At 43.9% G+C, this 57671-nt stretch carries 50 protein-coding genes and 11 tRNA genes (1 of these 61 cut by a window edge); 21 read left to right on the plus strand and 40 right to left on the minus strand.

Going from position 1 to position 57671, the window contains the following annotated elements; all coding sequences use genetic code 11:
- Positions 1 to 486: the 5' portion of an SPFH domain-containing protein gene (locus P5704_025050; protein WOF82068.1), read on the minus strand. 840 nt of this gene lie to the left of the window's left edge; the window shows 486 of its 1326 coding nt (coding positions 1-486); its start codon is at positions 484 to 486; its stop codon lies off the left edge, out of view.
- 196 nt (positions 487 to 682) lie between these two features.
- On the opposite strand from P5704_025050, the gene P5704_025055 reads away from it, so the two are divergent.
- Positions 683 to 1738, plus strand: coding sequence for a hypothetical protein (locus P5704_025055; protein WOF82069.1), 1056 nt, complete (start codon positions 683 to 685; stop codon positions 1736 to 1738).
- 33 nt (positions 1739 to 1771) lie between these two features.
- A complete protein-coding gene (locus P5704_025060; protein ID WOF82070.1) occupies positions 1772 to 2770 on the plus strand; it encodes a DUF4116 domain-containing protein in 999 nt (332 codons plus the stop codon).
- Between the two features lie 199 nt (positions 2771 to 2969).
- Here P5704_025060 and P5704_025065 read toward each other — a convergent pair whose 3' ends face one another.
- Together P5704_025065 and P5704_025070 are read right to left on the minus strand one after the other, a co-directional pair.
- Complete coding sequence (locus P5704_025065; protein ID WOF82071.1) at positions 2970 to 3272, minus strand: hypothetical protein; 303 nt, start codon at positions 3270 to 3272, stop codon at positions 2970 to 2972.
- A 61-nt stretch (positions 3273 to 3333) separates the two neighbouring features.
- On the minus strand, positions 3334 to 4653 hold the full coding sequence (locus tag P5704_025070) for a DUF4116 domain-containing protein (protein ID WOF82072.1): 1320 nt from the start codon (positions 4651 to 4653) through the stop codon (positions 3334 to 3336).
- Positions 4654 to 4790: 137 nt separating this feature from the next.
- Between P5704_025070 and P5704_025075 the strand changes: the two genes are divergently transcribed.
- Complete coding sequence (locus P5704_025075) at positions 4791 to 5267, plus strand: hypothetical protein (protein WOF82073.1); 477 nt, start codon at positions 4791 to 4793, stop codon at positions 5265 to 5267.
- A gap of 52 nt (positions 5268 to 5319) precedes the next feature.
- Here the strand turns inward: P5704_025075 and P5704_025080 are convergent, their stop codons facing one another.
- From P5704_025080 to P5704_025095, 4 genes are all read right to left on the minus strand, one after another.
- Positions 5320 to 7242: a hypothetical protein gene (locus P5704_025080; GenBank protein WOF82074.1), complete on the minus strand. Its 1923-nt coding sequence runs from the start codon at positions 7240 to 7242 to the stop codon at positions 5320 to 5322.
- 172 nt (positions 7243 to 7414) lie between these two features.
- Positions 7415 to 9082, minus strand: a complete 1668-nt coding sequence (locus P5704_025085) for a hypothetical protein (GenBank protein ID WOF82075.1) — start codon at positions 9080 to 9082, stop codon at positions 7415 to 7417.
- A gap of 52 nt (positions 9083 to 9134) precedes the next feature.
- Complete coding sequence (locus P5704_025090) at positions 9135 to 9743, minus strand: IS607 family transposase (protein ID WOF82076.1); 609 nt, start codon at positions 9741 to 9743, stop codon at positions 9135 to 9137.
- A 288-nt stretch (positions 9744 to 10031) separates the two neighbouring features.
- Positions 10032 to 11555: a hypothetical protein gene (locus tag P5704_025095; GenBank protein WOF82077.1), complete on the minus strand. Its 1524-nt coding sequence runs from the start codon at positions 11553 to 11555 to the stop codon at positions 10032 to 10034.
- A 222-nt stretch (positions 11556 to 11777) separates the two neighbouring features.
- On the opposite strand from P5704_025095, the gene P5704_025100 reads away from it, so the two are divergent.
- Entirely contained in the window at positions 11778 to 12296 is a 519-nt protein-coding gene (locus P5704_025100) for a hypothetical protein (GenBank protein WOF82078.1), read from the plus strand.
- 43 nt (positions 12297 to 12339) lie between these two features.
- Here the strand turns inward: P5704_025100 and parC are convergent, their stop codons facing one another.
- Positions 12340 to 14595, minus strand: a complete 2256-nt coding sequence (gene parC / locus P5704_025105) for a DNA topoisomerase IV subunit A (protein ID WOF82079.1) — start codon at positions 14593 to 14595, stop codon at positions 12340 to 12342.
- A gap of 23 nt (positions 14596 to 14618) precedes the next feature.
- The gene (gene parE, locus P5704_025110) at positions 14619 to 16517 is read right to left on the minus strand and encodes a DNA topoisomerase IV subunit B (protein WOF82080.1); all 1899 of its coding nucleotides are present in this window, start codon (positions 16515 to 16517) and stop codon (positions 14619 to 14621) included.
- Between the two features lie 167 nt (positions 16518 to 16684).
- Here parE and P5704_025115 point away from each other — a divergent pair, with 167 nt between their 5' ends.
- The 3 genes from P5704_025115 to P5704_025125 all read left to right on the plus strand — a co-directional run bounded on the left by P5704_025115 (position 16685) and on the right by P5704_025125 (position 18967).
- Positions 16685 to 17884 (plus strand): hypothetical protein, encoded by a 1200-nt coding sequence (locus P5704_025115; protein ID WOF82081.1) that lies wholly within the window; start codon positions 16685 to 16687, stop codon positions 17882 to 17884.
- Positions 17877 to 18014 (plus strand): hypothetical protein, encoded by a 138-nt coding sequence (locus P5704_025120; GenBank protein WOF82082.1) that lies wholly within the window; start codon positions 17877 to 17879, stop codon positions 18012 to 18014. Before P5704_025115 ends, P5704_025120 begins: the two co-directional genes overlap by 8 nt.
- Positions 18015 to 18148: 134 nt before the next feature.
- The gene (locus P5704_025125) at positions 18149 to 18967 is read left to right on the plus strand and encodes a hypothetical protein (GenBank protein ID WOF82083.1); all 819 of its coding nucleotides are present in this window, start codon (positions 18149 to 18151) and stop codon (positions 18965 to 18967) included.
- A 47-nt stretch (positions 18968 to 19014) separates the two neighbouring features.
- Here the strand turns inward: P5704_025125 and P5704_025130 are convergent, their stop codons facing one another.
- Complete coding sequence (locus P5704_025130) at positions 19015 to 21276, minus strand: LysM peptidoglycan-binding domain-containing protein (protein ID WOF82084.1); 2262 nt, start codon at positions 21274 to 21276, stop codon at positions 19015 to 19017.
- Between the two features lie 190 nt (positions 21277 to 21466).
- Between P5704_025130 and P5704_025135 the strand changes: the two genes are divergently transcribed.
- The 3 genes from P5704_025135 (at position 21467) to P5704_025145 (ending at position 26457) form a co-directional block, all read left to right on the plus strand.
- Positions 21467 to 22438, plus strand: coding sequence for a hypothetical protein (locus P5704_025135; GenBank protein WOF82085.1), 972 nt, complete (start codon positions 21467 to 21469; stop codon positions 22436 to 22438).
- A gap of 246 nt (positions 22439 to 22684) precedes the next feature.
- Positions 22685 to 25738 carry an AAA domain-containing protein gene (locus P5704_025140; GenBank protein ID WOF82086.1) on the plus strand — a complete coding sequence of 1018 codons (3054 nt, stop codon included), beginning with the start codon at positions 22685 to 22687 and terminating at the stop codon, positions 25736 to 25738.
- An 86-nt stretch (positions 25739 to 25824) separates the two neighbouring features.
- Positions 25825 to 26457 carry a hypothetical protein gene (locus P5704_025145; protein WOF82087.1) on the plus strand — a complete coding sequence of 211 codons (633 nt, stop codon included), beginning with the start codon at positions 25825 to 25827 and terminating at the stop codon, positions 26455 to 26457.
- Here the strand turns inward: P5704_025145 and P5704_025150 are convergent.
- On the minus strand, positions 26454 to 27830 hold the full coding sequence (locus P5704_025150) for a hypothetical protein (GenBank protein ID WOF82088.1): 1377 nt from the start codon (positions 27828 to 27830) through the stop codon (positions 26454 to 26456). The two genes, P5704_025145 and P5704_025150, sit on opposite strands and share 4 nt — an antisense overlap.
- Before the next feature lie 137 nt (positions 27831 to 27967).
- On the opposite strand from P5704_025150, the gene P5704_025155 reads away from it, so the two are divergent.
- Positions 27968 to 28858, plus strand: coding sequence for a hypothetical protein (locus P5704_025155; GenBank protein WOF82089.1), 891 nt, complete (start codon positions 27968 to 27970; stop codon positions 28856 to 28858).
- Here the strand turns inward: P5704_025155 and P5704_025160 are convergent.
- Positions 28855 to 29895: a hypothetical protein gene (locus tag P5704_025160; protein WOF82090.1), complete on the minus strand. Its 1041-nt coding sequence runs from the start codon at positions 29893 to 29895 to the stop codon at positions 28855 to 28857. The two genes, P5704_025155 and P5704_025160, sit on opposite strands and share 4 nt — an antisense overlap.
- A 101-nt stretch (positions 29896 to 29996) precedes the next feature.
- Here P5704_025160 and P5704_025165 point away from each other — a divergent pair, with 101 nt between their 5' ends.
- Entirely contained in the window at positions 29997 to 31175 is a 1179-nt protein-coding gene (locus P5704_025165) for a hypothetical protein (GenBank protein WOF82091.1), read from the plus strand.
- Positions 31176 to 31192: 17 nt separating this feature from the next.
- Here the strand turns inward: P5704_025165 and P5704_025170 are convergent, their stop codons facing one another.
- Positions 31193 to 31726, minus strand: a complete 534-nt coding sequence (locus tag P5704_025170) for a hypothetical protein (GenBank protein ID WOF82092.1) — start codon at positions 31724 to 31726, stop codon at positions 31193 to 31195.
- A gap of 99 nt (positions 31727 to 31825) precedes the next feature.
- Between P5704_025170 and P5704_025175 the strand changes: the two genes are divergently transcribed.
- Positions 31826 to 32176, plus strand: a complete 351-nt coding sequence (locus tag P5704_025175) for a hypothetical protein (GenBank protein ID WOF82093.1) — start codon at positions 31826 to 31828, stop codon at positions 32174 to 32176.
- 160 nt (positions 32177 to 32336) lie between these two features.
- Positions 32337 to 33440 carry a hypothetical protein gene (locus P5704_025180; GenBank protein ID WOF82094.1) on the plus strand — a complete coding sequence of 368 codons (1104 nt, stop codon included), beginning with the start codon at positions 32337 to 32339 and terminating at the stop codon, positions 33438 to 33440.
- 1 nt (position 33441) lies between these two features.
- Here P5704_025180 and P5704_025185 read toward each other — a convergent pair whose 3' ends face one another.
- Together P5704_025185 and P5704_025190 are read right to left on the minus strand one after the other, a co-directional pair.
- Complete coding sequence (locus tag P5704_025185; protein WOF82095.1) at positions 33442 to 34926, minus strand: DUF4116 domain-containing protein; 1485 nt, start codon at positions 34924 to 34926, stop codon at positions 33442 to 33444.
- Positions 34927 to 35006: 80 nt separating this feature from the next.
- Positions 35007 to 35801 carry a metallophosphoesterase gene (locus tag P5704_025190; GenBank protein WOF82096.1) on the minus strand — a complete coding sequence of 265 codons (795 nt, stop codon included), beginning with the start codon at positions 35799 to 35801 and terminating at the stop codon, positions 35007 to 35009.
- A gap of 139 nt (positions 35802 to 35940) precedes the next feature.
- Here P5704_025190 and P5704_025195 point away from each other — a divergent pair, with 139 nt between their 5' ends.
- On the plus strand, positions 35941 to 36267 hold the full coding sequence (locus P5704_025195; protein WOF82097.1) for a hypothetical protein: 327 nt from the start codon (positions 35941 to 35943) through the stop codon (positions 36265 to 36267).
- A gap of 16 nt (positions 36268 to 36283) precedes the next feature.
- Here P5704_025195 and P5704_025200 read toward each other — a convergent pair whose 3' ends face one another.
- Together P5704_025200 and P5704_025205 are read right to left on the minus strand one after the other, a co-directional pair.
- The gene (locus P5704_025200) at positions 36284 to 36793 is read right to left on the minus strand and encodes a hypothetical protein (protein WOF82098.1); all 510 of its coding nucleotides are present in this window, start codon (positions 36791 to 36793) and stop codon (positions 36284 to 36286) included.
- Entirely contained in the window at positions 36793 to 37224 is a 432-nt protein-coding gene (locus P5704_025205; protein WOF82099.1) for a DUF4326 domain-containing protein, read from the minus strand. Before P5704_025205 ends, P5704_025200 begins: the two co-directional genes overlap by 1 nt.
- Before the next feature lie 81 nt (positions 37225 to 37305).
- Here P5704_025205 and P5704_025210 point away from each other — a divergent pair, with 81 nt between their 5' ends.
- From P5704_025210 to P5704_025220, 3 genes are read left to right on the plus strand one after another with little or no spacing between them, the layout of a single operon-like run.
- Complete coding sequence (locus P5704_025210) at positions 37306 to 38310, plus strand: hypothetical protein (GenBank protein ID WOF82100.1); 1005 nt, start codon at positions 37306 to 37308, stop codon at positions 38308 to 38310.
- Between the two features lie 54 nt (positions 38311 to 38364).
- The gene (locus P5704_025215) at positions 38365 to 38814 is read left to right on the plus strand and encodes a GatB/YqeY domain-containing protein (protein WOF82101.1); all 450 of its coding nucleotides are present in this window, start codon (positions 38365 to 38367) and stop codon (positions 38812 to 38814) included.
- 48 nt (positions 38815 to 38862) lie between these two features.
- A complete protein-coding gene (locus P5704_025220) occupies positions 38863 to 39483 on the plus strand; it encodes a hypothetical protein (protein WOF82102.1) in 621 nt (206 codons plus the stop codon).
- A 40-nt stretch (positions 39484 to 39523) separates the two neighbouring features.
- On the opposite strand, the gene P5704_025225 is transcribed toward P5704_025220, so the two are convergent.
- From P5704_025225 to P5704_025235, 3 genes are read right to left on the minus strand one after another with little or no spacing between them, the layout of a single operon-like run.
- Positions 39524 to 39715 carry a hypothetical protein gene (locus tag P5704_025225; GenBank protein WOF82103.1) on the minus strand — a complete coding sequence of 64 codons (192 nt, stop codon included), beginning with the start codon at positions 39713 to 39715 and terminating at the stop codon, positions 39524 to 39526.
- Positions 39705 to 41015 carry an exodeoxyribonuclease VII large subunit gene (gene xseA, locus P5704_025230; protein ID WOF82104.1) on the minus strand — a complete coding sequence of 437 codons (1311 nt, stop codon included), beginning with the start codon at positions 41013 to 41015 and terminating at the stop codon, positions 39705 to 39707. Before xseA ends, P5704_025225 begins: the two co-directional genes overlap by 11 nt.
- Positions 41016 to 41070: 55 nt before the next feature.
- Complete coding sequence (locus tag P5704_025235) at positions 41071 to 42156, minus strand: transposase (GenBank protein WOF82105.1); 1086 nt, start codon at positions 42154 to 42156, stop codon at positions 41071 to 41073.
- A 39-nt stretch (positions 42157 to 42195) separates the two neighbouring features.
- Between P5704_025235 and tnpA the strand changes: the two genes are divergently transcribed.
- Entirely contained in the window at positions 42196 to 42594 is a 399-nt protein-coding gene (tnpA, locus tag P5704_025240; protein WOF82106.1) for an IS200/IS605 family transposase, read from the plus strand.
- Positions 42595 to 42889: 295 nt separating this feature from the next.
- Positions 42890 to 43897, plus strand: coding sequence for a hypothetical protein (locus P5704_025245; GenBank protein WOF82107.1), 1008 nt, complete (start codon positions 42890 to 42892; stop codon positions 43895 to 43897).
- Between the two features lie 352 nt (positions 43898 to 44249).
- On the opposite strand, the gene P5704_025250 is transcribed toward P5704_025245, so the two are convergent.
- Entirely contained in the window at positions 44250 to 45089 is an 840-nt protein-coding gene (locus tag P5704_025250; protein ID WOF82108.1) for an ATP-grasp domain-containing protein, read from the minus strand.
- A gap of 131 nt (positions 45090 to 45220) precedes the next feature.
- On the opposite strand from P5704_025250, the gene P5704_025255 reads away from it, so the two are divergent.
- Complete coding sequence (locus P5704_025255; protein ID WOF82109.1) at positions 45221 to 46132, plus strand: hypothetical protein; 912 nt, start codon at positions 45221 to 45223, stop codon at positions 46130 to 46132.
- On the opposite strand, the gene P5704_025260 is transcribed toward P5704_025255, so the two are convergent.
- The 19 genes from P5704_025260 to P5704_025350 all read right to left on the minus strand — a co-directional run bounded on the left by P5704_025260 (position 46129) and on the right by P5704_025350 (position 57649).
- Positions 46129 to 47649: a hypothetical protein gene (locus P5704_025260; GenBank protein ID WOF82110.1), complete on the minus strand. Its 1521-nt coding sequence runs from the start codon at positions 47647 to 47649 to the stop codon at positions 46129 to 46131. The two genes, P5704_025255 and P5704_025260, sit on opposite strands and share 4 nt — an antisense overlap.
- Before the next feature lies 1 nt (position 47650).
- Positions 47651 to 49057, minus strand: coding sequence for a hypothetical protein (locus P5704_025265; GenBank protein ID WOF82111.1), 1407 nt, complete (start codon positions 49055 to 49057; stop codon positions 47651 to 47653).
- Positions 49058 to 49174: 117 nt separating this feature from the next.
- A complete protein-coding gene (locus P5704_025270; GenBank protein ID WOF82112.1) occupies positions 49175 to 50173 on the minus strand; it encodes a hypothetical protein in 999 nt (332 codons plus the stop codon).
- A gap of 192 nt (positions 50174 to 50365) precedes the next feature.
- A complete protein-coding gene (locus P5704_025275; protein ID WOF82113.1) occupies positions 50366 to 51421 on the minus strand; it encodes a hypothetical protein in 1056 nt (351 codons plus the stop codon).
- Between the two features lie 66 nt (positions 51422 to 51487).
- Positions 51488 to 53305: a hypothetical protein gene (locus tag P5704_025280; GenBank protein ID WOF82114.1), complete on the minus strand. Its 1818-nt coding sequence runs from the start codon at positions 53303 to 53305 to the stop codon at positions 51488 to 51490.
- A gap of 1 nt (position 53306) precedes the next feature.
- Positions 53307 to 54512 (minus strand): hypothetical protein, encoded by a 1206-nt coding sequence (locus P5704_025285; GenBank protein WOF82115.1) that lies wholly within the window; start codon positions 54510 to 54512, stop codon positions 53307 to 53309.
- 63 nt (positions 54513 to 54575) lie between these two features.
- Positions 54576 to 54649 (minus strand) — tRNA-Asp (locus tag P5704_025290).
- 7 nt (positions 54650 to 54656) lie between these two features.
- Positions 54657 to 54731 (minus strand) — tRNA-Glu (locus tag P5704_025295).
- A 13-nt stretch (positions 54732 to 54744) separates the two neighbouring features.
- A tRNA-Arg gene (locus P5704_025300) sits at positions 54745 to 54820 on the minus strand.
- Positions 54821 to 54842: 22 nt separating this feature from the next.
- Positions 54843 to 54916, minus strand: a tRNA-Asp gene (locus P5704_025305).
- A gap of 7 nt (positions 54917 to 54923) precedes the next feature.
- Positions 54924 to 54998 (minus strand) — tRNA-Glu (locus tag P5704_025310).
- Positions 54999 to 55011: 13 nt separating this feature from the next.
- A tRNA-Arg gene (locus P5704_025315) sits at positions 55012 to 55086 on the minus strand.
- Between the two features lie 22 nt (positions 55087 to 55108).
- A tRNA-Asp gene (locus P5704_025320) sits at positions 55109 to 55182 on the minus strand.
- A 7-nt stretch (positions 55183 to 55189) separates the two neighbouring features.
- Positions 55190 to 55264, minus strand: a tRNA-Glu gene (locus P5704_025325).
- Between the two features lie 13 nt (positions 55265 to 55277).
- Positions 55278 to 55353 (minus strand) — tRNA-Arg (locus tag P5704_025330).
- A 22-nt stretch (positions 55354 to 55375) separates the two neighbouring features.
- Positions 55376 to 55449: transfer RNA gene (locus tag P5704_025335), tRNA-Asp, on the minus strand.
- Positions 55450 to 55456: 7 nt separating this feature from the next.
- A tRNA-Glu gene (locus P5704_025340) sits at positions 55457 to 55531 on the minus strand.
- 238 nt (positions 55532 to 55769) lie between these two features.
- Entirely contained in the window at positions 55770 to 56183 is a 414-nt protein-coding gene (locus tag P5704_025345) for a hypothetical protein (protein ID WOF82116.1), read from the minus strand.
- On the minus strand, positions 56183 to 57649 hold the full coding sequence (locus P5704_025350) for a hypothetical protein (protein ID WOF82117.1): 1467 nt from the start codon (positions 57647 to 57649) through the stop codon (positions 56183 to 56185). The genes P5704_025345 and P5704_025350 overlap by 1 nt, the downstream gene beginning before the upstream one ends.
- Positions 57650 to 57671 lie beyond the last annotated feature (22 nt).

Below are 57671 nucleotides of genomic sequence, written 5' to 3' on the forward strand. Positions count from 1 at the left end.
CGCACCCGAGAAATAGTCGTCTGCGCTCATCAGCGATGCGGTCGATTGTAGCGTCTCTTTTACAGCCGGAATCAGGGCCGTGGCCACGAAGTTCTCAGGACTGCGGTATTCACGAGCAATTTTAAGAAACTGCTCGCCCTGAGGTAGGCGAAAACGAGTGGAGGCCTCAACGCCACCATCGACGTTGCCAAGGAATACGATACGGTAGTTCTTTACAGCACCGGTCGTTTCATCACCTAGATTCTGGATATCCCCAGTGGTGAACTGAACCGTCTGAGCCTGCTTCCAGGCCGTCGCGCGACCAAACCAGGTGGTTGCATAGCCAACGTCTGTGACCACCTTTTCTTCGCCGAAAATGGTGCGGACATGCGTCTGGTATCCTGCCTCGTTGTAGACTGTGCAGAATTTGAAAAGCATGAAAAGCCCAAGGGCCGATGCGGCGGTAATCCCTGCAACAATTGGCAAGCGGCTAGATCTTTCGAACATGATACATCCTTATTGAGTTTGCTAAATCGCAAGTGAAATCTACCACAAAGCAGCACTATGTCAATAGGCGTGTATCGCATTCAGTGATTCACTGTCGGAACTGTCATTTTTCTCGTAAGGAAGCAAGGCCATAAATCGTTATGGTCTGGCCCCTTGCCTCGCTCATGCTTTATCATGGTGATAACAGGAGAAAATCATGATCTACAAAAAATTTGAAGATGAAGCTCTAGCCATCGCGATTGAGAATGACCTGGTTGAAACTATCATCAGCGGCTTGGACATGACGCCGTCAAAGCGAGAAGCTTACTTCGAGATAAAATTCAAAGAAATAAAAGAGGCATTGAAAATACCAGCTATAGGTGAAGAGGATTTTGTTTATACAAACATCAATCCATATAAGCGGCTTTTCATCGAGCGAAATCGAGATGTGTTGCTAAAGGCGCAAAAAGAAAGTTTGCCTATTTGTGGTGATGGATATTTTGCTCTTTTGACAAGGCACCCGCGAAAATTAAAAACGTACGCTATAAATAACTCCTACTTGCCGACTACAGAACAATCAATCATAAATTTGGGCTGTGAATCCTTTATCTTCCAGATTGATACTCCAGCAAAGTCAGAGCTATATAGAAAATGCTATGGGGAAGGTTTTAATTATGAGAAGGATCATGTTGAAGCCCTGATAAATGTCTTTATGGATCCCAAGTTTGATTTCACAAACATAAAATCTTGGATCGACCGTGCGGTAGCCACCGAGCGAGTTGCTGACGCAAGTCTAAGAATTATTAATTACAACAAGGAATCTACTGAAAGAATCTCATTGAAAAATGATGATCCATTTTCAAACTTACACGGAAAACTTCTTTTAGCATTGCTTTGTGACCAAAAGGTTAAGTATTCAGTATTTAGGGCGATAATTGACCTTCCGATTACCCAGACAACTGAAGACCGTCTGTCAAATTTAGCATTAAAAGTGCGAGCAGGCTGTGAAAGCTTAATTGAGGCATTCCCTGAACAATCAAAATATTTGAGGGGTGACTTTCTTTCAATGTCACTCGATATGAATTTTGGCTTTGAAGGTAATGACTTGTTTAGAGACAAATTAGCTAAACTTTATACGGCAGATGAATTAATCGGATGCGTAAGGAAAAGTCAGGTTCTAAGAATATCGAAATCTCTGGACATGCCTGAACTTCTTAAGGAAGCATCAAAGAACCAAAAGCGCGAGCACATCCTTAATCAGCTAAATATCTGATAAAGAGAAATAAAATCAGAAATAGGCAAGCAAATGAACTCAAATGAAAACTTTGTACACAACGTTGTTTCTGAACTAAATTCACTGGGTTATTCTCCAGGCGATCTTATAAAGAAATATCCTGTTGAGCTTAAAAAACTTATGATCGCTCACGAAATGGGTGATTATTTGCTTGCTCTGCCTGACCTTAAGTCAGGTGATCATTACTTGATGCCTATCGCCATTGGCTGGCAGCTTCTAGCAGCTACTTGGCCTTTGCAGGCCAGTGTTGCTGGCATAGATCTCCCTCCTCTTGAAAGGTCTATCATGGCCCTTTATGCGGAAGACATGGAGATGCATGGATCTGAATATCAGATTCCGCCTCATATGTTCAGTCCAACACTTAGTGAGTATCTAATTGAGATAGATCCTAGTGCAATTTTAAGATTCCCGATAGAGGCAATTACAAGCGAATCCTGTTGTTTGTCAGTAAGCCTTTATGGTGAAATCATATTAAGCATTCCTGATGTTTATAAAACAAAAGAGATGTGGTATACGGCCTTGTCTAATTCTGGGCACTTGTATTTTGATATGAGCACTGAGTACCAAACGCGTGAAATGCTGCTTCATGCTTGCAAGTCTGCATCCATATACTTAATTGAGAAACTTGTTTCGCGTGAAATGGTTGATCAGGAAGTGGCTTATACTCTCGTATCGAATAGCCGGCTGGATTCTGAAGCGATCAACATGATTCCATTGCAATTTAGAACCATTGAATTTTACAATATGGCAATAAATAAAAACCCTCTTTTTATTAAGGATGTGCCTTATGTCCTTCAGACTAAGGAGATGGTTATCAGCGCAATTAAATCAAACCCCATGTCGATTTCTGGTGTTCATTCTTCATGGATGGATTTAGAGATAATAACGCTTGCAGCTGAAAATTTACCCTATGCGTTTCAATTTATCCCTGAAGATAAAAAGAAATCCATACCAAAGAAGCTGCTAAATAAATGGCAGAAACAATCAGAGGAGTATGATATCCCGTATTAAATGTAATAATAGCGCCTGATCATTAATGATACATGTCATATACTGAAGAATATAGACCAACATCGGCGATTGTTTGGGCAATAAATGGTGGTGGCAGCTCGTGAACCACTATCGTGATGTAAAGCTCACGTGTTCTATGAAGCAGTCTTAAATGACGCACATGAGCTTGTCGCTGGTGCGTCTTCTAGAAGGTTGATCGCTATAACTTAATCCCCTGGTATCGTTGTACGGCACACTCGGCGTCATACCCAAGATATCGATCCCTTTGGTCTTGAAGAGACAGCTCACCCTCAATAATAATCCCATTATCCCTATAAATCTTAGGTTGATTAACAGATTGAATAATCATTTCATCTAACGCTTTAGACGGATTCTTTAGCGCGCCGCACTCACTGGACTGCAAAGGCTTGCAGACACCTTCGGCACATGATTCAGAATCAGAAGCGCCAACATAGCTGAGAGGCAAAAAGAGAAATAGAATAGGCAGAACGCGATATGACATAATCGACTCCTTTGTTTTGTCAATTATGGCTTATCATTACAAAAGTGGCAACCAGTATTTCTCATGACCTACAACCTGATCGCCTCACATCAGAGGTTTTTTGCTTGAAATAGCGATCAGATACTTTATTGCCGAAAAGGCTGATCATGAGTTTTTCAGTGTTTTCTTTGACGCACAATTTTCCCAGCTTCGGAAAAGTAAATGGCCTGACATGAATTAGGTTGAATATTATTTCAATATCACCCTTTGACTCAGCTGCATTTTTTATATGTTGCGCATCAGTTAAAGGCGCCTGTATTTCATTTATTCGCTGTTGAAACTGCTCAAGCCGTCTAATTCCATAGCGCTCTTTTGATTCCCTGTTCGAAAAATACAACGCTTGTATGAGATCTACTTTTCCAACAAGCGATATATTGCTCATATGAACCACCCTCGTTGGATCGTCGATTAGTATGTCCATCAAAAATCCATTGTTTAGTATTCTTGGTGGAATATGTTTATACATCTCAGGCTTTAACGTAAGAACCGTTGCCGCTATATCTTCGGTAATAAGGTCAGAATTCGCCATCGAAATTACCTCTGGCTCCCTAGCAAGCGCAAGCCGTACCATTTCTAACGTTTGTTCGTCTCGGTCAATCATACCTAATACTTCAGGGCTGCTCTCGATAGCCCTGCACCAAATCAAGTCGGTTCGATTTTCTTCCACAACATGTTTTATGGATTTCCCATTTTGGGTCAGTGCAGCTTCTACGACGCTTGGCGTCTGCTTGGCTTCTGAAACGTAACGCAGGGATTGCCAATTTTGACTAACCGCTGCCAGTACTATGTCCTCATCTCTTAATCGATCAGGGACAAAAGCCAGAGTCAAGCCATTGACCTTAACCGCTTCAAGACAAACAGACTTTGTTAACTCGCTTCTTGGTATGTATTCAATAACTGTCGGGTCATCTTTAATTGCGAGAATGCACAGATCTTCATTTTGGTATTTTTCTGGCAAGTAGCGAAATGCCTTTCCATTAAAAAACACAGCTGCTTCTGCAATTTCTTTGTCTAATATATGGTCTGGAACATGAGCAATAAGCCTATGCTCTCTTCGCACCGCTTCAATACAAATTGTTCTATCCAGTATGTCCACTGGAATAGCTGATAGAATTTCTGGATGCACCCGAACTAATGCATGAAAGAAGTTCCTGGTCAAAAATTTTTGAGGTATCAAACCAAGCAGCAAAGGCTCTCGGTGTTCCGATAATACAGAAAAGCAGATGCCTTCCGTCAATTTGTCAGGCGGAACCTTTCTTATTAATGACCAGTCCTCCTGAAGGGCGGCACTGATTTTTTCAACCAATCGTTTATCCATGTGCTTAGTTTGACCTACTGTCACGATAACATCAATAGTACAAATTGCTTAGCTAATATCCACGTCTATTGTAAAGTTGATTGCTAACCCATCACTCCTAAATAGCTTTTACTTTAACTCAAGAATGGTAATATGATGAAGGTTAATACTAAGGGGTTATTATGAAAAGCAAACTATTTAAAGAGTTTTTTAAAACCGATGCCGATGGAAAGCCTATGGCAAGGTTCAAGATCAATATTTCAGCTAGCGTTTCCGCCAGCGTTTTGAATACTGATCACTGCGCTCTAATCTATTCACACATTCATGAGATAGACAAGGAGCTTGAAAGACTCACATCGTTTATTGACAACGATGTTGATGAGAATACTTTAGAAAAGCTTATTAATGATATAGAGAAACTTGCTCGACATGGAGATAAGTTGATAAGTCAGGCATTTTACCTTGACACAAAAGATAGAAACAGCTGGGCAACTATTAATCAAACATTTAGAGTAAGGCCTCCTGGCACCGAATTCTTTAAATGCATGCCAAAACTGCTAGATATCGCCAAACATTGTGATAACCTGAAGCTGTACGCAGAAGCAAAAATACTGGACAAGCAGGAAATTAATGCCGCATACAGTCAAGTCGTACCTTGACTATAGATTATCGTTCACAAAAAATGGCCGCAATTGAAGCGGCCATATTTATTTAGGGTCGGCTAGGTATTTTAGGCATTTCTTTTCTGTTTGGGTATGCAGTATATACAACTTGACTATTTCCAGCTCTATCCCGACCGACAACAAAACACCAGGACTTGCATACAAGGTATTGGGCATCTCGCTCATGCTTAACCTTTGAAAAACCACTAGACTCACCACCTGGCACTGCATCTTTAAGCTCAGACAGTGCGTATGCCCAAGCATTGGTTTCTTGCTCTGTTCTTCGCTCCATTACTCGCTTGATGGCATGGTGGCTTAAGCGAACTAATCCAATAACAGTATCAAGCATCTCTTCTTTTTCAACTACATGAAGATCAATATCGATGACTGGAACACTATCGGCGTTTACCAGAGGGCTTTTCTTCTCAACCGTTACTTTTGATCCACAACATCTAGCCATAAGATAACGCGCCGAATGCCAAATTCCCTTAATTTTTTCCGAATCCGACCTCAACATCTTTTTTATAGCGCCCTTTGATACAATAAGATCAATATCTTGAGCCCCAATAGTTATTGGTATACCTGCTGAAGAGTGATCGAGCAAAATTCTTCTTATCGCCAACATTTCAGCTGCTATTTGAGTATCTCCCTGACCATTATTCTTTACTCGAAAGATATTTCGATGTTGTGTTTCGCCACTTCTCGACCAGCTTGTCTCGACCCAGCAAAAATCCGCATCTGTTCTGGAAAATGTATGGATAACCAATTTTTCCTTATGTGGAATTTTGGTTTTTTTCTCGTTAGTTGATAATTTAATTTGAGGATTTGTATTTTTCGAAATTGCCGGTGATTCTTTTCTCTTAACGACAACATTCATCTGCTTGATAGAGGAACTACTCTCAGTGTTATTGACATCAAGCGAAGAAACACTGCAAATGTTTTTCTGAACCTGGTTTGCTGATGAGAGTGCTTGACGATGGTCTTTTCGGCTTTTCATGATGCTTAGTGATTCGGGGATAATGCCCGCCGACCGCAATAGCCGATCTAACGCTAGCAAATCAGATGGAAGCCTGCGACCAATATGCGACACCCTGACGACCCTTGATGCATTGGCCATAGGAGCAAGAGCAATGGCAAAATCCCCATTTTCACAAACAGCAATTGTCAATGAATCGTTATTAAAACTGGGGTAGAATTCCCACTTGGAAAGACAAGCCTTTTTCATGAGTTCGTCCAAACGTTCCGGCCTATCCATTGCCGTGCGAAAACTATCAAGCATGGAGTGCTTAAATCGAACTAATTTTGTATTGCCACAGTGCCCATCCAGATGGAGCGAGGTATAGCGAAGATCCATAGGCTGAGTTTCACTGTCGACACCCTCTTGAGCCCATTCGACAGCCCCTGAAAGGGCTTCACCAAGCGATGCTACCCATTGCAGGTCGGGTCTTAGCTTGTGTCTAACGGTTACGTAAGAAGTTAGCTGCCCATCGCTGCTAGACCCACAAAATCCAGGGCTATCGTTTATCGCAAGGCTGGTCAAGGTGACGGGATCAATAACAACGAAATGATCAACACCCTTCTTTCCTGTGATAGTGAAGGCGTTGATTCTTTTCAGGGCTTCTCTATGTACAACGGGCATTCCATCACCCCCTATGGCTCTAAAAGAACCGCTTTCTGCCGGTGAAAGCATGCCAACGTACCGCGCTACCTTAAGCTCTCCGCTTTTTACTTTGCACTCGAAGAATGACCAGCCATCGGCAGCGACCTGGCAGCCGACAAGGATCTGATCATTATTTGTGAAAAACCTGCATGCCAGACTGTCAAGCGACAAGATTCGAGGGACATGATCCAGATCACCGGCTCTATCAAACAGAAAAGCGCCTGCCTCAACCGGGATTTTGAAATATTCTTGACCTCCAGCTCTAAAATAAAGGTGTGTTGGTTGGTACTGCTTCAAAGGTATGATGCGCATGATGACCTCCCTTGTTGTCAATTGATGCGTATCATATTACATGACCCTTGCTCCGATGACACCTGGTGGCTCGCAATCTCCCTGTTGTTGATCCTGGTCGACTACCGCTTTAAACAACCTATCCAAACCTACTCACGCAGTTTGAACAGTGTTTAAAACCTCAAAGTCGCCCTTAAAAGGGCACATCTTCGAGGCCGTCACTCCCGCAGTGAGGGTGACTCGCGTGACGGGGTCTCACCGTCAACGTCCGGGTAGGGCTCAGTGAATGGGCCAGGCCTTTGCGTGTTGCCACGCATTGCTTGGCCGAAATCACAGGCGCAGGGGATTGTTTATGATCCCCAGACCGCACGTGCGCTGCATGCGCCGCTGACAGGTTTTTCCTCACGCCCGCCCAGAATGACCATACATGCTTCGCCCGATTCCTTGCAGGTAGGGCAAAGGTGACATGGCCACCCCCGCGTGTGGGTGCAACACCCGCTCGCGTGGACAGGCGTTCGGAAAAACCCAATCCACGTCGGGCGATGGCCGTGGCCGCGCCCTGGTGGACAGAAATGCCTCGGACACTGGCGTGATTCACCGCGCCAATCACCGAGGTGTAGGCCGGGTTGACGTCAATGACTTCGACTCCGGCCCTGAAACAGGCGCTGCGTAACGCAGCCCCCACCTGTGCGTAAAAGAACCCAGAGAGCAGGCGTGCTGCCTTCGGATTCATCATGGTTAAATCGGATTTCTTCTGACGAAAATCCAGCTTTTCCAACACCAGTGGCTTGCCAGTGGCGGCGCACTGCGCCGCCACAGCCTTGGCCAGATCACCTATTTTGGCCTTGGCCTGATCGGTGGATAGACCATAGGTGGCGCATTGCAGGCGTTGGGTATTGATCAAATTACCAAAACGATCCAGCTCGGCCAACGCCAGGTGATCGGCATTCAGATCGAGGCCAAAGGCACCAAGCCCGCGTTTCGTGACAATCGGGACATCGTCGTGCTGGGTCGAGACAAAGACGCGCCAGCCCTGATCGTCTCGGATAAAGCGATAGCTCAGCGCTCGCCCTGCTACCAGGGAATTCAAAATGGATGGGTGGCCATAGGCAAACTGGACATCGGTCAGTGTGATGTATTTGCCCAGCGCTTCCGGCAAGCGCACCCTGAGCCTCAGGCGCTGATCAGCCTGCACAGTCGCCACGCAGCTCTGGCAGCCTGCGGTCTCATCCTTGGAGCCGACCAGGAAGAACTGATCACTGCGGCTGGTTTGCCAATCCTTTTTCCAGTCAGCGTGCGTCAATTGTGCATCATTGAATTGGCTGCGAAAACGCTTGCGAGAGCCAAAGCATAAACGGACTTTGCCGCAGGCTTTCTCAGTAATCATGCGTTCCAGGCGCGCCTGCTGGCGCGCCAGGCTGCGTTTCTTTTGATGCAGTGAGAACGCTAACTTATCGATCTTGGCTGGATCGACAGTTGTCATTTTCTTTTTGGGTTTGCGCAGCACCTTAAGTTCTTTGTCCAGGCGCACAAGGGTTGAGGTCAGTCGCTTAATCTTGCCTTGAGCCTCATGAATGAGGTCACCCTGACGGGACTTAATCGACTCAATCTTGCCTTCCAAGAGCATGCGGATGGCATTGAAATGCCGGGCGGTGATGCCGTAGTCAGCAATAAACCTGGATTTTAGTTGGGCAATAGAAACCACTTCATCCTTGCGGTGGCAAGCGGCAAGCGAAGTGTTCTTCACCATAGCGGCAAACAACTTGCGCTCCAGTTGCCCGTATTGCTTCGCATAGGCATTTAAGGCAGCGTCTTGCGCAGCCTCTAATACTAAGCGAGTTTGATAGGTGAAGACGGGCAAGTGGGGTATTCCAAACTGAATGACTTGATACTAATCAGCTCTTCTATACGGGTCAAGCCGCTTGCTGCAAGTGTTTTAGGTTTTTCCGTGAACGCGAGCCATATAACCTAGCAGAAAACACCGTCATCAACTCGATAACGTCAGCAACAAGGCGGGTTTCCAGATTGGCCTCTACTGGTTGATCAACAATCACCACCTGTGTTTTATTCAACTTGCACAATTCAAAAATGATATCCGCACCAAACCTGAGCAAGCGGTCTTTGTGAAGTAGTACCAACGTTGATACCTGGCCTAGCGCAATCATGCGCAGTAGCTTGAGAAAGGCTTTCTTTTGATAGTTCAAGCCACTGCCCAAGTCGCTGAGTATTTCTACATCCCTGTGTCCAGCGCTGTGACAATAATGAATCAGCCTGTCTCGTTGTCGAACCAGGTCTTCCTTTTGATCATGGCTAGATACGCGAGCATAGCCCACCACTTTACGTTGTTCTGGACTGTGCCTGCCTATCAGCGCATGGAGATCATTCACAGCATAACGACGGTGCTGAACACAGGTGCGAAAAGAGGGTCGCAAGCGGCCATCTTTTTCCCAACGGCGAAGTGTTGAAATGGATACGCCGAGTAATTCGCTGGCTTCGCTTATTGATAAATGCTGCATGATCATTGTTATTGTTTGGTCAGATTGTAACAAATGAGCAGGTTTGGTTAGTTATTTATCTTGCAGCAGAAGCCCTCTCCTCGCTCGGATTACCTCGATTACAGGCGTGGCAATTAACACTGTATCATTACTCCATAGTTCACGATCCCCAGCCTCATCGCAAGACCTCTAAAATGCGGCGAAGCAGTCAGAAAAGGTGGGACACTTAACATCCCCCTGCCCTAAAGTGCGGGGATTCCGCTAGCCGGACGCTAATGTCCGAGCGCGATAACCAGTCCAAAAAGCGCGCGTGATTTAAATACCTAGATCATTTCGTATAATATTTTTCTTGGATTTTTTAAATGCTTTAAGGTTACTTAACACCTCTATTGAGACACCGTAATTTAAAACCTTATCGACTCTTGCCTCAGTCCTGATAATTTTCTCAATATCTATAACACCTTGCTCAATCGCTCTTTTTGTCACAGAGCCCATCAGATAGTGTGGCAAAATTGTATTCTGTCCTAGAAAATTTTTTTCAATGTTGAGCTCAAGAAAACCTTCATTCAAATATCGACATGCTTTAATTATGTTGTCAGATATAGAATCCATGACCTCATCACTTAATGAGCCACCAATCTTCCTTTCATCCCCAAAGAAATAAGTATTATGAAAAGATGGGGTGTCAAGTTTATACCCCAGTTTCCCGAACATAATAATGCATTCAGCGCTCGTCACTATCCCTTGAATTTCAGAGCACTCCTTTAGATCTGGGAATCCGTATCCAGACATTGCCCTCCGAAACTCCTCACTCAGGTTAATCTTTTCCTCAGTACAACCAAGTGAATACAATTGCTGACTAATAGCCCTTGTTAATAAGGCCAATGATCTGCTTTTTGAATTTATTTGTGCAGCAAGATCAACAGCCAAGACAGGATTGGATATTACTGATTTTAAAATACTCAATCTAAGATAATCGTCATTTATTCGCATGAAGTCTTGTGCGAAGGCGTGACGCTCATCAAGATCAGGGTAAGCAACCTCAAAAAGATTTACTATAGAATCCATACAGAGATATCTGTAATCGTCTTCCTCTGATTCTATATTGGAAAGTTGAACAGTATCCTGTAGCGGCTCCATGGAATCCCTTAACTTATACAGCATACTTCTTGCTGATGCCGCCTGATCGTCGCTAAAGGGGTAATGGTCAAGGTAGTACAAATCCCCCACCCCTTTTAGTATCGATTCAATTTTCTTTGATGGGCTATCAATTGAGCCCTTCACAACATCTTTGCTCCATGAAGTCATGTAATCTGCAAATAGCGGCGATTTAATGAGCCAGCGTGAAAAGCCAGACCTATTATCTAAGACTGCGTTAATTATTCTCGAACCTATGGACAACGAACGGCTACCAATCAGCTCATTGTTTATCTTATAAGGAAATTCTGTTTCGCTGATTCTTTTGAACACTGCGTCCCATTTCTTAACCAATGATAAGCAAATTTCATTACTGTAAACTTGTTTAAAACTCAAAATCCTTAGGTAACTCGACGCGCCATACCTGATCTTTAGAAATTCATCGATATCAAGTGGGTTAACTTTCTGATCTAATAGGTAATTTACAAGATCAAGCGATTCAAATTCACTATTGTAGAACTTTGAGTTTAGACTCTCGGTGAAATCCCTCATAAAAAGAGGCTGAAGGTATCTATTGTCTTCGCAAGGCATCTGGTCGCCGATAGACTGTTTTGCGTCATAGTACCCGTCCTTGAGGTATCGGCTGTGCCCTTTCAGAATGTTCTTAACAATTATGCCTGGATTCTTTATTTGCTTGCTCATAACGTTCTCATTGTTGATTAGTTTAATTTATCATCTCTATATCCATTGCCACAATCGTTTATTCTTCAGCTCGAATATGAAGAGGCCTGTGGCCAAAAAAAACAGGATTAAATCAAAAGCGTCTTGAGTGGCCAGCGTGTTGTGCTCAGAAGTCTGATTCACAGCAAAGCAATAGTCATGTATCATATTACCAAACCCAAAACCCAGGCATGCGGATACTCTATGAAAATTGTTGACTTTCACATTGGCTTAAACTTTCAATCGCACGGTGGGCTCCGTTATCGCTGCACTGATGTCGGCAGCAGAACCATAGCTGCGATTCGTCTAGACGTCGATGACGAGATTTGGATCCAGGGCCCTCCGTACCTACAAAGTGAAATCCTCATGGACGAAGCAGCGCTAGTGGCCTGCTATCCGGATGGTAACGAGGGTCTTCGACAAATGTTGACGCATGAAGACCAGCGAAATCATCCTGGATACAGTCCAGATGTCATTAAAAAAATGATTGAAGGAAAATTCAGCGATGCAGTACGGCGTTATCCGCGAGGCGGACTGCTTAAAATCGACAAGTGCTTCAAGGGTGACATAGCCCACCCATACTCGGTTAAACAAGATTCAGATGGGAGTTGGCAAATCATGGCTTACCTGCTCTTCGCCAAGCGTTTCATTGAAATGCCCGATATCCAGTTCGCCCATCTTGTTACAGCCAGCGCTGATGATTTCGAGACTTGTAGAGCTTGAAATTTGCCATCAAAAAAGCCCGCTTCTGCGGGCTTTCTTTTGTTTAGCTTTTTGATACTTCCAAGGCTTCAACCTTCTGGTATCCACGGGGCAGCATGCTCCCCCGCTTTCCTCGCATGCTACGGTAATGCTCGATATCAGCCGGTTTAAGGGTCATGGTTCGCTTGCCACTCGTGATAACGAGGCTCTCCTCCGGCTTGAACACGACGACATTAGTCATGAGCTCTTCCCGGCTTGCAGCCCTATCCGTTGGAATATTGATCAGGCGATTGCCTTTGCCTTTGTTAAGCTGGGGGAGTTCATTGATTCCAAAGACAAGTAGCCTGCCCTCATTGGAAAGCGCTGCCACCAAGCTTGTTTCTGCGTCATCAATCTGAATCGGTTGCATAACCTTGCTTCCCTCTGGGAGAGAGATAAGCGTTTTGCCTGTCTTATTCTTGGCCTGGATATCCTCACCCTTAGCAATGAATCCATATCCAGCATCGGACGCCATGAGGTACAGAGCGCTATCCTCTGGCATGAGGACGCATTCGAACGTTGCACCTGGTGGTACACTGAGGCGACCAGTCAATGGCTCGCCCTGCCCTCGTGCTGATGGTAGAGAATGGGCTGCAAGCGAGTAGCTTCGACCGGTGTTATCAAGGAAAACAGCATACTGATTCGACTTTCCGCAAACCTGCGCCTTGAAGGCATCTCCAGCCTTGTAGGAAAGCCCTTTGCCATCAACGTCATGACCCTTTGCGCAACGCACCCAACCCTTGTCAGAAAGCACAACCGTTACCGCTTCTGAAGGCATCAGATCAGTCTCGGACAATGCTTTGGCTTCTGATCGCTCAATCAGAGGGGAGCGACGGTCATCACCGTATAGCTCTGCATCGCGAATGATCTCAGATCGTACAAGCCCTTTGAGCTTTAACTCACTCGCAAGAAGCTCAAGAAGCTCAGCTCTTTCCTTGGCTAATTCGTCCTGCTCACCACGAATCTTCATCTCTTCCAGGCGAGCGAGCTGGCGCAGGCGAGTCTCAAGGATATAGTCAGTCTGAGCCTCTGTTAGCTCAAACCTGGCCATAAGCGCAACCTTTGGATGCTCCTCTGTTCGAATAATGTGAATGACTTCATCCAAATTTAGAAAAGCAATCAACAGGCCTTCCAAAAGGTGTAGACGTTTCTCAACCTTATCGAGACGGTACTGCAATCGCCGCCTTACCGTGGAAATTCGATAATGCAACCATTCTGAGAGCATCGTGCGCAGATCTTTAACCTGTGGACGACCATCCAGGCCAATCACATTCATGTTGACGCGGTAGCTCGATTCAAGCTCGGTGGTCGCAAACAGGTGCTGCATCAAGTCATCCATGTCGATCCGATTGGAGCGCGGAATGATTACGATACGGCAAGGATTTTCATGGTCAGATTCGTCCCGCAAGTCAGCCACCATAGGGAGCTTCTTTGCTTGCATCTGTCCGGCGATCTGCTCGATAACCTTTGACCCTGACACCTGATGCGGCAGAGAGGTGATGACGAGCTCGCCATCCTCTTCTTGGTAAACAGCTCGCATCCTGACCGAACCTTTTCCGGTCTTGTACATTTTCATAATGTCGGCGCGTGGCGTAATGATCTCCGCCTCGGTCGGGTAATCAGGTGCCTGAATATGCTCCATCAGCGCCTCAACATCAGCCTCAGGTTGATCAATCAGACGTACACAGGCTGCGGCCACTTCACGAAGATTGTGGGGTGGCACGTCAGTTGCCATTCCCACAGCGATTCCCATAGTGCCGTTAAGCAAAAGGTTGGGCAGGCGAGCGGGCAGCGTTGAGGGCTCGTCCATTGTGCCATCGAAGTTAGGAACCCAGTCTACGGTGCCCTGCCCTAACTCAGATAGAAGCGATTCGGCGTACCGCGAAAGCCGTGCTTCGGTATAACGCATCGCTGCGAATGACTTGGGGTCGTCTGGAGCTCCCCAGTTGCCTTGCCCATCGACCAGGGTGTATCGATACGAGAAGGGCTGAGCCATGAGTACCATAGCTTCGTAACACGCCGAGTCACCATGTGGATGGTATTTGCCCAACACGTCACCAACGGTGCGCGCTGATTTCTTGTGCTTTGAATCTGCATCGAGCCCCAATTCACTCATTGCGTAAACAATGCGCCTTTGAACGGGCTTTAGACCATCACCGATATGCGGAAGCGCACGATCCATGATGACGTACATCGAATAATTCAGGTAGGCCTGTTCGGTGAAATCAGCAAGCGAGCGCTTTTCGACCCCATCCAGACTGTTTTGCATCACTTCGTTCATTTTGAATTTCTCATCGGATGATGTTAAAGGGCGACTTCAGCGAGGTTGCCTTTTGTTTCCAGCCACCCCTTGCGGTCACTCGCTCGCTTTTTGGATAGCAGCATGTCCATGATCTCACTCGTGGACTCAAAATTTTCCAGGGTCAGTTGAACCAGACGCCTGGTGTTAGGATCCATGGTCGTTTCACGCAGCTGACCTGGGTTCATCTCACCAAGGCCCTTGAATCGGGTAACCTGAGGGAGTCCCCGCTTCTTTCCAGCTGACAGGCGATCCAATATCGCATCGCGTTCAGGCTCATCCAGCGCATAAAACTTCTCCTTACCAAGGTCGATTCGGTAAAGAGGTGGCATGGCAATATACACATGCCCGGCAAGCACCAGTGGCCGGAAATGCTGCATGAACAGTGCACATAGCAAGGTGGCAATGTGCAAACCATCTGAGTCGGCATCGGCCAGTACGCAAATTTTACCGTATCGAAGCTGACTCAGATCTTCAGAACCTGGATCCATGCCAATCGCCACCGCAATATCATGGACTTCTTGACTGGCAAGCACCTCACCACTATCGACCTCCCAAGTATTAAGGATCTTCCCTCGCAAGGGTAGAATCGCCTGATACTCCTTGTCGCGGGCCTGTTTGGCGCTACCCCCTGCCGAATCACCCTCAACAAGGAAAAGCTCTGACCGCATGGAATCAGATCCAGCGCAGTCTGCCAGCTTGCCAGGAAGCGCGGGGCCCTGAGTGATCTTTTTCCGTTCAACCTTTTTATTGGACTTCAGTCGGCGACAGGCATTGCTGATAAAGAACTCTGCAAGCGATTGACCTTTGTCAGGGTTGGCATTGAGCCAAAGACTAAAAGCGTCCTTAACAACACCTGACACGAATGAAGCGGCTTCCCGAGAAGAAAGTCTCTCTTTGGTTTGGCCTGAAAACTGAGCTTCTGACATCTTCATGGACAAGACATATCCAATCCTGTCCCAGACATCCTCGGGCGCCAGCTTAACGCCACGCGGCATTAAGTTTCTGAATTCGCAGAACTCGCGCATCGCATCGAGCAGCCCCTGCCGCAACCCGTTGACATGGGTTCCGCCCTGAGCCGTGGGGATCAGGTTAACGTAGCTTTCCTGAACCAGCTCCCCTCCCTCAGGAAGCCATACAAGCGCCCACTCGACTGCCTCCCGCTTACCCGCAAGAGAGCCCGTGAAAGGTTCCTCAGGGAAGCGCTCGGCATCTGCACAGGCCTCAACGAGGTAAGATCGAAGGCCGTCTTCATAATGCCACTGAATTAGCTCTCCAGAATTCTTATCCTCGAAGGATATTGACAGGCCTGGGCATAAAACGGCTTTTGCCTTCAGCACATGCTTGAGTCGCGATACCGAGAATTTTGGCGAATCAAAATATTTTGAATCTGGCCAAAAATGAACACTTGTGCCTGATACCCGTTTCGGTGCACTTGCGATTACTGCAAGTTCTGACTGCTTGAAGCCATCAGCAAAGGACATCTGGTACTCACTGCCATCGCGCTTAACACTGACAACGACCTTCGTAGAAAGCGCGTTTACAACCGAGATCCCGACTCCATGGAGGCCGCCAGAAAACTCATAGTTTTTATTTGAGAACTTACCCCCAGCATGAAGCTTGGTTAAGATAAGTTCGATACCGCAAACCCCTTCCTCAGGATGGATATCCACGGGCATCCCTCGACCGTCGTCGCTGACCTCCATAGAACCATCCGTGTGAAGTGTCACACTGATATTCTTTGCATGGCCGGCTAGCGCCTCATCAACTGAGTTGTCGATGACTTCCTGAGCAAGGTGATTGGGTCTTGTTGTATCTGTATACATGCCAGGTCGACGCTTAACAGGATCAAGTCCCGAAAGAACCTCGATGGCATCAGCATTATAAGAATTCTGGATTGTCATGATCATTCCATGTTAAAGATGTCGCATTCCTGGAGGCACAAGCCCGCCCATGAAGTGCTTTATAACGATCCTAGCAGGGAAAATCAAGTCCGGACAACTGTCTATGGGAACTGCGATACCTTAAACTTGCAGTGTTTTGCGTTATCCTGAACAAAAAGGAGCAGGTCATGACTTTCGATTTCCAAGAATTAGCGACGATACAGATGGAGCTTGAATCCAAGCTTGATGATGTCAAAAAAATGGCTTGTTACCATGACAGAGTCAAAGCTAAAGATATTCAAGATTTGATAGATCAAGTGATTGCGCTACTGTCGACCTTGTCAAACTCAAATGCACATGCTTTGTACATACAAGCAATTGATGACATTGGGCGTCTTCATGAGCATTGCTACCTTAAATTCAATGAAGCAGGAAGTGGATCAGCCACAAAAATGAATGCGTTGATGCGAGAGTGCTCAAGACTCCCTATAAGAAACATAGAACAAATTGGCTATTACGTACCGCTTAATGATGAAGCCATTATTAATGCCATTAACTCTTACCTTATGAGCGGCGATCTGTTACAGGGGGTGCGTAGTTCATTTAAAATAAACCAAGCTGCCTCACTTGCGTTTGCTTTAGGCCGCAACGGAAAACAGGATGCATTCCTATATTTATTAGAAACCATTGAGCAAAACCTTAATCGCCTAAAAGATGAGGGCATAAATCAGAAGCAGGCACTTATGTTAAGCCGTTTCGTTGGAGGGTTTTATTTTGACTCCAACGCCTTCGAACCTAAAAAAGAGACTACTGAATCGCTGAGAACGGCCTCCCTCAGGCTTCTCACATGGCTGTCGAAAGAACACTACTTAGGATTTTCATACCGCTTTGATGATGGCATTGGCGCCATACGCTACGGCCTGCGCGAATTTGGCGAAGCCATTGTGCAAGAGGCATATGGAGGAGAGGCAAATATAATGAAGCTTTTAAAGCTTAAAGCCGCTTCATCCACGCACTATAAAGACTATTTGAAGAACGATATTAAAAAACTTTCGAGCAAACACGAAGAGCGATTGGCTAAAACGCTTATGGCTCTATACATACATGACAATGATGAAGATTCAAGCATCAAAGACTTGAAGCTAACTGAGGCAAATGCGTTAAAGATGGCATCATACCTGGGAGATATAATAGAAGAAAACCCGCCCGAGAACATCAAGCAGATTTCAGCTGCGAAAATTCAGCGGGTGGCTTCATTGATTGATAGGATTGTCGATCTCGACCCAGAGTCCATTGAAATAATGCAGCAAAGTAATAGTATGGGTGAATACTTAAGGGTCGCAAGCTCAACAAAACAAAGACAGATTTTAAAAGATCTTGATGTTTGATACCAAAAAACTATTCTTTGCTCTTAAACCAGATACGAGTTGTCCTGAAGTAAAGCCAGACTATCGTCTCGAAAGAATGGCGCAGATGCTTTTTAGTCTGCATTTGAGAGAAAAAGAAAAGCCAGACTGACGTCTGGAAGAAAAGCAGGGAGCGTCATGGTTACAAAGGTTACACGGCTCAATTTTGCCAAACACCCATATTGACAACCTGCAAATAGCTAGGTATACTAGAACCAACGAAACGGATTATGTCGAGATAAGATCATGAAACTGCTAGCCGCAATCGCAATAACCATAGGCATTCTTGCATCAAATGCTTCGCTGGCGGCCAATATCTATACCAAGGGTACTGATGCCCATTTCCTGTCTTCTACGGTAGCAAGCTTGCTGCCTGCTAACATGATACCCGTAATTGTGGTTGAAAATAATCGTAAAGGCTTTCTTTCACAGGTCAATGCTCATGCCGCCGAGGCTGCTGGCACAAGCATAAACAACATAAGCAAGATCTACAGCGCAGATTGGAAAGTAGGCATACCAACCGCTGTCGCCTACGCTGATGTGATAGACCTGACCCGTGAGGCAGACGGCGCGAGCATTTGCGTGATGCGTTTCAAGGACAATAGGTATATCAAGGCCGCCCTAATGCATGAAGCAATGCACTGCCGGACTACTCAGCTAGCTGAATGGAACGAATTTGCACCGCAAGCCAACAAGCTTATCAACCTCCAAATACGAAGCTCGTCTGGAGATTTGATAAGCAAAAAACTGAAGCAATACATACTGGAAGAAGTTCATGCTCGCATAATGTCCTTTGCGATAATGAAAGAGACCGGTTCGATAGATGATGCGCAATTTTTCATACATCGCCTATCAGCTGAGTTTCCGAAAAATCCTGGCAAAAACAGCATCAAGCATGCAATATCGATATGCAACGACAATGGAGGGTGTGCTACAGATGCATCAGATTTGATGTCGATACTGGCCGAAGACAAAGGCTTCATAAGCGCATTTGCCAAAGACGTTGATTCCGCTTACATGTTTCATCTGAAAAAAGGAACTATCGCCTTGTTCAGTCAGAAGTAAAAAAGCCAGTCTCTGTGAGGAGCCTGGCCTTTTTTCATGCCTTGAGCTTACGGTTCAAGCCCGGTGTCATACTTACCCTCTTTGGCTTTGATCCCCTTCAGAAATGCATTCTTGTCCTGAGCACTCTCAAGACCACCAAAGTCATCAGCAGTAGGCATTGACCGCACTGCTCCCTGCTCGACATCTAAAACTGGCACAGTCTTTCCATTTACTTCTACCCAGTTAATTCTTTCCTCAGGCGAAAGCCCATTCCCACCAAAGTCATCAGCAGTAGGCATTGACCGCACTGCTCCCTGCTCGACATCTAAAACTGGCACAGTCTTTCCATTTACTTCTACCCAGTTAATTCTTTCCTCAGGCGAAAGCCCATTCTGTGCAAATTCGGCAGTTTTGCCGTTAAGCATATCCCATACAGAACGCTCGTCAGTCGTAAGCGTAGCTCTGTACGCAACGTCACGCTCCATAGCCTCGAACAATGCGGTAGTTTGTTCAATAGTATCGCCCATTTTTAAGCTATCTGCATTCAGATCCTTCTGAAATTCACTATAGCTTTTAGTCTGGTACTGCTCTGGCCCAACGGCAGGCGCAGCCCCATCAGTCGATAATGGAGCATTAACTGAAGCAGACACTTGCGGCCCTTCAATTCCCTGAATCATTGCAGAGTCGATGTTGATTTTCTGCCCTGGGAAAATTTGATGCGGGTTGTCTCCGAGAACCTCCTTGTTCGCTTCATAGATAGCCTTCCATGTTGCATCAATATTCTGGTTTGTAACCTCACCCCCACCAGCCTCGATCTGAGCCTTTGCGATACTCCAAAGGCTATCACCCTTCTCTACGGTAACAATCGAATTGCCGACAGTAGGTTGTTCAGTCACATCTTGGGCGGGTCGTGCAGTTTGATCAGATGTAATCTCAGGGGTAGGTTCTACAAAGACGTCCTCACCGCCTGCTTTCGTTCCACTATTGCGCTCTATACCAGATTCGACAATTGCTTCGGATTCTCCCGTAAGCGAATCACCTGCTCCTTGAAGTACAGATGCAGCAGCTTGTAACTGCTCACCCAGTTCGCTTTTTGCATCATTAGCCAAATCGGCTACAGCTTCTGTTACCCTTTCGGAGGCAGAAGAAAGCGTTTCACCTAAATTGACAGTAGCATCCACTGCCGCAGATCCAACTTCCTTGGCAACAGTAGCACTCAAGTCAACCGCATGACCGGCGCCCTCAACCAGGTTCGATCCTATGGCTGCACCGCTACCAAAGACCGGCTCGGCACTTTTTGCAATCGAGTCAAAATCAACCTCTTGCATGATCAGGCCAACAGCCACGACGCCCAGCGCAGCTGCGCCGAATTTCATGTATTTGTTGTCCCACACAGAGCGAGTGCGCTCTTTCATCTCCGAGTAGCCTTTGGAGATCAATTCAGTAGGGACGCCCATCTTCTCAAGCGTACTGATGCCCGTTTCCATCGCCGACTTTGTAAAGTTGACGAAAGATTCGTTTTTGGTAAGTGCACCTACTACTTCCTTGATCCCCATGACTGCAAGCTTGGTCGCAACACCGCCCGTGGCGATGGAAACACCCCAGCTCACGTAATTTAGTGCTTTACGCCCCGTATCGCTGGTCAGCCCTTCGATCAAAACATCCTTTGAGTTACGAAGGCGCTCGCCAAGGGACGGCATGTCTTTTGATGGAAAATCGGATTCGTACTCAGCGGTGATCGCCATCGTTTGACGGAACTGTTCTGGCATCTGGCCATACTGTTCTGCCGTCATTCCAGATGATTCAACCAGATCTTTTGTCCACTCATCGTTCTTGATTCTGGTCTGAATGCGATCTTCGACTTCCTTCCAGATGTCTCCATAAGTCGCAACAACTTCGGCCTTGTGCTTAGGGTTCGTGAAGTCTGCGATAGCAGCCAAAGGATCCTTACTCTTCTTCTTTGCCTCTTCATTGTATAGTTCGGCGAAGTAAGCACTTAGCTCTCCCCGCTTGTGTGCCTCCTTCAAGACCATCATCATCTTCATGTGATCGTCAAGATTAAAGTCGTTTAGAGCCTGAAGAGCATCCTCATGTGCCTGTTCTTCAGCATTCAGGCCTGCAACCGTGTTAGCCATTTTCTTAATGTCATCAGTGCTGATGGACTCAGGCTCAGTTGCGCTCGCTTGAGATGGGTCTACTGTGTCGGTTGAAATTTCAGCAGGTTGCTCGACAGCTTCGGCTGCCGTCGCCTGAATGTTTTCAGGTGCAGACTGGGTCTCAGGCGTTACGACCTGTTCTTCAATTACTTCTTTATTGTTTTCGGTAGCCATGAGTGAGCCTCTTCTATATAGCTTCTATTGTCATATTATCAGCGGTATTCAAGGTGAGGCAAGCGAAAGAACCGGTTATTTCTTATCTTTTAGGCCAAGCTGACCAAGGCATCACGACGCTTAGAAATTGATTGATCGATGTTTATCGTATGGACAATAATGCTGATATAGAAAACCTTGAGTGAACGTCATGAAAATGAGTGAACAAGATATTGAAATCGACAGAATATTCAGCGAGTCACTGGATCTTGACTACGCCTCTACGGCCTTCGAGCTCTTGATCGATACACCTGAATTCTGGGTTTCGGCAACACGCTGGATTCAGGCCTGTAACCACCAACAACCGGCATCGAGCCCTTACCATCTAAACGAATCAAGGGTTTCCAAAATAGTTTCCTTGCTGACCGCACAACCACATAATCCTTCATGCGCTGCGCTGTATGAGCAGTTTGTTACTGCGAGTCATGATTTTATCGTCTACAGCGCCAAAGCCGCATTGAACATGCACAGGGACAATGACAAGACTCTAGGCAGCGTGCAGATGGAAATGCCAAGCGAGCGTTTCTATAAAGATGACGAAGAAAGATCAAGGTATGAATTTGGCGCAATACCATCTCCTGATACTTACAGTTCCTTTATCTATGAAATTTCAGGAGAGATTAGCAAGAAAAACACGTGGTCATTGACCGATAATCGCATTGATACCCTCAAATCACTACTCGCTCATCAGATGTTCCCAATTGATATAATAAATACTCCTTATTTATTTACGAACCCTGATACCGGCACTCCTATAGTTAGCTATCGTACTGTTGAAAACAAAGAAAGTGCGTTGCCAATTCTTATGAGCGCATTGCTTGAGCCAGGACTTGCAGAGCAAATTACAAGATCAACCCTCTCTGAGAAAGATGCCGAAAAATTTGAGCGACATGACTTAAGCCCAGTCGAGAAGCTATCCATAATCATGACTGATAGCACATTTTTAAGGCATTTTGATTTTGACTGGGACAAGACCCGTGAGCGTGCTATCCAGAAAATTAGCGATATAGATAAAGCAGTTGAACCTGTAGCACAAGTTGAACAGACTGTTGCTGATGATGTTGCAATTCTCAACCATCGAAAAAATCGCAATATCACAGCATCCTGCCTATTAGACTTGTGATATTCAGCTAAACAGGGGTCTTAGATTTAGCATCAAAAGGCTGCTTATCCTTTCGGAGCTTGCTCGGCTATTTCAGTCGAAACGTATTTCTACCCACAATTTTAAGTTAGGGTAGTAGGCGATTAGCCAAGCTGCCTGGTAAGCTAGTGATCTGACAAGGAAGCATGGCATAACATAGTTGACACTTATCAAGCAGTGATCATCGTTGCCATTGACTTCTAATAATTGGGCATGAAGAAACAAACGATGAAAAATCAGTCTTTATCGATGGCTTCCTACTGGCGCAACTCACTAGCTGATGCAGAGCTCGGAAAGGGTGGTTGGCACGAACCAGATCTTGCTAACACCGCAATTCGTCCCCGTTTCGAGCTAATCAATGCATCGCTTGATAGACAGGTCACTGACGAATTTTTTAGATCTGAGCCAGCTGAAATACAAGCCATAGAGGTTGCATTTCATCCAATCTTATTTAAGTTAAAAACAGAACATGGAAGCAGGAAGCAGTATGCACTGCCATCTTTAATTTCCCCAATCGTTGTTAAAGCGAGGCTACGACGGGATGGAGCAATTACCCCACTTCCTAAGATTTATGTAACACGAGATCTGCTAGAGCCATTGGAGAGAAACTCATTTTCAATAGGCCATATTGACGACTTGGATATTTTTTTAACAAGCAATCCCTCGCCCGTTCCGGCAAATGTGCTGCATATTGCACAGCTGGCTGAACAAAACCCTCACAGAGATGAGGGATTTGATATTGCCAGTGGGCAAGAATACTTGGAGCGGATCTGGAAGCAGCTATTGCCTTACTGTGAGGCCATGCTCGATCACGTCTGCAAGGACGACATGATCAACGCAAACGGCTACCTACGAGCACGGGAATGGATGATTCGAAAGATTGGTGGGTCAGATAATCCTTCCAAGCGAATATCCTCCCTCTACGATCATTTACGTCAAGCAAACCCTCATGTACCACTGTTTGATGCCTATGCCTCACTGGAGGCTTCGTCTACCGAAGCGCTTCTGCCCACAGACAGCGCATTCGACGTACATGTTGGCCATTGCAGTGACAGCTACCCATTAGCCAAAGCCCAAAGGGATGCGATGACTCATACACTGGCCATGACCGATGGTGAAATGCTTGCAGTTAACGGCCCGCCTGGCACCGGAAAAACAACCCTGGTGCTCTCAGTCGTAGCCAATTACTGGGTGCAAGCGGCAATAGATCAATCTGAAGCGCCAATTATCGTGGCCTCATCAGCCAACAATCAGTCGGTAACCAACATCCTCGACTCATTCAGAAAAGCTATCTCTACAGGCAACGGTGTTTATTCGGGACGCTGGATTTCCGGGATCGATGGCTTCGGCATTTACCTCTCATCCTGGAGCAAGCGCCAACAAACGGGCGGTAAATACCTCTCTTCAGATTTTCTAATGGATTTCGAATCAGTTGATTCAGTAGCCCAGGCAAGAGATGATTTTTTGAGCAAGGCGCGGCTCGCATTTCCTGAATTGACTGCACCAAGTGTTTCAACTGTGGTGACAGCCATTCATCAGGCAATGCTTGGTGAGCAGCAGCGCCTCTCTGAGATCAAGAGTGCTTACGATCAACTCAAAAGCCTTCAGGAGACGCTCAGCAAGGCGCTCGGCCAGAACCATTGGGAGACGCTTCAACGCTTTGATAATGAGGCTGAAGAAGCCAAGAAGCGCCATAAGGTTTTCGAAAATGCCTACATCAACCTGATTAACCACCTGGGCACTCAACCGTTCTGGTACGACCTTCTTAAATTCATTCCAGTTGTTAGCCGCAAGCAGGGGGTCAGGGCCTCGATTGTCGTAAAAAGAACCATTAGGGGAATACCTCCAGACAAAATATGGGAGAGCGTGGACAATCTCAAAGCAACTCTGCTCGAAAAAACGAAGTCTCTCAAGGCTCACGCCGACAGACATCAAAAAAGGCAGCGCAAAGCACATGCGCTCGTCAGGCATATTGCTAATGCAAAAAATCGACTGTCCACTGCCTATAAGGCTGTCATGGATCTTGACCAAATTGATATCCCGAAAGAGCCAGCTTCGCTCTATGAGGCAAACGTCGCAGCTGATACAAGAATCCGATTCAAGCTATTCTTGCTGGCAACTCACTACTGGGAAGGTCGTTGGCTCCTATCTGTAGACGGCCAGGAAGCCTCGCTGCTAGAAGCACAAGGCAAACAAACACCGGAGGTTATCATTCAGCGCTGGAGAAGGCGCATGATGCTAACACCCTGTGCGGTCTCAACGTGCTTTATGCTTCCAACTGAATTCAGAGTCTTGCATGATGACGATCCACACCGTCACAGCTATCTGTATAACAGCATTGACCTTTTGATCATGGATGAGGCTGGTCAGGTTCTTCCAGAAGTAGCGGGTGCTTGCTTCTCACTTGCCAAAAAAGCATTGGTAATAGGCGATACACATCAAATCGAACCAATCTGGAGCATCCCGAAGTCTGTTGACATTGGAAACATGATTCAGCATGGCGTCATCTCCGATTCAGCAGTGCAGAGCGATATTGAGACTATTGTGAATCTCGGAAAATCCGCATCCTGCGGTAATGTTATGCGGATTGCCCAGCTAGCCTCTCGCTACCACTACGATGACGAGCTTGCCAGGGGCATGTACCTATACGAGCATAGGCGCTGCTTCAACGAGATAATCGCGTTCTGCAACGCCCTATCCTACAAGAACAAACTGATACCAGCCAGGGGCAGACGCAGCGACCTGGAAGTGCCACCCAATCAATTCCCTCCTATGGGCTACATTGACGTACATGGACAGTGCAAAACGAAGTCAACAGGAACTCGTTTTAATACAATTGAAGCAAACGCAATCGCCGACTGGATCATCCATAACAAAAAAGATCTTGAGGCAATGTATTCACTGCCAATTGAACAAATTATTGGCGTTGTTACACCGTTCACTGGCCAAGTTGACGCGCTCAGAACTGCTTTGCGCAGAGTCGGGATCGACGTATCAAACGAAACAGGCATGACGGTTGGGACAGTTCATTCATTGCAGGGCGCCGAGCGTCGAATCGTGCTTTTTTCACCTACCTACTCCAAGGAGAATAATGGTGGGTTTATCGACGCCAGTCCAAGCATGCTGAATGTCGCGGTCTCAAGAGCCAGGGATAACTTCATCGTAGTAGGAGATATGCGCCTGTTCAACCATAGACAAGCCTTTACTCCAAGAGGGTTATTGGCAACCTTCCTATACAAACATGAAGAAAACAGAATAAAACTTGAGAAGATCGTTCAATGAGCATTGATAGCCAACAGTGATCAAGTTCAACCTTCTCTGCACAACCGACGCACAAACGAGTACGTAACAAATAGAGGTTAAACAGAATGAAAAAGCTAACCATAAGCCAAGCCGCATTATTCCTTGAAGAGTATCTGACTCACCAGATTCAGCATCCTACTAATTATGAAAGTCAGGCAGATATGTTCAAGGGATCTGATGAGGTCACCCAGCTACTCTCATCAAAGAACAAAGCACTCAGTGATACACCCTTCCCACTCGCGCTGACGTTATTGCAAAATCCTAACCTTGAATCCTCAGAGGAGGCACAGCTGGATGACTTTCAGCTTTTGAATGCTTGTCGCTCACACCTGTCCCTAATGCCAATCACCGAAATCTCACCAACGTCAATCGAGGTTTATGCGTCATTATTGACACGTATTGAGCGCAATCATGATTCGGTATCAGCACTGCGGGCAGTCGTGTCTGTAATGAACAGATCTGAAAACTTAGAGACTCAAGATGAATCCAAGATGCGACACGCCTGCTCAAACGCATTCAAGACGTTCAGGGAGGCGGGCTTAGTCAATGATGAAATTGAACGAAATCTTGATCAGCGGATAAGCAGAGAGATGGGCAAGATTTTCGTAAACGAGCTTGGCTTCAACCCGGCCAATATCCAGTCTCTCAGGGGAATTAAGATGGATAAAGGAAAGGAAGACCCCAAATTGTCGACCTAAATCTCTAGATCTTTTTCAATAAAGTGCCTTTTTATCGAAGGGCACATTTGCCTTAATGATGAAGGGATAGACTTCTGCAAGTGATGTTTTTCAATATCTTTAAGTGAGCAATATTTGTTGTCAACGATCTCTATAAGATCCTCACAATCAACCATATCATTTACCCACTTTTCTCTGAAAATATCTGCAATTTTCAGCACGCTACTCTTTTCAATTGCAATTTGAACAGCGCTCGTCATAACAGGTTTGCATTCGCTAATATCAAGAACGTACCCAGGTGTGAGATTCTTGAAAATTATCTTGATGTTCGTGAAATCACAGCCTGTATGTAGCATAATACTATTGAGCAGCTTATTTTTTATATCATCATGAATATTTAGCTTTTCGCAAGATTCAAGCACTGCGGCAATCATAGAGTTGATTGAGCCAACCCACCCTTCAATAACGTATTTAAAAATGTCATATGCATGATCATTCGAGCAATCTTCCGCCTCACGGACAGCTCGGTCAACATCACTATAGTCAATCTTTGTATTTACGTCAGACCAACGCAAAGGCAAATCACTACTCAGCAAGAGATAGGCTAAATAGGAACTCGTTGGCATCTTGTCTAAGCTTGACCTGTTTCCATTGAGGCAATCATTGACATAATCCTGAACGGAGAATGATTGTATAAGCTTCTCCGCCTCAATGATGTCGCGACCGTGTGAATTTGCCAATGAAAAAGATATGTATCTTTCAGATATAAGATGTAATCCATTGAGGTGAAAATCAATTATTTGGTCAACAGAGGTTTTGCCATCAATACTAAAGAATGCATCTTCGCTTATGAAAATTTCTTGATTAACCTTTGCATAGTCTATAAACAACTTACAAGACTTACTGACTGCCAGTGATAGCGCATTAAAAGCCTCAAGATAAAAATCGATTTGTGTTGAAGAACTTTCAAGAATTCCTTCAACCATTTCAATTACAATCTGTTCGCGACCGGCATCAAACAATTCTTCACACATAACGCCGAATTCAAAACAGTCCTCTTCATATCTGCCTTGAGAAATAACATTATGTGCCAACTTTTTTATAATTGATTCGTCTGCCTTGTTTAAAACACCTATCAAATGCAGAGCCGTTGGGCTTATTGGAATGTTCTCAGCCACCGCTTTCAGAAAGCCTTCTTCATGAGAAGGTGCATTATCGATTAAATACGAATTTATAGCAGAAACGCTTGAATTCATGAGGTGTAGGTTTTGGAGGAAATCGCTCGACATCTCATTAAAGATAAAGCCGACCTCATTGATAATAGCAACTTTTCTTTCGGAAAGAGCTCCGAATAGCTCCTCTCCAAGCTCAGCCAAGCGATTCTTCAAATGCATAAGACGTCCAATCGGAAAATATGGCCTTAAATCGGCCTGTATCCTTATAATGATAACATGTCATCGTGCCTGGTATTCAAATACAAGTGGAATCCGATGCTGGATAAATGCTAATTTAATACAAAGAGGAGATAAATATGGGTCGTTCAATCGAGCGGTTATGTCAGAAAGTGTTAGACGTTAGGCACCCTGGAAAACAGGCGCAAGAGGTCATCACGAACCTTTGTCCTGAGCTTTATAGTAAAGAGACTACAGAAATGGAGTTGCTATCCAGATGGCTCTATGATTGCTTTAGCCAGGTAAATTTGGAGGGGCATCAGATAAAGAACGGAAAGGTTCGAACGCCTTTGAATCGCATGCTTGAAGAATTAGCTTATCGTTTACTGTTTCGTTGGAGCCAAAATGGCTTTGTGAACGATTGCCTGGAAAGTTGCGAAGTTGCAAAAAGACTAGTCAAAACATCAGATCAAGCCACCTCGATACTCTCGAAAATTGAGAAGAAAAAAGAGTTTCTTGCGTTCAGCAAACAACTAGAGGGTTCACTTCTTGAGATCCAGCCAATACGAATTAAAACTTTCTTGCTTGGCGAAACACCCAGACTACTTAATGGTCAAGCTGGATCATCTGTTAGAAGCTTATTCTATCCAGAGAATGAGACTAAAACAAATTCTATCAAATTTCCTCTGCCAGCAGATTTAAGAATTAGATTGCAAGAAGAAAAGAGAAAAATACAAGCACTTGACAATAGGGAGCTTGGCTTGAGGATTATGCATTTAGTTAAAGATAACGATCTATCACGCTATGACCCTGCCTATCCAGTGTATGGCGTTAAAAGCATTTATGTATTAATACCTTGGGCGATTGACAGGCTCTGTAATGCGAGTTTTGAACTGGATTGTGAGTTACCGAATCAGTTCGACTTACTTAACAAAGAAATGAAGGATGCGTTAGGTAGACTCGATATAGTTCTATCCAGATACCATCGACTTACAGCCGAAAGAGATCATTCGGCTGACATGTACTTTTAAATCTCCATGTCTTTATTCAGCAGACGTCGTTTCGCACTGAAATTACCAGCAAGCGACGCCGCAAGATCGGCATGATCGAAGTATTGAGCAAGCCTTATCAGGCATTCATTTGTTATATCCTTCTTCTTAAAGGAAGCGATAACTTCATCCGCTGTATAATGCGATGCCAAATATTTACCAGCCCAATCAACTGAAGCATAACAGTTTCTGTTGTTTAACGCCTTTAGGGCTGAGGTTAATGATGATGGAATTTGAGGATGATGTTGATTATACTTAGACGAATATAGGTTTGAAATTCTTTTCACATCATCAGCCGAAAGCAGATTAATCACCGAGGCATCTTTAATTGAAGCGCAAAGAAGAAGCTCATCACTCCATAGCTTTCTATCTAGTTTTTCAAGAAACTCCAAGCATCGTCCAAGTCTATACAACGCATCAAAAATAATATCATTGTCAATAAATTCAGGATCGACTTTAACAGCAGCCATTGGTGTTTTTTTCACACCCAGAAGGATAAGGTCGCGCGAAAGAAGATCCTTAGGGACATGAACCAAGTTAGAACCATCAATAGCAAGAATCTTTTCACAGGTGCGGCGCGTAACATACTTGCTTGGGATATCTTTAAGTGATACTCCTCCTTCTATAGCAGCATCCACAACTAGATCATTTATAAATTCGTGTGGAATATATTTTATAGCGCTACCCCATCGCGACAGCGAAGCATATATAATTTCATCATCCAAAAAATTCTGAGGTATATACTTGAGAGCTTCCGAGTACCTCTCCGAAGCCAGAGAGCAAATTTTCTCTGTGAGAACTCCTTTCGGAAAATAGCCTATTGACCATGCGTTCACGCTAACAGCAGCTAAAGCTAGCTCTGAAGTGATGCAGTCTGCACGGAACTTATACAACAAATTAAAATCCTTCTTTAAAGCATGCTTTAACAAGGAGACATTATGATCCGCAGGATTGATGTTTAGAACAATACTGGGGTTATTTGAAATCTTTTTCAGTTGAGCATTAAATTTTTGGAGCATAGCCACCTCTTCTTTATAGATTAGCACCATAATCGACTAAATGTCATTATCGACAAATACGAATTTTGCAAGCTATAATAAAAAAAAGAGAGGTGTCGCATATGAATCACAGTGCCGCTCAATGCCTTATGATAGAAGGTCATGCTATAACACGAGAGCTAACTGAATACTGCTTCAATATCAACAGGAAGCGTCAGCTTGTTACCATAATCAACGAACTTAACGATATCAAACGAAGACTTTATGAAAGCGGAGAGATTAAGCTTCTCAATCAGCTTTATCGTTACGGACTGTCCGTGCTCAATCCAGATGGTATGAAAATAACTGAAAAACAGCGCCCCAAACTTTTAAAGAAGGATGCGGTACTTTTATTTAGAAATATTGCTGTATACCCAGTACAAATTATTAGATTTCTCGGCGATGATCAGGTATTTAACAACATTTTAATCAATTCAGCACTAAAATCTGGAACGCTGAATGACATTGATCACAGAGACTCAAGACCATGGGAGGATGTTGCGCTACGTCTTGCAAGAATCGGTGACAGTTTCAACTGGTCATACCTTTTGAAAGAGTCCTCAGTGGACGGTCATGGTCATCAAATACCCAACATTATATCTACACTAGATGAGTTCAAGGATTTTGATATTAATGATATTGAATCAATCAAAAATAGTATAAAGATATATCATGAGTACTGCATTAAACAGAAAAAATATGCCAGCGAAACACCTAATGTTGAAAAAATATTCGACGGCATTATTCGGCATGCAGGAGAAGAACTAGCAACTGAGTTTTTGAGCTTATCTAGGATTTCTGCACTTCAAAACAAGGATTTTATGTTTAAGGTTTATGATGAATACAAGCTCGAACTCGATAAAAGTATCTTAAAGCAAAATATATATACAATATTTTATTCTGGCGGACTGGCTGGATCTGGTTATTCGTTACTGTGGGTTTGTGCAATCCATCACCCTGAAATAATACTGGAATCGGTAGATGCGTTAATAAAATCGAAGTCTAGCCATGCTCATCATCTTGCGAATATAATTAAGCAACTTAATCAGAAAATATCAGTGAACGGCAAAACATACGAAGCTCCAAGTTTTTTGATAAATGATCTTGCATCAATGACAATTAAATCATTAGCGGGGGATAAAATCAGAGATGTGACCAACTTCCTGGAAGATAAATGCGGCCTTTCTAAAGAGCAGTATATTGGGCTGAATGAGTTCGCGCCATTTAGAAGGCAGATGATTTCAAATGATATGGAGATTTAATGTTGATTTATTGTAATTTAGAAAAGGCCTAGTTGAGGTGATTGATTGATGTTGTATGCTTTGTCTCTGGCAACCTTATTTGTCTTGTCAGCGCCTGGATTACATTGAATCCTTATGCACTCAAAGTGTGCAAGAATCCAGTCAGAATTCTTGGGAGTTATTACTTTTTCAATACCTCCAAAATATTGAACGTAGTAATGCGTCAAAGGAAGTACTGACTGCATGAGACGTTCTTTGATATCCGGGTGCGCTGTAAGCTTTGCGCTTAACCCGAGGCATATCAGGCGCTCAAATTCCTTAGAATCAAGCGTAGAGACGACCCCAAGGGTCTTCCCTAGCTTCTTTGCCTCGTACCCAGATAGCTCTCTCAGCCTATCATCACGCCGTGTTAACCAATACCAGAGCCCCTCAACAGACGCAAACGGGCCAAGCTCCGGGTGACGGAAGGGGTGGTGAGAAAAATTGGAAAGATCCCTTCCAAGTAACGTTCTACCCTTCGAATAGACATTAAGATGGGTGACGCCGTCATCATTTGGAGAGTACATGATCATGCAAATATCGCTCTTTCGAAAAACTATATCATTGATATTGACATACTGGCAAGCAAATGTATCATATTGGTCTCATCGCAACTTACCAGGATCAGCCTCATGCGCTTTGCACTCATCGCACTAGTGTTCACATTTGTTGGCTTTGTTGGCTTCTATTTTGCTTTCAAAATGGGGCTTAGATCTAAAAATGAGGCAGAACCTGCTCGGCACGCCTCTAAAGTGTCAAGACCAGGTGCTTCAGGCAAGCCTCTATTGTTGAGCCAGTTGGATGAATTAGACACTCACTTACTCAATAATGACTTTAAACGGGCTTCGCGTTTGCTTATGAGAATTGACGAGCTAACGCCCCGATACAAATCAGAATGGCAGACTGCCATAGATAGAAAAGATGTTGAGCAAGCAAATAAAATCAGAAATGTTATCGAAGATCTACGGGTTGCGTTGAGTTGACTTCACATTTTAAAAACCTGGATATGGCGCTGTACCCAGCATACTAGAGCATTCAGCTCATGGCACATGACTTCAAGTCTGCACATTTTTATGCATATATTAAATTCACCTGGCAGATGTCTTCATGATTCTGCTGTAATGAATATAGGTGGAGTTGACCATGAATTTATTTGATGAAATCGACAAAGCAAACAGCGCCTTACTGAAGATTAGAGGCTTCTTATCAAAGCCTTCAGGTATTGATTACCTTAAGACAAATGTAGACATGTTTGCAGCAGCAATGGATAAAATTATTGAACTAAGGAGTATGAACACATATTTTGACTTTGTTGCCAAAGCCTCAAATATGCTAGATTTTGACTTAGGCAGATACAAACTGAGTGATGATGAATGGTCTTATTATTTGCAATACATGCCAAGCTATTCTCAGGCAATTGGGCAGCTTGTTGGCAATAACTACAATCTTAACAATTGCATAGTTAACGCAACAATAAGATGGGAAACCAGGACAGACCCATATATTGATCTATATCTTGCAAGCAAACTTCTTGAGCACAACGATCAGGACAATTGGGTTAACTATGTCTCGAACAGGAGGCATGATAAGTGTAGCGCTATTACAGCATTATGCAGCTTAGGCTCATTAACAAATGAAGTCGATGATAGCATCCTGGAAACAACACATAGTTTTCTTTCTATAGCAGACCTTCAGCTGGATGACTTACACTTATGGAGTCAATACATTTCGACTCCTCAGATTGACCGTATATATGAAGTTCTCTACAAGAATGGGCACAGTGATCTAGTTAAGAAACTCATAGCTAGAGAACCAAGACATCCAATAGATGCAGTTTATAGTAGACTGTTAAGTCTTTCCGAAAATTACGGATATGAGCCAAGTCAGCTTTTTACGAATGAATTAATAGATTCCACTGCCTTTTGTGTAGACGGTCATTTTATGACAATTCTATGCCATTACTTCACCACAACAAACAATGTTGATTCGGCGCAATTCTTTAATGGCCTTAACAATAAAGACAAATTTATTTTGGCGGCAAGGGGCATTTATACCATGGTTTGTAAAGATAACATTAAACTAAATGAAGAAAGACTTGAGCAGTTTTTTGATAACTTTGTCAGGAACTACAAGAGCATTGAAAAGCTAGATAAAGATATCGCCAAATTTGACTTACCGATGAAGGAGCAGATCCAAAAATGCCGGGCCTATAAAAGATTAAAAATATCTTCTGATCTTGAATACTGAGTTATGGGGTAAATTCATCGTGAGAATACTTTGTTTTGATTTTACTTTTGTGCTTGGGTGGAATAAAAGTAATTAATCCAGAATTTAATTCGAGCGCTTTGTTCCAAAACTTGGGGCTGTTTAACAGGTCATCAGGTATTAACCTTAGCGCTTCATGGCCGTTCGTTAAAGCTGCCAAACAAACGTCTTCAGTTCTGCTTTCCTGATTCACATAGGAAAGTAAACAGCCATTTTGGCGAATGACTTCGGTAAGCACTTTGACGGTAAGAAATTCTTTTGGTAGAGATGCAAAAACCTTATAGTCAATTTTAACTGCCTGCAAAACCAATTGCTCATCCAGCAGAGACTTATTAACAGCTGCTATTGCATAAGGGAATGTGAGACAAGCTAATTCTAGAACTTCCCTCGATATTAGATCTGAGGGCAAATACATAACTGACTCCCCTCTAATCTTAGCCGCATGAATTGCTATTTCATCAGAAAGTAGCTCATGAGGTATCTCACGCAAAGTCAGAAAATTTAGCTCAATAGCTCGCTTTATCAAAACTTCGTTAAAATCCACTCTTCTGAAATTCTTAACTACCGCTCCTCGACTGACTTCGCATGCCTCAAGCCTAAATTCAAAATCTTTTTGAATTGTGCCTGGTAGGTGACGATACACATCAACATTCGCTTTAATGGCCGCAAGCAAAAAATCATTATCAATATACTCTTCATTGATAAATTCAAAACATCTTGGTTCATTAACTAATGCGGTGAAGCATATCTGTTTTGTTTTTAGGTTGATCGGAATAAATTTCAGATTCAAACCATTATGCTTTACTGCCGAATGTGCGAACTCAGCTGTTATGAACTCAACTGGTACTTTGCTGATGCTATTTGGATTAGAATTCAAAGCTGTGACACATACGCCTTTTGTGAGCAGGCCCTCAGGAATATGGTTAATAAAATATCCATCAACCTCACAAGCCGATATTGCAATTCTTTCTGTTAAATCTTTTTCTTGTATATCATAAAAACACATTACATTTGATTTCACTGCTTCAATTAAAAAGCTTTCGCTAATAAGAATTGACGGTACTTGATTTAAGCTAATTCTCCTACTTTTCAAAAGATGCAACGCTAAATTTGTGTCTATTATACTATCAATCAAACTCCTCACAAATGCGCTTTGCTTAGTTGAACTCTGCTTAAGAAAATGTTCAGATTTCAAGTAGCTTATGAAGGCATCTGAAAACAGGTATTTTGTGTCAATTCCTAGGTAGCCGTCACTAAAAGCGTTTTCACATAATAGCTTCAACAACTTATGTGAAAAAGCCTCTTTTGACACAGCCCTCCCAAGACAACTCGTTACCTCATCAGAATGCTCACCCAGGTCAATTTCAATCATCAATCTCTTGATTCTACTTTCCTGTCTCTCGACTAGATTTGCAAACTGTTCTGAGTTCTTCAGATGATTATATAAAAACTTAGATAGTGCTTTCATGTAACCTCTGTTGGCGTGATCAGGTATTTTCTAATTCCATTGTGACACCTTAAGTTCACACCAGTAAACAACATTCTTCATCAAATATTGATCACCAAGTTTTTATTAAAACCAATCTGGCCCATTTCGTTTTGGTAACCATTCATATTGCTCACACAACGAACGCCGTGAACACGCTTGTCCATATTCCAATGTGTGTGACCAAAGCAAATAAGATCAGGTTTATGGTCAATTATAAACTCGTCATCTTCGCTAACAAAGTATACGCTACGAGGAAAATGAGGGTGTCGGAGAGATTCTAGCATCGGGAAGTGCGCCAGGAAGACTCTTTTGAAGTTTTTGCTCTTTGCAAACCATTCAGAATAAGCCAGTCGGGCCTCTCTATTCATAATCGGAAGATCCATTGAATCGAGCAGAACAATTGAATCGTCTGAATTCCTTTTTCTGACAATAAAGTTAAAGTCTGAATAGAAATTTTGGTTAAACCTGAACATCTCCCGGTCATACATGCTACCCATGTTCGACCACCAGGTACTACCAAAAAATGAAATACCCCCCATCTCAACATCAGAGTCCAAAAGCAGATGTAGATCGGGGTCAGATGAAAACTGACTAAACCAAAGCGCCTCAATTTCTAATTTAGAGGGGCGAAGCTTCCCATAGCTGTAGTATTCATGGTTTCCAGCAACAAATATAACCGGGCAGTCAAGAATAGACTTAACATGCTTACAGATGTCGAAAATTTGACCGTAATGAGCAATGTCTCCCAGCAGAACCATAACATCGACCAAACCGCGAGCGGGAAGCATCGTCATTATCTCATTAAAATGATTTGATGCAGACACGTGAGAATCAGATAGAAGGCCAATTTTCATGAAGAACCCCTTAAGTGTTCTTCATTTTAATATGCGTATATTGTCACGTCAAAGAGCTTTATCGGCAGCTGCATCACTAGCCAGTGTTGCACTTCTCATACCAGGCGTATAAGCTTTGCATATGAAAAGGAGAAAGGCCATGAGTAGAAGCTATAAAAAGGCTAATTTTTCATCGAACACAAAAGCATCAAGCGAACGTCATGACAAGTCAATATGGCATGGCAGAATGAGAGCCAGGCAACGTGATCAGCTGTCAAATTTGGAGGTCGATCAGGCTGATGCCATATGCCCTGTACAAGTGTGCGAAGTTAGCAACCCTTGGGACATGGCTAAAGATGGCCGACACTACTGGCCGGTTGATAAGCAGATTAAAACCGCGAAAAGGATTGCAAGCCGAAAGGCATCAAATGATTGCGAATATGAGTCAATCGTTGAACGCCTGCTCGCCAAGTGGCATAGCAAGTAGATAATTTGGCCCCCGGCTATGGCATACAACTTTGATTGTTCAAGCCGGGGGCTTCTATTTGGTCAAGCTCATTTAGTTCTACATTCAACTCAACAAGCCTGTCTACTATAGCAGATTTAACTCTGTACTCAAAATTACTCCGGCTAGCTATTCTGTAGGCTACACCCGACCAATATGCATCGATCAGTTTATTAATGACTTCTTGATCCAAGGTGCACGAATAACCATTGTCGTTAAATAAGCACCACGCTTCTGAGTACCACGCCAAATCAGATTTCTCAACAGGTTCAAGTACTCTTACGCTATAAACAGCATCGGTATAGCCTCCTGCTCCATCGATGTCATCAATATTGCGGGACAGAAATACACTTGAAAACCTGCTTAGTTTTTCAGCTGGGCGGCGAAGATCTACCAGCGACTCAAACTCTCTAACCTCGGCGTCAAAAACATAGCCATCTGTTTGCGGCCTAAGTATCGTTCCCAATGGAAAGTTTTTACGAGAACCATGATAATATGTAAGGTTCATTAAAAAAGTCCCATCTGCTGAGAATCATCCGGTTGAGCATTCTTCTTTTTATTGGAATGGGAAGGTATTGTGGAGCCCAAGGCTTCTTCAAGAGAGATTTCGTTCAACAGCACCCTGTAAATATCCCCATGGCATTCAGAAGGCTTACAAAAGCAGCCAAGGGACTCCCCTCTTAGCTTTTCGATGTTGCTGAGAATCCATTCACGACGTTCAGGCTCAACTTCGTCAGGATCTCCTGCTTTGAAACGTGTACCCTTAAGCCAGTCATGAAAGGCAAGGAGAGCCTCATACTTGCTTGCTACTTCGGTTGTCGAAAATTTTGATTGTCGTATTGAAAATGGATTTCCATAATGGAAGCGATGGTCTTGTCTGCCGATGTAGACCGTATAAGCCTCACGACGTAGGTTTACCACCTTGGTGAATGCGGTCATTGTATACCTCAAATGTCTTGTGCGCAGGCGAGCATTGATGCTACATAATGCATCCTGGACTACTAATAGGATATATATACCATGAGCCAGGCAAAGAAGTCACTCTACGACCTTTACCCTCGCCTTACTGACACGATGGTCAACGGTATTCGACCTATTTTACCCAAGGGGGAGCGCAAGAAAAAGAAGTCAGAGATCCTGGGTGGTGTGTTTTCTGATATGCCTCACATGCTTCATTCTCTTGATTTTTTGATCATGTCTGAAGAATCACTCTGGGAGAGACACGGTAGCCAAGTGATTTTTCCGGAATCACCCCTAGTGCTGGATAACTTTGCAAAAGCAAGGTTCAATCTTGAATCCTCAGAAGGATTCAGGCTTCCTTTTGAAAGTTTTATGCTAGCCATGCCTCATGGGTATTCGTTCATGGGTACAGTTCTTCCAGGCTTATTAGTCACTTTTATTGACTACTTTACTTCACAAGAACAAACCATATTTCCCTTTTGCGACGCTCTTAAGCTTCAAAGGCCTAATAACGTCGCTCACAATCAAGAAGTCAGAAAAGGTGCACGGGCTCTTTCTATTAGTTATCGCGATCCAAAGAACTCTCAGGGTTACGCAAGGATGTTAGTGTCAGAGGATAAAATACCAAGCCTTCTAAAGGCCAATTCCAACGCTGATTTTGAAAGTATCATGGGGTACTATCATGACAAGCTAGGCGTTCTTGAGCTTGATGAACATGACTTAGATATTCAATTCAAAGCAGTGCGACTTATCGCTGCGCTAGGGGTATACAACCTTGCAACCGAGGGTGAGAGGCTTAAAACGGGTTTCCCAGGCCAGGTAGTGCCTCGAATGAATTTTAAAAACCCTGACATGCCCATACGAATGACCACACTATCTAGCCATGCGCCCTCTCAAATACCAAAGAATTCCCCAGAATCGCATTATCGCACTTGGCATATAAGGCAGCTTAGGGACGAGCGATACTACCGTGGCAAGTTCGAAAACCTACCAAGGGGGTCTAGGTTTGTGTTCGTTCCAGACTCTGTAGTGAATGCCAGCGTTTCACCAAACACACAATTTTGATATTGCTTATAGAGGCATATTTAGTATACTTGTTGCTCAACTAAGGAGAGCATAATGAGTACACTTAAGACACTACAAGATCAGCGCCTTCAGTTCAAAAAAGAAGGCGAAGCAAAACTCGCAACACTACTGTCAACCGTCCTAGGCGACTATCAAAACCGAATGTCGCGTGGAAATGCAGGTGAGCCTGAAGCTGAGCTACAGGCTGTACTTCGATACTTCTTGAAGAACATTAAGGAGTTCAAGGCCAATCTTGAGAAGATTCCCGGCGAGATTGAAAGTGAGCGTTACAAGGACTTGCTGGCAGAGGAGATCGTAATCGAACAGCTATTGCCTGAACTTCTTTCAGAGGATGACTTGAGATCGTTAATTTCCACAATGATAAGCGATCAAAATCTTGGGCCTAAGGATAAGGGCAAAGTCATGTCAGCTCTGAAGGCTGCTCATGCTGGACGCTACGACGGCAAGCAAGCCTCGCAGCTGGTCACTGAAATGCTAAGCTAGACTATTTAGAGCCTCACCGTTTATTCTATATAGACAGTGAGGCTTTAAATGAACACAAAAATCAATTTCGAAAAACATTATTTTTATCACGGCAGCCCATTTAGAATTGAAAAATTTTGCCTATCGTTTTGTGGAAAAGGCAATGATCAAATTGGGTCTGGAATCTACTGCGCATCTAAAAAGTCTATCGCCATTGGTTATTGCGAAGCGGATCAGAGAAAACTTTCTACTTTTAGCAATACTCCTGTCTCCCCAACACTTCATAAGCTAAAACTAAATATCAAAAATCCATTAGAGGTAACGAGCATAGTTCCACTAGGTTATGATGTTGTTAGGCAAATAATTTGTGGCTCACCGGCACTGGAAGACGCTCTTTCGAATTTCGGCGATATCGAATGGGAAGGGCTTGATAAGGTAATGAATAGAGCCTGCTCAGGATACGTCAAGCAGCATGAAGTTCCTTTAATTAGCATATTGCATATGCTGGCAAATGATTTCTTTGACGGTGAAGTTGCAGCTTTCAACAATACTATTCGAGATAACCTTGGCTACGACTCAGTCATCGAATATTACGAAAATGAGGCAATCATTTGCGTATGGTTTCCTGAGGACATAGAAATCATATCTCGCATTAATGTGAGCGAACTCCAAAGTGAGATGGAGCCGTAACTCATAGGCCTCAAGTATTGAGGCCTATGAACAACAAATCCTACTCAGCAATTTCACCAAGAGCTTTACGTACTGACTCAATACGCTCTTTTACTTCCCGATAGGCGTTCATCCCCTGGTTAACGAGCGGCATGATTTTATCCACATCGGGTTCCTGCATATTCTGAAGTGCATCTGCTGCGCTTTTTAAGCTCTGGTAATGCTCCATGAATGTAACTGTATTATTTGACATTGATGTTCTCTACTATAGATGTAAATGATGAATTTTTAAGCGTTACTTCTACGCAACTTCCTATTTCAAGATCCGTTGCTTGTGTAACAATTCGCCCTTTAATTGAAACATATCCATACCCTTTATCAAGAATAGCCAAAGGATTTGCTGACATTACGGCTGATATGAGACTTTGCGATTGAAGCTCTGCTTTATTTAATACACTGTTTGCATGCTGAAGCATCGATTCCTGTACTCTATCAATATCATTCTGTTGCCTATCCAGAACCGATGATGCTTGAGATATCAATTTACTTTTCTGCTGTAATGCTTGACTCTCAATAAACGATAGCTTAGATAAACCCTTTTCTCTCAGGGAGAAATAAAGTTCACTTACATTTTTATCAATTGAGTCCAAACGAAAGCCAGCCAGCTTATTGATTCGCTGAATATTTATTTCAGCATCTCTACTATTCTGAACGATGCGCTGCAAAATATGGCTGATCAAAAGGCTAGGCGTAGAAAATCTGAGGCAAGCAATTTCTTCTATGAATACCTTGTCGCGCTCGTGACCAATACCAACCAAGACCGGTACTGGAAAACGACAAACTGATGCAGCGAGTCTTCTATCATTCAAATGGTATAAACCTGCCTTGTCACCACCACCGCGAATGATTATAAGGCAATCGAAAGCGGTGATTTGATGATCTGCGTGAGCCAGCACCATTTGATCGACAATACTGTTGGCAGCTGTATTGCCCTGAAAGGTCGCATGGTAATAGCTAAACTTACATAATCCATGCTTATCTAGCTTATCTGCCTCTACCCTGAAATCACCAAGACCAGCAGCATCTTTAGGCGCGATAACAGCCACCCTGGTAAAGTCTTCGGGTGCTTTTTTAATCTTGTTCAGGTCGAACCAACCTTTCGACTTGAGATACTGCTCGATGACCTTGATCTTTGCTTCCATGTCACCGAGCGTGTACTTCGGATCTATGTCAACAATATTCAGAGACAATCCATAGATTTCATGGAATGTCGGCCTTGCAAGAATCAAGACCTTCATTCCAGGAGCAAGCGCCATACCTGTCGCCCTTTTAAATGCATCCAGAATAGAAGCTTCATCACGCCAAATCATGCCACGCGTCTTGGCTACTTCACGCCTATCGGCGTCATACTCAACGAGCTCAAGGTAGCGATGCGATGCTCCACTGATCTGTAGAACCTCAGCAGCTATCCAGAACGGTTTTTCACCGAGTATTGAGACGGCCTGCTTAACATAGCCGAGCACTTCCGATAGTCGTAGATATTCGTTGGACATAACCTTCTCCTAGTCCATCAATATAACGCATATGACCGTTGACATCCTCCCTCCACTAAACGGCTTTGCCGTTATAGTGGGGGATTCCCACAACTGGACGCTCATGCCCGAGCGCGAGAACATTCTTTGCGGCGTTAACGTCGCGATCATGAGTGACACCGCACCCACAACAAGTCCATTCTCTTATTCCAAGCCCTGCGATACCTCTCGGCCTCGTACTGGGGAGTGATCCACAGCTCGAACAGGTTTGGGTGGTGTATCGCTCATCCACAACCTTGAAAACGATGCCTGCGTGCTCGCATTTATAAGACAGCATCGATTTCAACATGCCCCAGCCAGCATCCAGCACTGACTTGGCCATTTTGGTTTTGGCGAGTTTGGTTGATGAAACATTTCCAACGACGATCAGGCCACTGCGCTTTACCAGTTCACTGCTGAATTTATGCAATGCATCTTTACGTCGATTGGCGATCTTGGCTTGAATGGCCTTGGTTCTGTCCTTTTTTCCGGTACGCTGAGCCACAGCTAGCTTGTCTTCCAGATCACGATAAAATCGCCCTGATTCAAGCTTGCTGCCATCACTACAGGTCGCTGTTGTTTTCAGGCCAAGATCAATCCCCAGGCGATCTTGCCCCGGATGGATTTTCTCCTCAACTTCAACAGTAACATTAAAGTACCATCGTCCACGACTGTCCTCATTGAAACTGCCTGAGCCGAACTTGAATTGACTCAGGCCAAAGCTATCCCACACTTTCAAATAGTGCTTATTGTGATAGACACATCCATTTTTGAAACTGATGCAGTCATGGCGGACGGGAATCCACCCCAATGAGCGGCGAGCTCCGCCTGATTTTCGCCACTTTAGTCGGGGTTTTTTAAACTGATTGCGCCGATTAGCATATTCATGACCAACCATCTGAATGGTTGCTGAATTGATGCCTAGCTCTTTGCTGGCACCCCTGGTGTAATTTTGAAGATCATAGCCTGACAGCCAGCGCCTCTTTTCAACAATCGAACGATGGCTAATCTGGTTACAATAATTCCACACCTGGTTGACAGAAACTGCCCATGCGCGAAGCACTTTCGCATGTTTGTCACGTACCCTGACTTTCAGGGTTTTGGTATGGAGTCGGTTGACCATAGCTGTTATAGTAATAAGACGCTTACATGGTGTCAATCTATGAAGTCACATTATCACTGCGTTTACGACATGAAATTTCACTTGGTGTTAGTAACCAAGTATCGACACAAGTGCCTCACCTCAGCCATCCTTGGTCGGATTGAAGAAATCGTCCGCGAAATGTGTGAGCGATGGGAGATTCAACTTCTTGAGTTCAATGGGGAGGCGGATCATGTTCACCTTCTGCTTAGCTTCAATCCTACTGTTCAACCATCAAAATTTATTAATAGTCTGAAGACTGTAACGAGCCGATTAATTCGCAAAGAATATGCAGATCACATGAGTACGTTCTACTGGAAGCCCGTGCTGTGGAGCAGAGCATATTGCCTTCTGACTGCTGGTGGCGCCCCACTGGAAGTATTGAGGGAGTACATTGAGAATCAAGATAGACCGACCTAAGCATTTGCTGCGCTATCCATCTCCACCCAAATCAAAGATTATGGATGGAGAATTCCGCGCGTTTCGTTAAAGACGCAGCACACCCAATTTCTGCGCTCTGTCCATTGTAGATTTCATGACCTCCCAAGATACTGGAATTACGCTGGCATCCTTGCGAATCAACAGCGTCATAATCACTGAACAAAATTGGACGCATAAATTGTCATTTTCTGTACTTTTTCTCTTCAGTCGTGTCACTTGCACCCGATAATCTCAAGTGCCATGATTCGCCCATTCGCTATGTCAGGAAAAAAGCATGAACCATCTTGAACAAAAAGCTCTTGCCTATAAGGTCTTGATGCACCCCCGAGCACATGAGGAGATTGATATTCTGACGCAATCAGGTCATATCGAGGACTTACTCTCGGCGCTGATCGAGCTTCTCAAGCATAAGCGTTTTCGCAATGATCCAAGATCAGGCATTCAGACAGATGTGCTAGACAAGAAAGCGGCCACTAATCTCAGGTACGTGCTTCTCTTAAACCCTTCACTTATGTCTGAACGCGCCAACAAACTCCACGAGGAATTCGTCAAAGTATTCATCGGCGATTATGCAAGCCTGACTGAGATGCCAGAGCTTCCACCGCACGACAGTATTTACTATGGCCGTGAAGTGATAGACCCCGATGGAATTGATATCACCAACGAGACCCTTGCCTACGCATTCTTCCAGAAAAAGAGCAGCCCTACCCCTTTTTGGGAACGTTACGCAAGCAATGGTTATCCCAAAGCGCGTCTTGATCCTTACCCTGAAGCTATTAGTCAGGCGGATCTGGACGAACTGGTCATCGCAACGCTTTACCAGCATAAACCAATCACAGATAACGCTTATCAAGCCATAATGTCATCTAAAGTTGCATTTTCTGGAGAGGTCAGCAAAAAAGCCTTTGCCGAGGCACTAATCAAGGCGACCCAGGATGTGCGATGTGTGGGTTTCTATGCAATCGCCCTTATTACCCGCTGCACGATACCAGCTACAGAAAATGACGATTCTGCCATGGATCGCATTTACAAGCTATTCTACGGCGCCGGTAACTCACCCATCTATGCAAGATCTGGCTTTGCTCTAAAAAGTGGGCCATTTGCTGATGATCCGCTGAGCATCGAGGATATGAAAGCGGTTCCGTATCTTCTTGGCTACCTTCCAGATCTCTATGTAACGGTCGGACTCAACTACGATCACATGGCTGAAGTGGTTGCAAAGAAGCTGCTCAACGCAGGCTTTGTAGAAGCTGCTCGTTTGATTAAGCCAGAATCTGTTTAGCCCGAAGCCCTGGTGCCGCCGTACACATTTTAGCAGCGGCACCAGGGGACGGTTTTGACGAATAATCCGCGCATAGCGCGAACAGGGCGACTTTGCTTTACGCCACCGCTTGGTAAGCGTTTCAAGGCATCGTCTGGGATGAATTCTTTGGCATGTAGTTGTCTCTCATGCTTGGCCAGGTCGAAATCTTCTTTTTGGCAACACCAACTGACCCAAAGCTTTTAAAATTTTTGATATCAAATAACCATGCCTGATTGGCTAGCTCGATAGTAACATTACTAGGGAGATTGAGAATCATGGCTGATGATATACAAGCCAGCCTAGTGACCTTTCTACTATTCAGGCATTAATGTTAGTTTTCCATTGAAAGCTCACCGATAAATTCGAGCCATGCGGCTTCTGCCATTGCCCTTATAATATTCCTTGCGTCAGCTTCATAAAAACCTGACGTAGAACCTGCGTTGAGCTCGACAACCCTGAATCCATTCTCGGTAAGCGCTACATCGCAAGTATACGCTACATCAATTTGCCACTCATGATTAGCTATCGTTTGGGCCAGCAATATAGCGCCATCCGGAATATCCGCATTGTGCAATCCATCAAAACTATAAGCCGATCCTCCGACAATTGCCTTGTTGACGATAAAGAACCTGTATTCAGCCTGTATAGATTTCGCGCTTGATATGGCTAGCAAAGTATCATCAGTGAGACTAGTCAGCTGCTTAAGGGAAGATAGCTCAGACGCTAACTCGGTATAGGAAAAGCTGTTACCAGTGAACACCTTGGAACCTGAGTCTGGTCTAACAAAAAGTCTTTCACCAGCAAAGCATTTCTTCATCTGCCCCACCCGAGAGAGCAAGGTCAAGCAGGGCAGGAAAATGGCATCGTCATTGAGCAAACACCCTGTAGGGAGCTTGTGCGCATATCGGCTGAAGTTAAAACGGTCGTTGGAAAAATATGCTAGAGGCACATGATGTAGGCACGCAATCGCCTCTCTTATAAATGATATTGACCCAAATCCTAACCAGCAGCCAACCTGATCACCAATAGCGAGCGCAGCAACCTCATTACGTGTACACGCTAGCGTTGGGTATCCTTCAGCCCTAAGGGCAACAAGAGCTCTCCCAAGCCCCATGCGCTCTATTGCGTCTAAGTCGTACAGCAAGGTCACATCACAAGGTTTGTGCGTCATAGATCACCCCAATATTCATCTGTTATTTTACACGCTTCCATCATGGATCCCCAGCCCTGGAGATACATTTGGTAGTGGGTTTGTGCGGCCTTTTAAATATGCTATATTGACAGCAACAAAAGGTCATTACAATGCAACTGTTTTCACGTTCAGGGTCATCCTGCTGCCCTATTGAGCCATGGCTTGCGCCTTTAGAAGGCGATCTTCAACATCTATTCGAATCCAACCTACAAACGCTCTTGGGCGTGGCGATGATTGCGCGTGAGTTTGACACCGGAATCGGGAGAATGGATACGCTTGCAATAGATGCAGATCGATGCCCAGTGATCATCGAATACAAACGCGCAGAAAAGAACAATATCCTCAACCAGGCTCTCTGTTACCAGGCCTGGCTAGTCAGTCACAAGGCTGAATTTGAAAAGCTATGCTTTCAAATATATGGCATAGCCGCTGAGCATGTAGATTGGAGCGGGTTGAGGCTGATCTGTATAGCATCGGAGTTTAACCCATATGACATCTCCGCCATTGAGCACATTAAGGCCAACATCGACCTTGTATCTTACCGATTGCATGGGCAGCATTTGATTAGCCTGACGCTGATAAAATCAAACCGGTTGCCGGGATACCGCCTGGCAGCAAGGAAGCGAGGAAAAAAAGCTGAAGCTTCTTTTGACACTATGCTTGACCATGCTCAGCCGAGCATTGCTGGCCTTGCCCGCCGACTAATCAGCCATATCGACTCGGGTAACTTGCCCGTGTCGCGCATAACCAGGGGCTCAGAGATGCTGATTAATCATATGGATTCAATTGGCAGAGTTAGATTCACCAACGGGCAAATGCCAAGGCTCAGATGTGAAATTCTATGCGCACCAGATGAGATCTTCGAGCACCTGAATGAGGAACACAGGTCAGGCCTCAACACCTACAGAAGAACAAAGAATGGCTTTGATGTGTCAATCTTCGATGAAGAAAGTCTTTTGACGGTTATCTCTATTTTGGAAGCCCTGTGCTCACTCAAAGAGCGGGCAAGCATTTGGAGCTAAAGCTGTAATTCAGCTCCAATCAATATTCGCTTAACAGGAGGAGCCAGATCTTGAAGTACATCCTTGAAATCATCCTTGGTCAATGCCGAGGCAATAAGCGAATCTATTGATAAGAGCTTTTTTTCCAACAAGTCTTTCACCATCATCTGCTTGAGGCCATTTATCTTATACTCAGGCGTGTAGCCATTCTTAACCTTATAAAGGTTAAGCTCATGTATTTGTTGCGGATCACTTAATCGCCGATAATCACTCAGAACACGATTCAATGCATATGCATTGTTGTTGGAATGATCACCATTTTGTAACCAGTTAATCAACAACTCACTACTTAATTTGCTGCTATCCTTTTCCGATTCAAGCAGGGTTGAAAGGATCTTTGGAAACTTGCTCACTAGAGGCGTAAGCCTATCTGCATCATAATCAATTTTTGCAGAATCCAATATATTGATAAGTGCGGCTCCGCCCTTGCACAGGCTATGATTGTCCATAATTGTTGTAACAGAATAAAAACTTGAGAAAAAACTTTCTACTTCGGATGGGTAGTCAAGCAACTCATCAAGATTAATACCAGGGTAAATTTTGCTTAGTTTTTCAGGAAATGGAAGAAGCATTGTCATAATGAATTTTTCGATAAGCGTATGCTTTTCGGATGGACTTATTGAAAGATTCCTCTCGATTATTATTTCAGCAACTTGTGCGCTTCTGTCTACAATCTCTTCCAGACTCAAATTGTTAAGAATTAACTGAACCCTTCCATACTCCATAGGCCATGCCTTAAGTAACTCAAGAGTGGTCATCCCAAAATTTTCGTCCAACCGTTTTCCATCTTCTTTTTCAATTGCGTCCAATGCAAGAGCCAATTTATCTTCTTGGCAAGTACGGTGTGACCCAAAAAATTCTTCGCTAACAATTTCAAAGAGCTCTTCTGGTACATCAATAGGATCATAATTGATTCTATCGAGCAACATCAGCTGATCCTTTCCAAATATAAGATGTCGAATCGAAACAGGTAGAAATGTTTGTATGTTAAAATCCCACCCGTCACCGGCCTGTTTGGTTATGAATAACTCCTGGTAGCATATATCCTTATATAACATGAGAGACAACTCACGCTGGGCACAAGGGTCATTAATGGAGAAGCACCAGTAGGCAGCTGCTATCCCTGCATCAAATAAACTATCACCAATGGCTTCACGGTCATCATAAGTTCTTTCATGATCAATTGAATAAAGTCTTCTAACCAATTCATGTAAACGCTCGTCACCGAACTTTGTGCCTCGTTCAACTTCACAGATCAATAAGTAGGCAATCGTTCTTAATTCAATAGGATTATAAATATTAGCTTCATCAAAGATATCTTCAAGTGCGAAACCCTGCTTAATAATGCCTGACAACATTCTAGAAAGATAATCTTCCTTTATGTCGTGCGAACAAATCAAAGAAGACTTAATCCTATTTGCAGATTCAAGGGTTAGCAAATCAAGGATGTCATCATCATAATACTTAAAAAGTCTCATTTTACAGACCCATCTCTTCAGCTACATATTTCTTCCTGGCCTCAGTGTCTTTCGCGATTTTCATGAGTGATTTAGGGAATCCTGGGAGATTATTTTTAATAACAGAATTTTGCTCAACGGCGCTAAGTGATCGGAAAACCCTGTTAACATAGTCAGGGTCATTTTTGATACGCCGCCGTATATATTCGATTGCATAAGGATTATGTCGATTAGCTATGCTTATAATATCTGAAGCACTGAAGCCATGTTTTTCAAAGTCAACAGTTAAGAATGGTTTAATGACCTTGTAAGACTCTAATGAGTTTGAATCAATAATGTAGTCTAGCTGTGCAATAAGCCTTAATTGAATACATTCATCTGCAAGATAAGTAGAGAAACCCTGAGCAAGTAGAGACTTAAGAAGGTCTTTTCGCTCCTCAAGACCTATGGAGGTTGATTTTTTTATCACTGTTGATATAAAGCTGACAGATGTGAATTGCTTTGCGTGCCTTGAATTAAAAAAAGATTTGCTACTAGCAACTGCCTTAAGTTGTTCGTCAATTTTTTTGCAGAGGTCTAAAAGGTCGAATGCAACCCCAAGCTGAGTCATAACCTCATTTGTTTTATCTTGATATTGACCATATAGAAATCCAGCCCATTCCTTTGCAATATGCAAGGGTGGAATCTGATCGTTGTCAATGCCAGTCTCCATTCCCTTTAACTTTGCCCTTATAACCCCCCTAAGATAGCCGTACTTCTTTTGCTCTATCGCTATCTTTTTGTATACCTCTCCAGTCTCTTCTGCTGACATGCCGCTCTTTGATAAACGACACTGATCATAAATTGCAGATCCACTGATGGGCTGTTCAAAATCTTCTTTTTTTAACTTAAAGCCATAGCTTGAGATAACTGATAAGAAGACAGAGTGCTTGTCAATATCGTATCTTGAACCAGCATGTTCAAGCATAATTGTTGTCATTTTCGCCAGATATCGGTTGTCAACTACATATTTTTTAATGCCCATATCGCATAAAGTGTCAATATAATCTTTTAGCTGATGTTCTTGTATCCTGCCATACATGAATGCAAGACCAATTGCCGCTAAGGGCCTTAACGTATCAGGGAATATTGCTTTTTTATAAAGCACGTCACGAACAGACGTGTTCTCAACTTTTGGCTCCAGGTAGTTTTCGTAACGCTCAAAAATCACAAGATCGATATTTCTTGACAGGATTTTTAGACTCTCCAAATCAGCCTGAAAACATGCAGAAACGATAAACTTTTCAAGGATCTTTCTTTCTCTTATCGTTTTGTATTGATGGCTATAGCTACTTGGATCAGATTTAGAATTTGGCAAATACCCAACGATAGCTGGATTTTTTTCAATACTAGCGAGAATACCTTCAGCATATGACTTGCTATTGAACATTCGTAAGCCCTCTTTCGAACATCATAGCATGACCAATTAAGCGGCTGCATATACAAATCTGTTTTGCAAGTCCTCCACCCTCAAGTCTAAGTCATATTAAGCCGATTTAATCCATGATTACTCTTGGAGTTGAGGCGCCTTAAGGATTTCGCCAAGCACCGCTAATGTCACTCCTTCCTTTTCCATGAGGTGCTTTATGCCTTTGAGGTTGTTAATCTCCTTAGCTGATTCAACGTTACCCATATTCATTGCAACGTTATACCAGTAATAAGCCTCATACTCTCGGTTCAATGAGTAACCAGTTAAGCTGGGCTTGTAACGCATTATCATCAGCCCATTAGCATAATCATGCATGGCTTGTGTATCGCCAGAAGCAATAGCTGCGCTTAGCCATTTGAGGCTATCCGAAGCCTTCCCAGCATAGGCATTTTTGTTTGCCATGATTTTAATAGCGTGCTTGTTACCTCGCTCCGAGGCAGCCATGAGGTAGCTCAACGCTTTTTCGGAATCACCCTTGTGAACTAAATACAGGGCGTATGCAGCCTCATCACTGCCATGAAAATAGGCATCCTCTAGGTAGCTTAAGCCAAGCTGGCGGTTGTTCAGGTGAGGATCTGCCAGATTGACAAGCATCATTCCAAATTGGGCTTTTGCACGAATGCTCTCTTTAGCAGTTTCCTCAAGTGATAGCCTGGCGATTTTATCATCAGAGTTTTTGCGTAGAGCTAATATGGCAAGCACCCGCTTCGCCTCAACATTGCCTAGCTCAGCTGAGAGGTCAAGATAATGCTCGGCAAGCTCCTGGCTTTTGGGTACGTCCCTACCCTCCATGAACTGACGCCCCATTTCATATAGCAAGTCTGCGTCTAGAGTCACATCATCCTGCTCCTGGACTGACAAGGCTAGATCCGGCATATCATTATTTGAACCGTCAGTCGAAGATAAAGGTTCTTGCGACATTTCTGCGTTGTTTAGATGGTCGGGGATATAGATAACACCCGATTCAACCGTTTCGTATGTATCCCCCTCAGTCAGCACAGGACTTGGCTGCTGCTGATGAATGCAGCCCGAAATAATAATAAAGTTAATTGCAAGCAATAAATTCTTGTGCATCATTCGGCCTCTGATTTGTGGCAATATGATGCTATTTTATTGACGAAATGTCAAAGAAGATTATTGATTTCAGTAGATGAGGCCTAATGCGAGTACTAGACCCTTAATCGACAACGATATCCATCAGGATGCTATGGATCCTTCGCCACCATCTGTCTGCTGCATCTCCCCGCCCTCACGGGCGGGGCTCAAGTATCAGTCAGGGGTGGGATCAGAGGCAGGTTCCATCATTTCACGCTTAGCCGCTTCGATAAGAGATCGCAAGTCACCGTCAGACATTGACCTGATCGACTCAAGCTTGCTCATATGGCGTTTTTTGAAATATGCCATGAACTCCCCAAGCTCTCGTCCCTCAACACCTGTAACAGCAGTCACAATAGAAGCATTGAAGCGTGATTTCAGATATTTAGAGTCATCAAGTCGGCGCCACTTCTCATTATATTCTGCTTCGATACCTGGGAATGCCTCGAAGAGTCTTGGCAGATTTTCACGTTTATCCTCTGGAAATTGATATGCGTTCAAAACGAACGGAGGTTGTTCAACCCAGGATAGAAATTCCATATAGACAGGGCGCTTCTTTTCACGAACTCTGGCGATATGATTACGATTGTCAAGGTTATAGATCGCCTTATTGAAAAACGGAGTATCGACGACAAATCGATAAATTTGCTCCCGATTGTCAAATCCCTTGTTCCATACGACTGGATCATAACCAAGGAAGCTTAAGATTGCGTCAGTGTTCCTTGAAACCGAAATGGAATCGAACTGATGTGTGCCGTCACGCAACACTATGGACAAACCATCATGGCCATACTTAAGTCCCATTTTGTGCGCAATACGCCCTACTAAGTTACCAAGATCATTCCACGAAAAGTAGTCGACGGCTGCCTGCACCGTTTCGGGAGCCATGCCAATCAAATCAACCTGGAGGAATCCACCCGACTGTAGAGGAATGCCAACGCTATGGACTGGCCCATTTTTGATATTTGGCAAAGGACTCTCAAAAATTTCTTCAAGTCCTGATACCAATTTATCTCTTGAGACATGCTGATATAGGCTGTTATCCAGCACAAAATCAAGATCTCCGAAGTCTGGTTTTTCACGGTAAGCTGGAATTAAAAGGCAGCGAGCATGAGTACCATTATTTTCGGCAATTTTGGAAATAGCCCTGGATACGCGATCTGCCACCGCAAACGCCGTATCCCTGTCAACCCTTTTGGCCCCCATTGCTGCCAATGCGTTTCCACCCATGCTTTACACTCCTGTCAATTTTGGTTATTCATTATAAGCGCCAATCATAAATCGATCAAGTTAACGCTACAGCTCAAAGTCTCCAGCGACTATGTCTCGCCTCATCTTCCTTGGGCCATGTTTCAATATCATATCCGTTTCATCAGGAAATATCGACTGCACCATATTCCACTGAGCCTCGGTTTTAGCTACCTTACACACAGCTTCGATTCCTTCAAGCGACACATATGCTCTTAAGCACTTATTGTCAGGCCTTCTAACCACAGCCTTGAGTCCCTCAAGCAGATCGGCTGGCTTTGGTATAGTAGAATCTGGCCACGTCCCCATTCTTATTAACGCAGCCTCTGATTCAATAGTCGGCTCGTAGTTGAATTCTTTGGAGACTCCGCTACAAACATTATTAAACTTGAAGCCAGAAGACTCAAGTTCTAATGCCTGCCTTGGCGAACTCAACCTAATAGCTTTAGGAGTAGTAACCCCCAAAGTCCGCTGTATAAAGCCAAGTGCACTTGGTCTCATATGCCATGAGTGATCTAAAATTTCGTTTATTATCCGCTTATCAAGCGTCTCAAAAAAAGCATTTGCCAATTTCTCGTTTGTGCATAGATCGTTGAATAATTCACCGGCATATACGCTACCATTTCTGTAACCAATAGGATTAGCTTTAATTTTTCTCCAGTTGGATACGCAGAAGTTAGCCTCAACCAAGTTTGGTGGAAAAAAGTTACCTGCGTACTGCTCTGCCTTTTCAAGAATTGAGGTGCTGAACTCTTTAAAATGAAGTTTTTCCAACTCTTCTACATCAACCACCGCCAGCACATAATCCTTTTGATGACAAAATCCATAGCGATACACTGCTGGCAAAATCTCACTAATTAAAGATTCATCTAAATCACTAAGCTCATCATCTGACTTTCCCTCGATTGTAAAATTGAGTTTATCCAATCTATTTATATAAAGTTCGCCTTGTGCATTCAATAAAGTAAAAAGTGAATCATCAGGGTTGGCAGCGCTGTAGTCATGATAGTCATTAGGGAACTTTTCTCTAGTGGCCCCATAGGACAGCGTTCCGCTATAAACGCTAACCTCGCACTTTGGCACAAATAGGTTGGCTGTTGACAATCTTCCAGCAAAGTCTTTATGCACAAATACAGGCAGCCGCTTATGAATTGATTTGCCAATTTCATCTTCACATTGTTTTGCAAAAGCACTTATTATTTCCCCGTTGGCAACCACGCCCGCCTTAATTATTGGAGTGTGATCCCAAACTTCTTCAGGGAATTGTTTGGCTACAAGACTGAGATGGTCTTCATCGAATAAGCAAACAGGGTATTCTCCTTCAAGATTTTTCCCCAGCAAGCCTGCTTGATATGCATACCGCACGACCTTCCTCAGCTCTGCGGCATTTTCGACGCTGATCTTGGATTGGCCGTCAACACTCTTATTGTCTACAAATGATCCAAGTCGACGATGACTATACTTAACATTTACTTTTTTAATTCCGTGCTGTTTTTCAATTTCCTGAATAACTTCAATGTCACCTTTCCGTATCGCATTGAAAAGAGAAGCTCCATAATATTCGCCCAAAGACCTAATAGCGCTTTCCAAAAGTGCCCTGTCTAGTTCCCTGTCAATTAATCTTGCATTTATATAGTTATGAGCATCATCCTGATCCATTCCAAAGTGCTTTATAAAAACATCGTGCATCTTTGAGTCATCAGACTCCATAACTGATTTAACGGAATAATTCCTGATATCCTCCTGATTGCGATTGGACAACGCTGGATAAATGTTCAGGATGAACAATTCCGCAAGCGCATAATCGCTTTTTTTAATAATCGCATTTAGAAAGTCACGAGCCTCACTATAGTCATAAATACTCATATTAGATACCTAATTCCTCTGCAACGTGTTGTTTTTTAAGTGAATTTGAAAGTTTGCCAGAAAGCTCTTCCCAACCGAATGCCAAAAAAAGCTGATCACTTTGTTTGGTGTTAACAGCTTTTGCGATGTAATGACGACCGAATGAGCTTTCTAGCATTTTTTCAATATACTTAAGATCTGGCTCTTCTAAGTATGACTTTACGATAGATGTCATAAGGACTCCCTCTACGTGCTCTTGCCGCTTATTTTCTAAGGCAGTCATCGACAAGCACATGCATTTAATGGTGCTTGACATGATGGGCGTATCCCATGCTCTCAGTTGAATATCGCCAGAAGCCGCTATTCCCCTTTCTAGGGAAATGCCTTTTTGCTCTTCATCATTAATTTGAACGCTGTATTTCTTTGTTGAAATAATTTCTTTTAGTAAATTAAAATATTGGGATCCCAACCCCCTGGAGATATCTTCAAAAACTTTCGTAAATTTTGCTTTGGCATTTTTGTTTTTGATGAGGTTTTCAAGAAATGCATTGTTCGCACTATCAACACTCATTCCGCTTAAAAGATTTTCTACGTACGAAGAAAGTCCAGCACCTTTTATCAACCCACTGACTACAGAATCAACTACATCAAGATGGGTTGACCATAGGTCAATATTATTAATACTAAAGGTGTTGCCTGCAATGATACCTGAAAGCTTTTTATCAAAATCCGATAGCGCTGCGAATTTTTTTTCAGTAGAGTAAAGATCAAGCATTTTTTTTATTGAAGCAGTGTCATTGATCTCAAATATTGCACTCTTGCCCTTTCTGATGAGGATTGAAGTTACTGCACTTGGCATGTAAGAGAGCATCGCTGCCCGAACCCCATCCCTGCCGAAAGGATACATAGGATCTTCTATGCCTGGGGCGAAAACCATACCCTCTGGGCTAAATGGAAGATTCAGCGATAACGCCCTCTTTAAAAATCCATTATCACCGCTTAATGCAATCTTCTTAAGTGGGTTGATGTCGCAGAAAACATATACCTTTTCTAAATCAAAACAATCAGTAACGGTGTCCAATAAATCGGAATACATAGAAAGGCTTTCTTCGATCACCTCTACTGCATCATTCTTGCTAGTTTTGCTGAAGATGTCGATAAAACGCTTTTCTATAGCTAATGCTCTAGATTGAAATTTATGACTGATAAATTCAAATTTTCTGTTCATCTTTACACCCCTATTTAAAGAGTATCAGTGAACAGATAGGTCAGGCAATGATGTATATAAATATGGCGGCTCGGAGGGGAATCGAACCCCCACTCTCGGATAGACAGTCCGGTGTCCTGCCATTAGACGACCGAGCCTTGAAACTGGTGCTCTGTACGGGACTCGAACCCGTGTTGCCAGGATGAAAGCCTGGTGTCCCATCCGCTAGACGAACAGAGCGATAAAGCTAAATTGGCACCCCAGGAAGGACTCGAACCTCCGATCTCCACGTTCGAAGCGTGGCGCCTTATCCACTTGGCTACTGGGGTGTAACGGTACAGCACAGCAAATTGGCGGCTCGGAGGGGAATCGAACCCCCACTCTCGGATAGACAGTCCGGTGTCCTGCCATTAGACGACCGAGCCTTGAAACTGGTGCTCTGTACGGGACTCGAACCCGTGTTGCCAGGATGAAAGCCTGGTGTCCTATCCGCTAGACGAACAGAGCGATAAAGCTAAATTGGCACCCAGGAAGGACTCGAACCTCCGATCTCCACGTTCGTAGCATGGCGCCTTATCCACTTGGCTACTGGGGTGTAACGGTACAGCACGGCAAATTGGCGGCTCGGAGGGGAATCGAACCCCCACTCTCGGATAGACAGTCCGGTGTCCTGCCATTAGACGACCGAGCCTTGAAACTGGTGCTCTGTACGGGACTCGAACCCGTGTTGCCAGGATGAAAGCCTGGTGTCCTATCCGCTAGACGAACAGAGCGATAAAGCTAAATTGGCACCCCAGGAAGGACTCGAACCTCCGATCTCCACGTTCGTAGCATGGCGCCTTATCCACTTGGCTACTGGGGTGTAACGGTACAGCACGGCAAATTGGCGGCTCGGAGGGGAATCGAACCCCCACTCTCGGATAGACAGTCCGGTGTCCTGCCATTAGACGACCGAGCCTTGAAACTGGTGCTCTGTACGGGACTCGAACCCGTGTTGCCAGGATGAAAGCCTGGTGTCCTATCCGCTAGACGAACAGAGCAAAAACAAAAAACCCAGAGGGGTTGCCCTCTGGGTTCTTTAAGAATCACTAGAGGGCGCTAGCCCTCAAATAAATGGACTAGCCAAGCGCGCAGGAGCGATCCTCCCGCTCTTCGCGGACATCAGTAACACGGATGTCATTAGTAATGATGGTCATTGCTTTAGTCCAGGTAAAATGTTTTCTATATTTGTAGATTAACCGCATCTTTCTTCGACGTCAATACCTATGTATGAAATATTTACGGTGTTGGCGACGAATCGGTTTCACAACGATGCTCATGTGCCAGCGTGTCATGAGATTTGTGGAAGCTGCTGGCAATCGGGGATCCATCCGAAACGTATCCGATTTTTGACAGGTACTTGGCTAAATGCTCGTTTTGAACGGACTCAACGTATACGGCAAGCCCATATTGCACGGCGAGTGACTCGCAGTGCTTCAACAGGTTTTTAAACAAGCCTTTGTTTTGGCAAGATTCTTTGACATCTACAGATGAAATATCAAGCGTTCTTGCCATCCTGCCCACAATACAGTGGGTAGCAATTCGGACATAAAGTGTATCAAATCCCTTGATGTTTAAATGTAGTCTGTGCCCAAAAGGTTTTTCAATACCAGCCTTTACGAAATCATCAAGGGGCTTATAAATGTTTTTCATTAGATATCGAGCTCGCTTTTTAAAACCAATTTTTTAAATTCCGGTCGATTAAGATCTAAAAGCATTCTACCGGAATTACAATTCAAGATAAACTTGCTTTGCAAAGAATCACGATTTAGAGAAAGCAAAAACTTTTCTATAACTGCTAAGTCATTATCGCGCGTAATGAGTTTAGCCACATTAGTAGCTATAGACGATAACTCATTAAAGCAGTAGAAATAGTCATTTTGACTTAGTCGCTCAGAGTAGGGAGCATATACGTTATCAGTAATAAAGGAAATCAGATTATCAACAGCCTTTGGTGTTATTCTACTTCCTTTTAGGGGAATGCTGCCAAGTGACTTTAAAATGTCAATATAGCTAGAGCTGCTGATCTTATTTGAAGACATAGCCTTGCTTACCAACCTATTAAAAGCAAACTCGTCATTTTTGAGTAGAAGGTCGACAGAGAAAAGATCCGTTAAAGATAAAAGAACGCTGATCGCCTGGTCTTGCTCAAGACTTTCTATATCAGGAACCTTGACGAAATTCGAAACATAGTGTAAATCGGACTTGTCAAGCGAGTTGTGGGCCGCAAAGGTGAACGGCAAAAGATCCTTTGTATTAAAGTCTTCTAATACCTTGCGTAGAAGGTCTGAAGTTAAACTACAGCCATCACTGCATTTTGATACAATATTCAATAATGCTCTTTGTAAGTGATCTTGACTATAAAAACTGAAGCGCTCATGAGCCAAAAAGGAATCAAAAAGAACATCTATAGACTTCCTGTTTAGTGCTGCGCTTCTTGAAATTAAAAGATCAACCCCAAGCACCATTTGTTCAAGAGACTCAGAAGTGCACAGGACTTCATCAAGATAGTTTCCTACAATATCAGAGTAGCCAACCATGTGCATTAAGTAAGCAACTTGAAATACAGAGCTGTAATAAAACGAACTCTCTTCATGTTTAATGTCACTAACAGCAGAAACAAAGGTCTTCCGCAAATATTCCTTATTGGTAGTTAAAAAAAGAGATTCAACCCATCTCAGCTGGAGCAAACCATTGTTGTGAAAAATACTTGAGATTGAGGTTGCGCCTGAAAAAATGGCCTGGACAATTCCAGAAACGGCCATATCAAATGGTATAGAAGTCAACTCGATATGTTTAGCATCGTTTAAGTCGATACATGCGTCCAAGCCAAACCAGCCCGAATGAGAAATCATGCAACTATGATACCCAAGGCAAGGCTCCACCAGAGGCAGCTTAACTCGAACGGAAAAAAGCGGATTTAAGCCAGATCGAAGCAATTCAATAGCATCGTAAGGATTGGTGCTAGAAATATATCGTCGAGCAAACACCCTATCCTTCGCCAGAATCTGATGCTCTGTGACGCCCTTTTGAGCCGGAATAGCTTCCACGTCCTCATAAAAGCCTGAAGCCATGAGACGCTGGTTAACTAGATCCTTGAGACTGGAAATTACGGGCATGGTTACCTCCTTTCGCTCAGTA

This window comes from Pseudomonas sp. FeN3W (assembly GCA_030263805.2).
Lineage (GTDB): Bacteria > Pseudomonadota > Gammaproteobacteria > Pseudomonadales > Pseudomonadaceae > Stutzerimonas > Stutzerimonas stutzeri_G.

Bases quoted from the DNA above. Each gene is read 5' to 3' on its own strand.
- P5704_025160 (WOF82090.1), bottom strand. From the start codon at position 29,895: ATGCTCCAAAAATTTAATGCTCAACTGAAAAAGATTTCAAATAACCCC.
- parE (WOF82080.1), bottom strand. From the start codon at position 16,517: ATGACAATCCAGAATTCTTATAATGCTGATGCCATCGAGGTTCTTTCG.
- P5704_025265 (WOF82111.1), bottom strand. From the start codon at position 49,057: ATGTTCAATAGCAAGTCATATGCTGAAGGTATTCTCGCTAGTATTGAA.
- P5704_025125 (WOF82083.1), top strand. From the start codon at position 18,149: ATGAAACTGCTAGCCGCAATCGCAATAACCATAGGCATTCTTGCATCA.
- P5704_025120 (WOF82082.1), top strand. From the start codon at position 17,877: ATGTTTGATACCAAAAAACTATTCTTTGCTCTTAAACCAGATACGAGT.
- P5704_025270 (WOF82112.1), bottom strand. From the start codon at position 50,173: ATGATGCACAAGAATTTATTGCTTGCAATTAACTTTATTATTATTTCG.
- P5704_025185 (WOF82095.1), bottom strand. From the start codon at position 34,926: ATGAAAGCACTATCTAAGTTTTTATATAATCATCTGAAGAACTCAGAA.
- P5704_025255 (WOF82109.1), top strand. From the start codon at position 45,221: ATGCAACTGTTTTCACGTTCAGGGTCATCCTGCTGCCCTATTGAGCCA.
- P5704_025280 (WOF82114.1), bottom strand. From the start codon at position 53,305: ATGAGTATTTATGACTATAGTGAGGCTCGTGACTTTCTAAATGCGATT.
- P5704_025190 (WOF82096.1), bottom strand. From the start codon at position 35,801: ATGAAAATTGGCCTTCTATCTGATTCTCACGTGTCTGCATCAAATCAT.
- P5704_025090 (WOF82076.1), bottom strand. From the start codon at position 9,743: ATGATCATGCAGCATTTATCAATAAGCGAAGCCAGCGAATTACTCGGC.
- P5704_025175 (WOF82093.1), top strand. From the start codon at position 31,826: ATGCGCTTTGCACTCATCGCACTAGTGTTCACATTTGTTGGCTTTGTT.
- P5704_025210 (WOF82100.1), top strand. From the start codon at position 37,306: ATGAGCCAGGCAAAGAAGTCACTCTACGACCTTTACCCTCGCCTTACT.
- P5704_025155 (WOF82089.1), top strand. From the start codon at position 27,968: ATGGGTCGTTCAATCGAGCGGTTATGTCAGAAAGTGTTAGACGTTAGG.
- P5704_025065 (WOF82071.1), bottom strand. From the start codon at position 3,272: ATGTCATATCGCGTTCTGCCTATTCTATTTCTCTTTTTGCCTCTCAGC.
- xseA (WOF82104.1), bottom strand. From the start codon at position 41,015: ATGTCCAACGAATATCTACGACTATCGGAAGTGCTCGGCTATGTTAAG.
- P5704_025170 (WOF82092.1), bottom strand. From the start codon at position 31,726: ATGATCATGTACTCTCCAAATGATGACGGCGTCACCCATCTTAATGTC.
- P5704_025215 (WOF82101.1), top strand. From the start codon at position 38,365: ATGAGTACACTTAAGACACTACAAGATCAGCGCCTTCAGTTCAAAAAA.
- P5704_025130 (WOF82084.1), bottom strand. From the start codon at position 21,276: ATGGCTACCGAAAACAATAAAGAAGTAATTGAAGAACAGGTCGTAACG.
- P5704_025135 (WOF82085.1), top strand. From the start codon at position 21,467: ATGAAAATGAGTGAACAAGATATTGAAATCGACAGAATATTCAGCGAG.
- P5704_025115 (WOF82081.1), top strand. From the start codon at position 16,685: ATGACTTTCGATTTCCAAGAATTAGCGACGATACAGATGGAGCTTGAA.
- P5704_025225 (WOF82103.1), bottom strand. From the start codon at position 39,715: ATGTCAAATAATACAGTTACATTCATGGAGCATTACCAGAGCTTAAAA.
- tnpA (WOF82106.1), top strand. From the start codon at position 42,196: ATGAAGTCACATTATCACTGCGTTTACGACATGAAATTTCACTTGGTG.
- P5704_025235 (WOF82105.1), bottom strand. From the start codon at position 42,156: ATGGTCAACCGACTCCATACCAAAACCCTGAAAGTCAGGGTACGTGAC.
- P5704_025075 (WOF82073.1), top strand. From the start codon at position 4,791: ATGAAAAGCAAACTATTTAAAGAGTTTTTTAAAACCGATGCCGATGGA.
- P5704_025140 (WOF82086.1), top strand. From the start codon at position 22,685: ATGAAAAATCAGTCTTTATCGATGGCTTCCTACTGGCGCAACTCACTA.
- P5704_025100 (WOF82078.1), top strand. From the start codon at position 11,778: ATGAAAATTGTTGACTTTCACATTGGCTTAAACTTTCAATCGCACGGT.
- P5704_025350 (WOF82117.1), bottom strand. From the start codon at position 57,649: ATGCCCGTAATTTCCAGTCTCAAGGATCTAGTTAACCAGCGTCTCATG.
- P5704_025200 (WOF82098.1), bottom strand. From the start codon at position 36,793: ATGAACCTTACATATTATCATGGTTCTCGTAAAAACTTTCCATTGGGA.
- P5704_025165 (WOF82091.1), top strand. From the start codon at position 29,997: ATGAATCACAGTGCCGCTCAATGCCTTATGATAGAAGGTCATGCTATA.
- P5704_025275 (WOF82113.1), bottom strand. From the start codon at position 51,421: ATGGGTGGAAACGCATTGGCAGCAATGGGGGCCAAAAGGGTTGACAGG.
- P5704_025180 (WOF82094.1), top strand. From the start codon at position 32,337: ATGAATTTATTTGATGAAATCGACAAAGCAAACAGCGCCTTACTGAAG.
- P5704_025245 (WOF82107.1), top strand. From the start codon at position 42,890: ATGAACCATCTTGAACAAAAAGCTCTTGCCTATAAGGTCTTGATGCAC.
- P5704_025250 (WOF82108.1), bottom strand. From the start codon at position 45,089: ATGACGCACAAACCTTGTGATGTGACCTTGCTGTACGACTTAGACGCA.
- P5704_025150 (WOF82088.1), bottom strand. From the start codon at position 27,830: ATGCATTTGAAGAATCGCTTGGCTGAGCTTGGAGAGGAGCTATTCGGA.
- parC (WOF82079.1), bottom strand. From the start codon at position 14,595: ATGAACGAAGTGATGCAAAACAGTCTGGATGGGGTCGAAAAGCGCTCG.
- P5704_025080 (WOF82074.1), bottom strand. From the start codon at position 7,242: ATGCGCATCATACCTTTGAAGCAGTACCAACCAACACACCTTTATTTT.
- P5704_025060 (WOF82070.1), top strand. From the start codon at position 1,772: ATGAACTCAAATGAAAACTTTGTACACAACGTTGTTTCTGAACTAAAT.
- P5704_025260 (WOF82110.1), bottom strand. From the start codon at position 47,649: ATGAGACTTTTTAAGTATTATGATGATGACATCCTTGATTTGCTAACC.
- P5704_025195 (WOF82097.1), top strand. From the start codon at position 35,941: ATGAGTAGAAGCTATAAAAAGGCTAATTTTTCATCGAACACAAAAGCA.
- P5704_025205 (WOF82099.1), bottom strand. From the start codon at position 37,224: ATGACCGCATTCACCAAGGTGGTAAACCTACGTCGTGAGGCTTATACG.
- P5704_025145 (WOF82087.1), top strand. From the start codon at position 25,825: ATGAAAAAGCTAACCATAAGCCAAGCCGCATTATTCCTTGAAGAGTAT.
- P5704_025220 (WOF82102.1), top strand. From the start codon at position 38,863: ATGAACACAAAAATCAATTTCGAAAAACATTATTTTTATCACGGCAGC.
- P5704_025345 (WOF82116.1), bottom strand. From the start codon at position 56,183: ATGAAAAACATTTATAAGCCCCTTGATGATTTCGTAAAGGCTGGTATT.
- P5704_025055 (WOF82069.1), top strand. From the start codon at position 683: ATGATCTACAAAAAATTTGAAGATGAAGCTCTAGCCATCGCGATTGAG.
- P5704_025285 (WOF82115.1), bottom strand. From the start codon at position 54,512: ATGAACAGAAAATTTGAATTTATCAGTCATAAATTTCAATCTAGAGCA.
- P5704_025095 (WOF82077.1), bottom strand. From the start codon at position 11,555: ATGAGCAAGCAAATAAAGAATCCAGGCATAATTGTTAAGAACATTCTG.